The organism is Salmonella sp. SG203, from assembly GCF_013350575.1.
GTDB lineage: Bacteria > Pseudomonadota > Gammaproteobacteria > Enterobacterales > Enterobacteriaceae > Salmonella > Salmonella enterica.
Map to the genome: position 1 here is coordinate 170044 of NZ_SNMT01000002.1, position 57671 is coordinate 227714.

Sequence of the window (57671 nt, forward strand, 5' to 3'; positions counted from 1 at the left end):
GCCCCAGGCGAGGGATCTCAATCGCCGGGCAGCGATCCATCACCACGGTCATGCCTGCATCCCGCGCCAGCACCGCCGCCTGTTCGTTGATCACGCCAAGCTGTAGCCACAGCGTTTTTGCGCCGATGGCGATAGCTTCCTGCGCGACGCCCCATGCAGCTTCAGAGTTGCGAAAAACATCCACCATATCGACTTTTTCGGGAATGTCCGCCAGCGTGGCATACCCCTGTTGCCCCAGCAATGTCTTACCCGCGACTTTTGGCGCAACCGGAATCACATGGTAGCCCTGTTCAAGCAGGTATTTCATTACCCGATAACTTGGACGATCGGGTTTATCGCTCGCACCTACCAGCGCGATAGTGCGAGTGGACGTCAAAACATCAGCAATATCGGTCTCTTTCATCATCTTTCTCCTGGCTGTTTTGCAAAGTGTACGACAAACCTGACATAGCAACCATTCATCCCATACCGATGTATGAGAGCAAAACGCCAAAATATGTCTATATGTTAGTAAACATGATCTAAGAAAAATTTCGATACATTATTAGCCAGACGGCCTTTGGACAGGAGAACCTTATGAAAACCGGCGCGCTAGCCACCTTCCTTGCTCTCTGTTTGCCGGTGACTGTTTTTGCCACAACGCTCCGTTTGTCTAATGAGGTTGATCTGCTGGTGCTGGACGGCAAAAAGGTGTCCAGCTCTTTATTACGCGGCGCAGAGAGCATTGAACTGGAAAACGGGCCGCATCAACTCGTTTTCCGGGTGGAAAAAACCATCCGCCTGCCCGGTAATGAAGAGCGGCTTTATATTTCTCCGCCGCTGGTGATAAGTTTCGATACCCAACTGATAAGTCAGGTCAATTTCCAGCTCCCGCGGCTGGAAAACGAGCGCGAAGCCTCGCATTTTAACGCGGCGCCGCGTCTGGCGCTTTTGGACGGCGACGCCATGCCCATTCCGGTAAAACTCGATATTCTGGCCATTACTTCTACGGCTAAAGTGGTCGATTATGAAATAGAGACCGAGCGTTATAATAAATCGGCGAAACGCGCCTCGCTTCCTCAGTTCGCCACGATGATGGCAGACGACAGCACATTACTTTCCGACGTCTCAGAGCTTGATACCGTACCGCCGCAATCACAAACTCTGACAGAACAGCGGCTGAAATATTGGTTCCGACTGGCCGACCCGCAGACACGCCATCATTTTCTGCAATGGGCGGAAAAACAGCCGCCCTCTTGATATGAGTTGTCCCAGCGCGCAATTTTTTTCTCTTTCTCTTGCAGCATCAAGCGCTTCCAGTAATCTGTAGACAGGTTAACTACGGAATCGAATTATGGAACTGACGACTCGCACCTTGCCGACGCGCAAACATATCGCGTTGGTTGCTCACGACCACTGCAAACAGATGTTAATGAACTGGGTGGAACGCCATCAGCCGTTGCTGGAAAAACACGTTCTTTATGCAACCGGCACCACGGGGAATCTGATCCAGCGCGCAACCGGTATGGACGTTAATGCGATGCTGAGCGGCCCGATGGGCGGCGACCAGCAGGTTGGCGCACTCATTTCAGAAGGGAAAATCGACGTGTTGATTTTCTTCTGGGACCCGCTTAACGCGGTACCGCACGACCCCGATGTCAAAGCGCTACTGCGTCTGGCCACCGTATGGAATATCCCTGTCGCCACTAACGTCTCAACGGCGGACTTTATCATCCAGTCCCCGCATTTTAATGACGCTGTAGATATTCTTATTCCGGATTATGCGCGTTATCTGGCCGAGCGCCTGAAATAACCGCTACGCGGGCGGGATGCTGTACCGCCCGCGCTTTAGGGCTTCCTCGCCACTGGCACATCCAGCTGTTTAAGCGCCTCCACAAAGCGCGAGGGATTATCTTTATTGAAAAGCAGCCAGACCCGCGCACGCGCGCGCGTCAACGCCACATATAACAAACGCCGCTCTTCAGCGTCCGGAAAATCCTCAACCTGAGGAAGAAGCGCACTTTCCATAATGGATTCTCGCGCCGGGGCGGGGAAACCGTCGTTACCCTCCTGCAATCCGACAAGAATCACGTAATCGGCCTGTTGGCCTTTGCTGGCATGGATAGTCATGAAGTCTATCTGTAACTTCGGCCAGCGAGTCGCCGCTTTTTGTAGACTCGCGGGTTTCAGATGGTGATAGCGCGCCAGCACCAGGATACGTTCATCCTCCTTCGCATAGCCGGATAATTTATCCAGTAACGCGTCCAACTGGCTTTCATCCAATAACGTAACCGCTTTTTTATCGCCAGGGGTCAGACTATTTAACGGTTTTTTAAGCTGGTGCGGATTCTGCTGTACAAAGCGATTGGCAATATCGCCAATCCGACTGTTAAAACGGTACGTGGTGTCCAGGTGGCAATGCTCGCCCTCGCCGAACGTCTGATGAAACGCCGTCGTTAAGGAGAGCTGCGCCCCGCTAAAACGGTAAATCGCCTGCCAGTCATCGCCAACGGCAAACAGCGTAGTCTGGCTATTCTGCTTGCGTAGCGCCTCTAACAGCGCCGCCCGTTGCGGGGAAATATCCTGAAATTCATCGACCAGAATATGCTTCCACGGGCTAATAAAACGCCCTTTTTCGAGGATCACCATTGCCTGATGGATCAGCCCGGAGAAATCAACGGCATTTTCCGCTTTCAATGCGCTTTTCCAGGCCTTCAGCAGCGGCGCCATCAACTTAATGCGTTTGCCAAACAGCTCGCGGCACTCCTCTGGCGCGCCAGCGATCATTTCTGCCTGCGCGCCGCCGTGCATACGCATCAAACTGACCCAACGATCCAGGCGAGGGGCCAGACGCCGCTGCAATGTCTCATCGTCCCAGAAATTACCTTCCGGCACCGCCCACTGCATCTCCTCTTCCAGCCACTGACGCCAGCCTTTGGCCTGCGCTTTTTTCTCGCTACACTGCTGACGCCAGGTGCGCAGAAATAGCTGATGCCGCGCGGTGGCGTCACTTTCCAGCTTACTGACAACCGGCGCTTTTTTACTGCCTTGCTGAATAATATACAGCGCCAGCGAATGGAACGTACGGGCAGTAATCTCTTCCGTATGTAAGCGCTCGCGGATACGCTCATCCATCTCTTCTGCCGCCTTGCGACCAAACGCCAGTAAAAGAATTTGCCCCGCATCGGCTTGTCCGCGCGCCAACAGCCAACCCGCGCGCGCCACCAGCACCGAGGTCTTACCGCTTCCCGCGCCCGCCAGTACCAGTAACGATGATTCGCCGTTAACCACCGCCCTGGCCTGGGAAGGATTAAGCGGAGAGGATTCTATCTGCGTAAAAAAGTCGGCATGCGCTTCCAGCATGGCATCAGCATACGCCTGATTATGCTGCTGCCGACTTCCCTCGCTATCCTGTAACCATGCCAGACACTTACGCCATATCTCGCGACAGTGAGCAAACTCCTCCAGACGTGAGACCGGCAGCGGCAAGGCGGCAAACGTCTGGCGAATTTCGTGTTCCAGCCCCCGAACGCGTTCACGGGTAAGCCATTGGTTTCCGCCCGTTCGCTCACTAATACGCGCCCATTGCTCCTGTAATGCCTGCGCGGCGACATCACTCATCTCCTGGCTCCAGCGACGCCAGTGCGCGTCCAGATAGCGATGGAATTGCTGGGTTTCCGACCACTCGGTACCGTGCAAACGCACGACTTTATCCTCCGGCAGGACAAACTCCAGCTCGCCCCATACCAGCCCACGCTTACAGTGAATCGCCAATAACTGATTGAATGGAATAAGATATTCATGCCTGTCGCCAGACACTTTCACCCCAGCGTTGAGGATCTCGGCACGATCATACGGGTGTTGCGCCAGACGTTTTCCAAGAGAAGTTGCTTTCAGTTCCATGACTCAGCGAATCCAGACGTAAAGATGTGCTTATCAGTGTAACCGCCAGAGAAAACGTGCTCCAGTCTAAAAAAACGTTACAATTGCCCGCAGTGATAGAAAACCGGAATGAACTGAGGGTTTATGCGTACCGTTCTGAATATTTTAAACTTTGTACTGGGCGGCTTTGCCACTACGCTGGCCTGGCTGCTGGCGACGCTGGTCAGTATTGTGCTTATTTTTACCCTGCCGTTGACCCGCTCCTGCTGGGAGATAACCAAACTGTCCCTGTTCCCTTACGGTAATGAAGCCATTCACGTTGACGAACTTAATCCGGCGGCGAAAAGCGTATTAATGAATACTGGCGGTACCTTGCTGAATATTTTCTGGTTACTTTTTTTCGGCTGGTGGCTATGCCTGATGCACATTGCCTCCGGTATCGCGCAGTGTGTCACTATCATCGGGATACCTGTCGGTATTGCGAACTTTAAAATTGCCGCGATTGCGCTTTGGCCTGTCGGTCGCCGCGTCGTCTCTGTAGAAACCGCTCGCGCCGCGCGAGAAGCTAACGCGCGCCGCCGTTTTGAATGATCGGGACAAATAGCCTTTATGTTAAGTCCGTTGATTCGCCGTTATACCTGGAACAGTACCTGGCTGTATTACATCCGCATTTTTATCGCTCTGTGCGGCACCACCGCCCTGCCCTGGTGGCTGGGCGACGTCAAACTGACCATCCCGCTCACGCTCGGTATGGTTGCCGCGGCGCTAACCGATCTCGACGACCGCCTTGCCGGACGCTTGCGTAATTTAATCATTACCTTAATTTGCTTTTTTATCGCGTCGGCTTCTGTGGAGCTGCTCTTTCCCTGGCCGTGGCTATTTGCGTTGGGCTTAACGTTATCCACCAGCGGGTTTATTCTGTTGGGAGGACTGGGGCAACGCTATGCCACCATCGCGTTCGGCGCGTTACTCATTGCGATTTATACGATGCTGGGCGCTTCTTTATACGATCACTGGTATCAGCAACCACTGCTCCTGCTGGCAGGCGCAGTATGGTATAACCTACTGACGCTAACCGGGCATCTGCTATTTCCGATCCGTCCGTTGCAGGATAATCTGGCACGCAGTTACGAACAGTTGGCGCACTATCTGGAACTGAAATCACGTCTGTTTGATCCTGATATTGAAGATGAAAGCCAGGCGCCGCTCTATGATTTAGCGTTAGCGAACGGGCAGTTAATGGCGACGCTGAACCAAACGAAAGTGTCGTTGTTGACTCGCCTGCGCGGCGATCGCGGTCAACGCGGTACGCGCCGCACTCTCCATTACTATTTTGTGGCGCAGGATATTCATGAACGCGCCAGTTCTTCGCATATTCAATACCAGACGCTGCGCGATTATTTTCGCCATAGCGACGTCATGTTCCGCTTTCAACGTCTGATGTCGATGCAGGCGCAGGCCTGTACGCAGCTGGCGCGCTGTATCTTACTGCGTACGCCGTACCAGCATGATCCGCGCTTTGAACGCGTCTTTACCCACATTGACGCCGCGCTTGAACGTATGCGCGCCAGCGGCGCTTCTTTAGAGCTGCTGAATACGCTTGGATTCTTATTAACCAACCTACGCGCTATTGATGCGCAACTGGCGACGATCGAGTCGGAGCAGGCCCAGGCAATGCCGCGCAATGAGTCAGAAAACCAGTTGGCTGACGATAGCCTGCACGGGTTTAGCGACATCTGGCTGCGTCTGAGCCGTAATTTTACCCCGGAGTCCGCTCTCTTTCGCCATGCGGTACGCATGTCGCTGGTATTGTGCATCGGTTATGCTCTCATCCAAATTACCGGGATGCGCCACGGGTACTGGATATTGCTCACCAGCCTGTTCGTTTGTCAGCCTAACTATAACGCGACCCGCCATCGCCTTGCGCTCAGGATTATCGGTACGTTGGTAGGCGTTGCGATCGGCCTGCCGATTTTATGGTTTGTCCCTTCGCTTGAAGGACAGTTAGTTCTGCTGGTGATTACCGGCGTGCTTTTCTTCGCATTCCGTAATGTGCAGTATGCCCATGCGACGATGTTCATCACCCTGCTGGTATTACTCTGCTTTAACCTCCTGGGCGAAGGCTTTGAGGTAGCGTTACCGCGCGTCGTCGACACGTTAATTGGCTGCGCTATCGCCTGGGCTGCGGTCAGCTTTATTTGGCCAGACTGGCGCTTTCGCAACCTTCCCCGGGTACTCCAGCGCGCCACCGATGCTAATTGCCGCTACCTTGATGCGATTCTTGAGCAATATCACCAGGGACGGGATAACCGCCTGGCCTATCGCATTGCCAGACGCGACGCGCACAACCGCGATGCAGAACTGGCATCCGTGGTTTCTAATATGTCGAGCGAACCCGACGTCACGGCTGAAACCCGGGAGGCGGCGTTCAGGCTGCTTTGCCTCAATCACACTTTTACCAGCTATATCTCCGCCCTCGGCGCGCACCGCGAAAAGCTCAGTAATCCGGACGTGTTGGGGCTTCTGGATGACGCGGTCTGCTACGTTGATGATGCGCTTCATCATCAACCTGAAGACGAACAGCGCGTACACCAGGCGCTGGAGGGTTTAAAGCAGCGAGTTCAGTCGCTGGAAACACGTCCGGACAGCAAAGAACCTCTGGTTGTTCAACAAATTGGTTTGCTCATTGCCTTACTGCCCGAGATTGGACGCTTGCAACGGCAAATTTCACCGCCGACTTCTACATTAATTACCCAGCCGTAAGCGAATGAGCCCAGTCGGCAAGCTCCTGGCGACGACTCGCCGGGAGCGCCGCTTCATGTACGCCGACAATTGCGCCTTCCAGGGCATACAAAACTTTCACCGTCAGCAAGGGATTGCTTTGTCGCAACCTTAGCCAGCACATTTTCGCGCCCAGTATGCGTAACATATTTTCGTCCTTTATCCCTGACTCATTGAGCAATGTTTCCAGATGGAAGGTCATATTGGGGAGATCTTTGAGCCTGTGTTGTAAAATACGGCTGTGTTTTTCCTTCATTGCCGCGTCAAGCGAATACTTCGATAAACGTACCAGCTGCTGCTGATCGCGCCACAGGCTTTCATCCACCCGGTAATAGTTGAGCATAACGGGACGTCCACATTTCATAAACATGAGCCAGGCGGGAGGATGCTTCACACAGTAGGGTACGCTTTCTTCACAGGCGCGGAGATAAAGCTCGCCATTAGCCACCATCGCAAAGACGGTATCCTCCACAGTCAGACTATAGCTACCGAATAAAGATCGATACTGGATCGTCCCCAAAGAGGCCAAATATTCTTGCGATTTATAGATCCTGTCATAAGAGAGTGCTCTCATAAAATTCCTTTTAAATCATAAAGTAAAAGAATGATTTGCAGTAACGGATCCGTTAATGACGAAAATAGGCAACTTATACTCCGCGAGCAAGATGATTTTTATTTTTGACGCCACTAAGAATAAAAATTGCGAGACAGTTTCCGAAAATAGAGTTGATCTTTCATCGCCACAGGGGTACTGTATGAATATACAGTAACTCACAGGGCTGGATTGATTATGTACACTTCAGGTTATGCAAATCGTTCTTCGTCATTTCCTACCACTACCCACAACGCTGCGCGCACCGCTACGGAAAATGCCGCGGCAGGACTGGTCAGTGAAGTTGTCTACCACGAAGACCAGCCCATGATGGCGCAACTCCTGCTTTTGCCTTTACTCCGTCAGTTAGGCCAACAATCACGCTGGCAGCTCTGGCTCACGCCGCAGCAAAAGCTCAGCCGTGAATGGGTACAGTCTTCAGGTTTGCCATTAACGAAAGTGATGCAAATTAGCCAGCTTGCGCCTCGTCATACGCTGGAGTCGATGATCCGCGCTTTGCGTACAGGAAATTACAGCGTGGTAATTGGTTGGATGACTGAAGAACTGACAGAAGAAGAACATGCCAGCCTGGTTGAAGCAGCGAAGGTAGGTAATGCGGTAGGGTTTATCATGCGCCCTGTACGTGCGCACGCTTTACCCAGGAGACAGCATTCCGGGCTAAAAATTCACTCTAATTTGTATCATTAAGTAAAATTAGGATTTATCCTGGACTTTTTTTTACGCGAACGTATCTCCTTTAAGTGCTAACGTTTTTTTTGCGAGAACGCTTGTCAGAAGCGGTTTCCGCAATTTTTGCTGTACGATTTATCATCTGAAACTGTTAAATGATGTGTATATCCGTCATGTTTTTTTCACATGTCTGACGGAGTTCACACTTGTAAGTTTCCAACTACGTTGTAGACTTTACATCGCCAGGGGTGCTCAGCATAAGCCGTAGATATCGGTAGAGTAACTATTGAGCAGATCCCCCGGTGAAGGATTTAACCGTGTTATCTCGTTGGAGATATTCATGGCGTATTTTGGATGATAACGAGGCGCAAAAAATGAAAAAGACAGCTATCGCGATTGCAGTGGCACTGGCTGGTTTCGCTACCGTAGCGCAGGCCGCTCCGAAAGATAACACCTGGTACGCTGGTGCTAAACTGGGCTGGTCTCAGTACCATGACACCGGCTTCATTAACAATGATGGCCCGACTCATGAAAACCAACTGGGCGCAGGTGCTTTTGGTGGTTACCAGGTTAACCCGTACGTTGGCTTTGAAATGGGCTACGACTGGTTAGGCCGTATGCCGTACAAAGGCGACAACATCAATGGCGCTTATAAAGCTCAGGGCGTTCAGTTGACCGCTAAACTGGGTTATCCAATCACTGACGATCTGGACGTTTATACCCGTCTGGGTGGTATGGTATGGCGTGCAGACACCAAGTCTAACGTCCCTGGCGGCCCGTCTACTAAAGACCACGACACCGGCGTTTCCCCGGTATTCGCGGGCGGTATCGAGTATGCCATCACCCCTGAAATCGCAACCCGTCTGGAATACCAGTGGACTAACAACATCGGTGATGCCAACACCATCGGCACCCGTCCGGACAACGGCCTGCTGAGCGTAGGTGTTTCCTACCGTTTCGGCCAGCAAGAAGCTGCTCCGGTAGTCGCACCGGCACCGGCACCGGCTCCGGAAGTACAGACCAAGCACTTCACTCTGAAGTCTGACGTACTGTTCAACTTCAACAAATCTACCCTGAAGCCGGAAGGCCAGCAGGCTCTGGATCAGCTGTACAGCCAGCTGAGCAACCTGGATCCGAAAGACGGTTCCGTTGTCGTTCTGGGCTTCACTGACCGTATCGGTTCTGACGCTTACAACCAGGGTCTGTCCGAGAAACGTGCTCAGTCTGTTGTTGATTACCTGATCTCCAAAGGTATTCCGTCTGACAAAATCTCCGCACGTGGTATGGGCGAATCTAACCCGGTTACCGGCAACACCTGTGACAACGTGAAACCTCGCGCTGCCCTGATCGATTGCCTGGCTCCGGATCGTCGCGTAGAGATCGAAGTTAAAGGCGTTAAAGACGTGGTAACTCAGCCGCAGGCTTAAGTTTCCGTCTGATAAAAAACCCCGCGTCGCGGGGTTTTTTGCTCTGGTCTGGATGACAACGCCTTTCAGCGTTACTTCTTGCCTAATAACGCCTGTAAATCCTGCTTTAACGTGGTCATTTGCGTGGCATATTTCTCTTTATGCTCCGCGTCTTCTATCAGTTGCACTATCGTTTCGGATAATGTTTTACCGCGTCGCTGCGCAAGGCCCGCCAGACGCTGCCAGACCATAAACTCTAAATCGATAGATTTTTTGCGCGTATGCTGATGTTCCGCATTGAAGTGTCGTTTGCGTCTTGCCCGAATGGTTTGTTTCATCCGATTAAGCAAGGCAGGATTCATATGCCTGTCTATCCAGACATTTACCCGCACCGGTTCATTTTCGAGGGCCAACAACAAATTGACGGCTTCCTGGGCTGCACTGGCTTCCACGTAGCGGGTGATCAACTCCCCTTCGCGGTGCTTTTTCACCAGATATTTCCATTTCCAACCGCTTTCAAGATTTTCAAGTTGTTGATATTTCATTGCGATCCCAATGTTACCGTGTAACTGTTATCAGAATATCAGTTTTTTAGCCATCTGAAGAAAAGAATCTCGAACCTGTGAATGGTTACACGTCTTCATATTACTTTGCATTCGCTTTCCGCGTGTGCAGCGTGACGGGTTAGGCTATAATCCCCCCTTTTACAACAGACTAAAAAACCTCAACTTTGACCATTACGAAACTTGCATGGCGTGATCTGGTTCCGGATAGCGAAAGCTATCAGGAGATATTTGCACAGCCACACGCGACTGACGAAAACGACACCTTACTCAGTGATACTCAGCCACGACTGCAATTTGCGCTTGAGCAGCTTATACAGCCGTGGGCATCATCCTCTTTTATGCTGACTAAAGCGCCTGAAGAGCAAGAGTATCTCACTTTACTTTCAGATGCCGTCCGCGCTCTGCAAACCGATGCCGGACAATTAACCGGCGGACATTATGACGTTTCCGGGCATACTGTTCATTACCGCGCCGCGCAGAATGCGCAAGACAACTTTGCCACCGTCACACAAATCGTCAGCGCGGACTGGGTCGAAGCCGAACAGCTCTTTGGTTGCCTGCGGCAGTATAACGGCGACATTACCCTGCAGCCGGGACTGGTTCATCAGGCGAACGGCGGCGTGCTGATTATTTCCTTACGAACCCTTCTGGCGCAGCCGTTACTGTGGATGCGTCTGAAAGCCATCGTTAGCCGCGAGCGTTTTGACTGGGTGGCCTTTGACGAGTCGCGTCCATTACCGGTCTCCGTGCCATCAATGCCGCTCAAACTGAAGGTGATTCTGGTTGGCGAACGTGAATCACTGGCTGATTTTCAGGAGATGGAACCAGAGCTCGCGGAACAGGCTATCTACAGTGAATTTGAAGACAATTTACAGATAGCGGACGCAGAAGCTATGACCCTGTGGTGTCAATGGGTGACGCGTATCGCTTTACGCGATAATTTGCCCCCTCCGACACCGGACGCCTGGCCCGTCCTGATACGCGAGGCTGTGCGCTATACCGGCGAACAGGATACGCTGCCTCTTTGCCCACTGTGGATAGCCCGCCAGTTTAAGGAGGCGTCGCCTTTATGCGAAGGCGATACCTGCGGCGCAGAAGCGCTCAGCCTGATGCTTGCCCGACGCGAATGGCGAGAAGGCTTTCTGGCGGAACGGATGCAGGATGAGATTCTGCAAGAGCAGATCCTGATTGAAACCGAAGGCGAACGCGTTGGACAAATCAATGCGCTTTCCGTCATTGAATTTCCCGGACATCCGCGCGCCTTTGGCGAACCGTCGCGAATTAGCTGTGTTGTGCATATCGGCGATGGCGAATTTAACGATATTGAGCGCAAGGCCGAACTTGGCGGGAATATCCACGCTAAGGGAATGATGATTATGCAGGCCTTCCTGATGTCGGAGTTGCAGCTGGAGCAACAAATTCCCTTCTCTGCCTCGTTAACCTTTGAGCAGTCCTACAGCGAAGTGGATGGCGACAGCGCCTCAATGGCGGAATTATGTGCGCTTATCAGCGCGCTGGCCAATGTGCCAGTGAATCAAAATATTGCGATTACCGGCTCGGTCGATCAGTTTGGTCGTGCGCAACCGGTGGGCGGGCTAAACGAAAAAATTGAAGGTTTCTTCGCCATCTGCGAGCAGCGGGAATTAAACGGTAAACAGGGCGTGATTATCCCTGCCGCCAATGTCCGCCATCTCAGTCTTAAATCTGAACTGCTACAAGCGGTTAAAGAAGAGAAGTTCACTATCTGGGCGGTAGACGACGTGACCGACGCCTTACCGCTACTGTTAAATCTGGTGTGGGATGGCGAAGGTCAAACGACGTTGATGCAGACTATCCAGGAGCGTATCGCGCAGGCGACGCAACAGGAAGGCCGTCATCGTTTCCCGTGGCCATTACGTTGGCTGAACGCTTTTATTCCGAACTGATCGGACTTGTTCAGCGTACACGTGTTAGCTATCCTGCGTGCTTCAATAAAATAAGGTTTACATAAAACATGGTAGATAAACGCGAATCCTATACAAAAGAAGACCTTCTTGCCTCTGGTCGTGGTGAACTGTTTGGCGCTAAAGGGCCGCAACTCCCTGCACCGAACATGCTGATGATGGACCGCGTCGTTAAGATGACCGAAACGGGCGGCAATTTCGACAAAGGCTATGTCGAAGCCGAGCTGGATATCAATCCGGATCTATGGTTCTTCGGATGCCACTTTATCGGCGATCCGGTGATGCCCGGTTGTCTGGGTCTGGATGCTATGTGGCAATTGGTGGGATTCTACCTGGGCTGGTTGGGCGGCGAAGGCAAAGGCCGCGCTCTGGGCGTGGGCGAAGTGAAATTTACCGGCCAGGTTCTGCCGACAGCCAGGAAAGTCACCTATCGTATTCATTTCAAACGTATCGTAAACCGTCGCCTGATCATGGGCCTGGCGGACGGTGAGGTTCTGGTGGATGGTCGTCTGATCTATACCGCACACGATTTGAAAGTCGGTTTGTTCCAGGATACTTCCGCGTTCTAAGTGTTGAATTGATATTCCGCGCTATCGGTATCATGCTTGCAAAGCCCATAAAGGCGAAACCTCCGCACTGCGGAGGTTTCTTTTTCTAAAGAGACAGAATCAGGCCATTACCGCCCTGTCCTCCATGGCTTGTCGCCAACCTCCCAACCAGTATGACCGTTGATTCAGCGTCTGATAGGGACACATTTCTTTTGATCGTCCGGCGATGCCGGCCTGATATCCACGTTGATGTGCCCGTTCCAGGCGATCTCGTTTTTGTCTCTTCATGCCTCGTTTCCCTCATATTTGTATCTGGTGGAAAAGAAAACAGTGATTACAAAATGTGCAATCACACTACACGAATACCTCTAAATGGATCGCCCGTCAATGCGCAAAATTCACACCAATGTCATATTTGTGAGCTATACGGTAAATCATTTGTACAAAAAATGTGAGCCATAACAACTATTTTTCCGGCGTCAAAAATAAAAAAACCGCCTCAGGCGCACGACCTGAAGCGGTTAAATTTACATTACTTTTATCTCAGGGAAGGCGCTTTATCTCATCTGCGATAGCGGCTGCTTCCTGACTCCATGCGCTTGCCAGTACTTTGACCATCTCATCATAGCCATCTTTCTGCTGGCTGGCTTCGATATGGAAAGGCCGCTTAATCAGTTGTCCGTTGTGGTTTAATAGCCACTCCCCGCTGACGATAACCTTACCATCGTAACGTCCATGGAATCCGGTTACGGTAACGTTCAACGTATCCTGGGTGGTTCCCAACGGCTGGGAAGCGACGACCCAGCCAGGAAGCCGGGCGCTAAGATTCGCCACCAGCGTGTTACGCAATTGCTGATCCAGCGGGCTGGCCCACAGATTGTTATTGGCAATCACATACTGGACATCACTGGTTTGATACACCACGCCGTTACCTGCCAGATAGTCAGGTACGGAAACCTGCTCTACCCATAAGAGACGGTTGCCCTGGCTTGCGGTGCTTTGCACACCGCTTTGCGCTATCGGGAGCTGATAATAGCTTTTATTCTCTCCGCCGGAGCTACATGACGCCAGCCAGAACGCCATTATCACGACTAGCCATTTTTTCATTGTTTCGCCCTCTTAGGCTCAGGATCTTTTTTATCCTTCGCTTCAAATACCAGCGCGTTGCTCTTCTCGTTCAGAGTTTTCAACACCGGTTGTAACTCACGAAGCACCTGATCGAGACGCTGCATATCCGCCACCATTTTGTTATACGCCGCCGATCCAGGCTGGAAGCCTTGCATACTGCGGTTAAGTTCGCGTAACGTCGTTTGCATATCCGCCGGAAGCTGCTGCATCGACTGACTGGAGGTAATCTTGTTCATATTATCCAGCGTGGTTTGCAGCCGACGCATAGTACGCTGGCTTTCCGACAGCGTATTGGTCGCTTGTTCAATCATCGGATTCAGCGGCAGGTTGTTGATCTTATCCAACGTTTCCACCAGTCGCTGTTGAATTTGCGCCAGACCGCTGCTGACGGTGGGAATAATTTCATAACCATCAAATTCGCGTAGCCCGGTAATCGGCGGCTCCTTAGGATAAAAGTCCAGATCGACATACAGCGCCCCGGTCACCAGGTTACCGGTTTTAAGCGAAGCGCGTAAACCGCGCTTAAGCAGTTCCGTCAAATGCGCGCCAACATCCGCATTTTCTCCCAATTGCGCTTTCAGACGCTCCGGTTCAATGCGCACCAGCACAGGAATACGGTAATCGTCGTTAAATACCTGGCGCATTTTAGACGCAAAGAAAGGCACTTTGCTTACCGTCCCCAGACGAATACCGCGGAACTCCAGCGGCGCGCCGGGTTGTAATCCGCGCACCGAATCTTTAAAGAACATCAGGTAATCGATATGATCGGTATACAGCGAATCCTGAATACTTTTTTGATCGTCGTAGAGATTAAACGCCGTTTTTTCGGCGACGGGTTGCCCCTGCTCAAGTCCTTCCGGCACATCAAAACTCACGCCGCCGCCAAACAACGTCGTCAACGATCCCATTTCCACGCGCATTCCCGCCGATGTCAGATCCACAGCGATACCGCTATCTTTCCAGAATCGGACATTACTGGTGACCAATCGATCGTTTGGCGCCTTAATGAACAACTGATAACTCATTGTCCGTTTTTGCGGATCGAAAGAGCTGGTTTCAACGGACCCTACCCGATAGCCCCGGAACAGAACGGGATCGCCAGGACTGAGCTGACCGGCCTTTTTGCTGTCCAGAATCACACGAATACCTTTGGCATCGGGCGGCGCCAACGGCGGTGAGTCAAGAAGCTGATAGCTTTCCGGCTGACTGCCCTTACTTCCTGGTTGTAGTTCAATATACGCGCCTGATAGCAGCGTCCCAAGCCCGCTGATGCCTTCACGCCCCACCTGCGGTTTTACGACCCAAAATACCGAGTCTTTATGCAGCAACTTCTCCATACCGGAATGAAGCCGCGCTTTGATTTGTACATGGGTCAGATCGTCAGTCAGCGTCGCGCTTTCAACCACGCCGACATCCACGCTGCGACTTTTGATCGTCGTTTTTCCGCCTTCAATGCCTTCCGCATTGGTGGTAATTAAGGTAACTTCCGGTCCCTGGTGGCTGTAGTGATAAAACAGAATCCAGGCTCCGATAAGCGCAGTAACAATCGGGAATATCCAGACAGGCGACCAATTTTTCACCTTTTGTACTTTGGCTTCCCCTTTTTTAGGTTCCATGCTATCAGGACTCCTCATGGCCTGGTTCGTATTCACGATCCCACGACAGACGCGGATCAAAGGTCATCGCAGAAAACATTGTCATTATGACGACTAAAGCAAACATCAACGCACCCATCGCAGGATAAATATTCATTAACCCTCCCATACGCACCAGCGCAGAGAGTACGGCAATGACAAAGACATCAATCATTGACCAGCGCCCCACAAACTCCACTACTTCATAAATAAAATGCATCCGTTCACTGTCGCGCTTACCGTGGCCTTTCGCATCCCAACAAAGCCAGGCAATGGCGATCATTTTTAGCGTCGGCACCATAATACTGGCGAGAAAGATAACCGCCGCCACCGGATAAGACCCCTCGCTCCACAGCAAAATCACGCCAGCCAGAATGGTCGACGGCATTTTCGAGCCCAGTAAGTCGGTAATCATAATCGGCAAAATATTGGCGGGCAGATAAAGCATGATCGAGGTAAATAATAACGCCAGCGTCCACTGCAAACTGTTTTTACGCCGGACATAGCCTTTCGTATGGCAACGCGGACAGACGAGACTCTCCGCAGGCAGGATCGCCGTGCAGCAGGCGCAAGAACGCAAAGACTGCCTGATACCGGTAATCCCCGGCGTTAACGGCTGCGCCAGTGCAGGCTGCGGGGCGATATCATCCCACAACCAGCGGCGATCGACACACTGGAACGCCCGCAGTTGAACGAGACAAAATAAGCACCAGGGAATAAAACTGCTGCCGATGCCGATATCGCCGTAGGCCATCAGCTTAACAAAACTGACCAACACCCCGGCGAGAAATATTTCCGCCATTCCCCACGATTTGAGGAGGAAAAAGATCCTTGCCAGCGTTTTTTTTACCGACAACGGCAGACTGGCGCGGTTGACAAGTAATAGAATGGTCACCAGGCAAAATGCCGGCACCAGTTGGACAAATAATAAAAAGAACGTGCCGAGGCTGGCGTAATCTTCAGAAAACATGACGCCGGGGATTTCCAGAAGCGTGACTTCGCTGGTGACGCCCGCGACATTCATATTCACGAAGGGAAAAAGGTTAGAAAGCAGCAACATAAATAGTGCCGCTAACGCATAGGCGGTAGGGCGCTGCCGGGGCGCGTCCCACTCGGTCGTTAACGTTGCGCCGCATCGTGGACATGCTGCTTTTTGCCCATGCGAGAGGCGGGGTAAAGCCACCAGCATGTCGCATTGCGGGCACAATATGTGCTTCGCAGCATGGTGATGTTCACACATAGGCGCTCCTTTCGTTATGCCCCGTTTTTCAGGCCTTCAAGATACTCCCAACGTTCGAAGGCTTGCTCAAGTTCTTGCTCCGCCTGACTTAAATCGGCCAGAACTTTCTGCGTTTGCTCATGGGGTTGGCTAAAAAAGGCCGCATCCGCAACCTGCGCCTGTAGCGCTTCCAGCTTCGCTTCCAGGTCTTCAAGCTGACCGGGTAACTGCTCCAGCTCGCGCTGCAGTTTATAGCTTAGTTTGCTACTGCCACGTTTTACAATTTCTGCTTTAGGGGCAATAACTTCCTCATTTTTTTTCGCCACTGGCTGTTTCGTCGCCAGATGCTGCTCTTGCTGCGCGCGCGCATCATGGTAGCCGCCAATATAACGTCCGATTTTGCCGCCGCCCTCGAAAATCCAGCATTCCGTCACGGTATTATCGACAAATTGCCGATCGTGGCTGACCAGTAGTACCGTGCCCTGATAGCCATCAATTAATTCTTCTAATAGTTCCAGCGTTTCGACGTCAAGATCGTTCGTTGGTTCATCGAGAATTAAAAGATTGCTCGGCTTGAGGAACAGTCGCGCCAGCAGCAGACGGTTACGTTCGCCGCCGGAAAGCGCGCGGACGGGCGTCATCGCCCGTTTGGGGTGAAACAGGAAGTCCTGCAAATAGCCCAGTACATGGCGCGGCTTACCGTTTACCATCACCTCTTGCTTGCCTTCCGCCAGGTTATCCATCACGGTTTTTTCCGGGTCCAGTTCGGCGCGATGCTGATCGAAGTAGGCGACTTCCAGCTTCGTTCCTACGTGGATGCGCCCACTGTCAGCCTGAAGCTGTCCCAGCATCAGTTTCAGTAGCGTGGTTTTACCGCAGCCGTTCGGGCCAATTAACGCAATCTTGTCACCGCGCTGTACCTGAGCGGAGAAATCTTTTACCAGTTGTTTTCCTTCTACCTGGTAATCGACGTTTTCCATCTCAAAAACGATTTTACCGGAGCGCGCCGCCTCTTCGACCTGCATCTTCGCCGTGCCCATCACTTCCCGGCGCTCGCTGCGTTCACGACGCATCGCTTTTAACGCCCGCACGCGCCCTTCATTACGGGTGCGGCGCGCCTTGATACCCTGGCGAATCCAGACTTCTTCCTGCGCCAGTTTGCGATCAAATTCCGCGTTTTGTAATTCTTCTACGCGCAGCGCTTCTTCTTTCTCCAGCAGGTATTGATCGTAATTTCCCGGATAAGTAACCAGTTTGCCACGATCGAGATCGACAATGCGGGTCGCCATATTGCGAATAAACGAACGATCGTGAGAGATAAAAATAATCGTTCCGTTAAAGGTTTTCAGAAACCCTTCCAGCCAGTCGATAGTTTCGATATCCAGATGGTTAGTCGGTTCATCCAGTAACAATACGCGCGGATTGCTGACCAGCGCCCGACCCAGCGCGGCTTTACGCAGCCAGCCGCCGGAGAGCGACGACAGCGCGGCGTTAGGATCGAGTCCAAGCTGCGCCAGCACTTCATTAATACGGTTTTCCAGCTGCCAAAGATTATGATGATCGAGCTGTTCCTGTACGCGCGCCATTTCATTGAGGTTTTTCTCGCTGGGATCGGTCATCACCAGACGGGAAATCTCATGATAGCGCTTGAGGTATTCCGCTTGTTCTTCGATACCTTCGGCGACAAAGTCATAGACGCTGCCCGCAATATTACGGGGCGGGTCCTGTTGCAGACGCGCGACGATCAGATCCTGCTCATAAATAATACGCCCATCGTCCAGACCCTGTTCGCGGTTGAGGATCTTCATCAAGGTGGATTTCCCGGCGCCGTTACGCCCCACCAGACAGACGCGTTCGTTATCTTCGATATGCAACTCTGCGTTATCGAGAAGCGGCGCGTCGCTGAACGACAGCCATGCGCCATGCATACTGATTAATGACATTTACTTTTCCTTTCAGGCGGCGCGGATCAGCCAGCAGTTATGAATCTGACGGTTACGGGCAAAATCCGGGGAGAGCGTTTTTTGCGTAATTTCTTGTGCGGTAAGCCCCAGTTCCGCCAGCCCTTCCAGATCCATACGGAATCCGCGCTTATTATTTGAGAACATGATGGTGCCGCCTTTACGCAGCAGGCGTTTTAAATCTTTCATTAACGCGACATGATCGCGCTGAACATCAAACGACTCTTCCATACGTTTTGAGTTAGAGAACGTCGGCGGATCGATAAAGATCAAATCGAACTGTTCATTCGCCTCGCGCAGCCAGCCCAGGCAGTCGGCCTGAATCAGGCGATGCGCGCGGCCGCTCAGTCCGTTCAGACGCAAATTACGTTCGGCCCACTCCAGATAGGTGCGGGACATATCCACCGTTGTGGTGCTGCGCGCGCCGCCCAGACCCGCATGTACGCTGGCGCTGCCGGTATAAGAAAAGAGATTCAGGAAATCTTTGCCTTTGCTCATTTCTCCCAGCATTCTGCGGGCAATACGGTGATCGAGGAACAGACCGGTGTCGAGATAATCCGTCAGATTTACCCATAAGCGCGCATTATATTCGCTGACCTCAAGGAACTCGCCCTTCTCGCTCATTTTCTGATACTGGTTTTTTCCTTTTTGCCGTTCGCGGGTTTTTAACACCAGTTTATTCGGCGGAATACCGAGCACTGACAAGGTTGCCGCAATAATATCGAACAGACGTTGCCGCGCTTTTTGCGCATCCACCGTTTTCGGCGGCGCATATTCCTGAATCACCGCCCAGTCGCCGTAACGGTCTACCGCCACGTTATATTCCGGCAGGTCGGCATCATACAAGCGATAGCATTCAATCCCTTCCTGGCGCGCCCATTTCTCCAGCTTTTTAAGATTTTTACGCAGGCGATTAGCGTAATCTTCCGCCACCGTCGCCGGCTTACTGTCCGCCGTGGTTTCCGCAATATGATAGTTTTTCTGCACGCAGTCCAGCGGGCCATTCTTGGCTTTAAACTGTTTGTCGGCACGTAATTGCAGGCTGCCCAGCAAATCGGGCGAAGCGCTGAACAGCGACAGGTTCCAGCCGCCAAACTGATTTTTCATGGTACGGCCCAGCAGGCTGTGCAACGCAATCAGCGCCGGTTCGCTGTCCAGACGTTCGCCGTAAGGCGGGTTACTGATCACCGTACCATACGGGCCTTTCGGCAATGGATTACTCAGTTGCGCCACATCTTTCACTTCAAAGGTGATAAGCTCGCCGATACCGGCGCGACGGGCGTTGCTGCGCGCCCGCTCAATGACACGCGCATCGCTGTCGGAACCGTAGAAATGAGAGGAATACTCCGCCAGCCCCTTACGCGCCCGGGTCTGCGCTTCGGCTTTCACTTCCTGCCAGATAGTCTCGTCATGCTGCGCCCAGCCGCTAAATCCCCAGTGACCACGGTGCAGGCCCGGCGCGCGATCGGTCGCCCACATCGCGGCCTCAATCAACAGTGTCCCCGAACCACACATAGGGTCGAGCAGCGGCGTACCTGGCTGCCAGCCGGAACGCATAACAATCGCTGCCGCCAGCGTCTCTTTAATTGGCGCCAGCCCGGTGCGATCGCGATAACCGCGCAGGTGCAGGCCATCACCACTGAGATCCAGCGCAATGCTGGCAGTTTCTTTATTCAGCCAGACGTTAATACGGAGGTCCGGCGATTCGCGGTCCACATTTGGACGCGGAAGATTTTTCCGCGTAAACGCATCAACAATCGCGTCTTTAACTTTCATCGCGCCATACTGACTATTACGGATGGTGTCGTTCAGGCCGCTGAAATGCACCGCAAACGTCGCGCGAGGATTAAAAATCTCTGTCCAGTTTATCGCCTGAACGCCGAGGTAAAGATCGAGATCGCTGTAGACCTTGCACTCACCCATCGGCAGGATAATACGCGAGGCCAGGCGGCTCCACATCAGGCTCTGGTAAATAAGCCGCGTGTCGCCCTGAAAATGGACCCCACCCTGAACAACCTGACACCCTACGGCGCCCAGTTTTTCCAGTTCAGTTTTTAACAGCTCTTCCAGCCCGCGGGCCGTACTGGCAAACAGAGAATTCATATTGTCACTTTTACGCTAAGAAAATTGTTGCGCATTATAGCTAATCTCACGCCCATGTCATAAAGTTGAAGGCTTATTTTCATTTGAGGGACTGTACGGTGGCGACGTTATCACGGCTCTTTATTCATCCGGTCAAATCCATGCGCGGCATTGGCCTCACTCATGCGCTGGCAGATATCAGCGGCCTGGCTTTTGATCGCATCTTCATGGTGACCGAGCCTGACGGCACATTTATTACCGCCCGCCAGTTTCCACAAATGGTACGTTTTACCCCCTCTCCCTTACACGACGGCCTCCATTTGACCGCGCCAGACGGCAGTAGCGCGCTGGTTCGCTTTACGGATTTTACCCCGCAGGATGCGCCGACCGAGGTCTGGGGAAACCATTTTACCGCTCGCGTCGCCCCGACGGCGATTAATCAATGGTTGAGCGGCTTTTTCTCCCGCGATGTCCAGTTGCGCTGGGTTGGGCCGCAGTTGACGCGCCGGGTCAAACGACATAACGCGGTGCCGCTGGGATTTGCCGATGGCTACCCGTATTTATTGACCAACGAAGCCTCGCTGCGCGATCTGCAACAGCGTTGTCCGGCAGGCGTACAAATGGAACAATTTCGCCCAAACTTAGTGGTTTCCGGCGTAGCGGCCTGGGAGGAAGATAGCTGGAAAGTGCTTCGCATTGGCGATGTGATTTTTGACGTCGTGAAGCCCTGTAGCCGCTGTATTTTTACGACCGTCAGCCCTGAAAAGGGGCAAAAACATCCTTCCGGCGAACCGCTGGCGACACTGCAAGCTTTTCGTACCGCCCAGGACAATGGCGATGTGGATTTCGGTCAGAATCTGATTGCCCGCAATAGCGGCGTCGTTCGCGTCGGCGATGAAGTGGAGATTCTGGCGACAGCTCCGGCAAAAGCTTATGGCGCCACAACGGTCGACGACAGCGTTACGCCAGAGAAACACCCGGACGGGAGTGTAACCATCGACTGGCAGGGGCAAACCTTCTGCGGGAATAATCAACAGGTGCTACTGGAACAGTTGGAGAATCAGGGAATTCGTATTCCGTATTCTTGCCGGGCTGGTATCTGTGGTTGCTGCCGGATACGTTTGCTGGAAGGCGAAGTAAGTCCGCTGAAAAAATCGGCTATGGGTGACGATGGTACGATTCTGAGCTGTAGCTGCGTGCCTAAGACCGCGTTACGACTGGAGAATTAAACCGCTTGTTCAAGGCTGAAACTGTGACAGTGAACCTGCGGTTTCAGCCTGTCGTTCATAATTTTAATCGCATCGCCAAGCTGCATGGTTCGGCCTGCTATCACCACGCCCGGCTGGGCCAGCAGACACAACGCGGCATTTTCTCCCGGCTCAACGACCAGCAAATTAACCTGTTCCGCCGTATCGCTTAACCAGACGCTTGCGGCATCGCCCGTTCCCGGGGTCCACATTTCGCCATGCGCTACAAAATGCCAGCTTTTTGGCATCTGCGGTTTGAGATAGCGAATCGCCACCAGCGCATTCAATACCAACTCCGCGCGTTGCTCTTTGGTTAATTCGAAATCCCGGCATTTTTCTTCAAAGGAAAAATAGAGCGCGGCATCATCCACACAAAAACCGGTCGGGCAAAACGCGTCCGGCGTAAGCATTTTACGAGAGAAGCGCGAGCGAAAAAGCATACCATTGGCGAGATCGAGCATCATACGATCGTGCTCTTCATCATAATACCAGCGCCAGTTATCGTCAGGTTTAATTCGCATTACCTCTCTCCCGCTTTTAAGCAACTCGTAACAGCATTGTCCTTTTGCCGCTTCGTTTATTACCCCAATAATAAAAGCCTAAAATGTCTAAATAAGCAACAGTGGAGAAATATAAAACAACCAGCGCCGGAAATAAAGCCCTGGTTGTCTGATAAAGGCTAAAGTTTAGATGTGCGTTACGATTTCTTTAATCAATGGCGGGCCTTTAAAAATAAAGCCGGAATAAATTTGTACCAGCGTAGCTCCTGCCGCTATCTTCTCGCGCGCGGCGATAACTGAGTCAATGCCGCCGACGCCGATAATAGGCAATTGTCCCTTTAACTCCTGGGATAAACGGCGAATAATTTCTGTGCTTTTTAATTGTAATGGCCGGCCACTTAATCCCCCCGTTTGCTGGCAATTTTTCATTCCTTGTACCAGAGAACGATCGAGGGTGGTATTTGTCGCAATCACCCCATCAATATTATGACGAAGCAGGCTATCGGCAACCTGGATCAATTCTTCTTCACAAAGATCCGGCGCGATCTTTACTGCCACCGGCACATATTTATGGTGGATCGCCTGAAGATCGTTTTGCTTATTTTTAATGGCAGTTAACAGATCGTCCAGCGCATCGCCATACTGGAGCGTACGTAGCCCTGGCGTATTCGGCGAAGAAATATTAATGGCGATATAACCCGCATAAGCATAGACTTTTTCCATACAAATCAGGTAGTCATCTTTGCCATTTTCGACAGGCGTATCTTTATTTTTACCGATGTTAATTCCCAGAATACCATCAAAATGGGCTTTTTTAACATTCTCGACCAGGTTATCGACGCCCAGATTATTAAAGCCCATCCGATTGATCAGACCTTCAGCATCCACCAGACGAAAAAGACGCGGCTTATCGTTACCCGGCTGTGGGCGCGGCGTCACGGTGCCGATTTCCAGGGAGCCAAACCCCATCGCGCCTAACGCGTCGATGCACTCCCCGTCTTTATCCAGACCGGCAGCCAGCCCCAGTGGATTTTTAAAGGTAAGTCCCATGCAGGTAACCGGCTTTGTCGGTACTTTCTGGCGTACCAGCGCTTCCAGCGGCGTACCTGTAATGCGGCGTAATTGTTGAAATGTAAATTCATGAGCGCGCTCTGGATCGAGCTGGAAAAGGGCTTTACGAACGAAGGGATAGTACATGAACTCTCCTGGATTCCCGGTGTGCAAACCGGGGGCGTATTATGGGCGATAACAAAGCAAAAGGGAATTGACCTACGGCAATAAATAGCAATCGTTTTCCTTCATTCTCACTTCACGTTTCGCCAGCGAGCGTCATCATCCGGCAAAAAAATACCCGGCAGCGCTAACGCTTACCGGGCATGTCTTACCTCTTTATAACGGATACTGTCAGGCTAACGCTTTAGTTATCTTCTCGTACAGATCGCCGGAAAGATTCTCCAGTCCTTTTAACTGCTCCAGCGCCGCACGCATTTTCTCCTGACGCTTATCATCATAACGTTTCAGACGAATCAGCGGTTCAATGAGGCGAGATGCTACCTGCGGGTTACGGCTATTCAGATCGGTCAGCATCTCGACCAGGAACTGGTATCCGCTACCGTCTTGCGCATGGAACGCCGCCGGGTTGCTGCCAGCAAACGCGCCAATTAATGAACGGATGCGGTTCGGGTTGCTCATACTGAAAGAACGGTGTTTGAGCAGGCCGCGTACGGTTTCCAGTACATTTTCCGCCGGGCTTGTGGATTGCAGGATAAACCATTTATCCATCACCAGGCCGTCCTGATGCCACTTATCGTCATACTCCTGCATCAGCGTATCGCGGCACGGCAACTGCGCCGCCACCGCAGCAGACAGGGCCGCCAGCGCATCGGTCATATTATTGGCGTCGCGATACTGTTTGCTGACCAGCGTATTAGCCAGCTCCGTCTCGCCGAACGCCAGGAAGCGCAGGCAAGCATTGCGCAGCGTGCGCTTACCGATATCGCCGTGATCAACACGATACTCATCCAGATGATTGGCGTTATAGATAGCTAAGAACTCATCCGCCAGTTCTGCCGCCAGCGTACGCGTTAGCGCTTCACGAACTTGCGCAATGGCGATCGGGTCAATGACCTCAAACAGCTCCGCAATTTCATTGGCCGAAGGCAGCGTTAAAATTTCTGCGGCCAACGCCGGATCGATTTTCTCATCCAACAGTACTGCGCGGAACGCATCAGCGACATGCACCGGAAGCGATAGCGGTTGCCCCTGCTGATGACGCGCCACATTCAGTTTAATGTATGTGGCCAGCAGGCTTTGCGCCGCATCCCAACGGGAGAAATCATTGCGCGCATGGCGCATCAGGAACGTCAACTGCTGATCGCTCCATTTATATTCCAGTTTCACCGGCGCTGAAAACTCGCACAGCAAGGCCGGAACAGGTTGGAAGTAAACATTATCGAAGGTAAATGTCTGCTCCGCCTGCGTGACGTTCAGCACGGCATTGACCGGATGACCACCTTTTTGCAACGGAATGACGTTGCCTTCGTTATCGTACAGTTCGATGGCGAATGGAATATGCAGCGGCTGCTTCTCCGCCTGATCCGCCGTCGCCGGAGTGCGCTGGCTGATGGTCAACGTGTACTGCTCGGTTTCCGGATTATAATCATCTTTTACCGTTACAATCGGCGTGCCGGACTGACTGTACCAGCGGCGGAAATGGGACAAATCGACATTAGAAGCATCTTCCATCGCCTGTACGAAGTCATCACACGTCGCGGCGCTGCCGTCATGGCGCTCAAAATAAAGCTGCATCCCCTTCTGGAAATTTTCCTCACCCAGCAACGTGTGGATCATGCGAATGACTTCCGCACCCTTTTCATAAACGGTGAGGGTGTAGAAGTTATTCATTTCGATTACTTTATCCGGGCGGATAGGATGCGCCATCGGGCTGGCGTCTTCCGCGAATTGTAAACCGCGCATGGTACGCACGTTACTGATGCGGTTCACCGCGCGTGACCCCAAATCAGAGCTAAACTCCTGATCGCGGAACACGGTTAGCCCCTCTTTCAGGCTCAACTGGAACCAGTCGCGGCAGGTGACGCGGTTGCCGGTCCAGTTGTGGAAATACTCATGACCTATCACGCGCTCAATATCGAGATAATCTTTATCCGTCGCGGTATCGGTTCGCGCCAGCACGTATTTGGAGTTAAAGATATTGAGACCTTTATTCTCCATCGCGCCCATATTAAAGAAATCCACCGCGACAATCATATAGATGTCGAGGTCATATTCGAGCCCAAAACGCGTTTCATCCCATTTCATGGAATTTTTCAGCGAGGTCATTGCCCACGGCGCGCGATCCAGATTGCCACGGTCAACGTACAGTTCTAATGCGACTTCACGCCCGGAGCGGGTGGTAAAGGTATCGCGCAGCACGTCAAAATCACCGGCCACCAGCGCAAACAGATAACACGGTTTCGGGAACGGATCTTGCCACTGAACCCAGTGACGGCCATTCTCCAGCTCGCCCTGTGCAACACGGTTGCCATTGGAGAGCAGGAACGGATATTTGCTTTTATCGGCAATAATTTTGGTGGTAAATCGCGCCAGTACGTCCGGGCGGTCAAGATACCAGGTAATATGGCGGAAGCCCTCCGCTTCACACTGGGTACAGAGCGCATCGCCTGACTGGTACAATCCTTCCAGCGCCGTATTCGCCGCCGGACTTATCTCGTTGACAATGCGTAACGTAAAACGCTCTGGCAGGTCGCTGATGATAAGCGCGCCCTCTTCTTCCTTATATGCTGTCCACGGCGCATCGTTGACGTGGATAGATACCAGCGTTAAATCTTCCCCATCAAGGCGAAGAGGCGCATCAGGCGCGCTATGACGAACAGCCTGGCTTATTGCGGTGACCACGGTTTTTTCGGCATCGAGGTCAAAGGTCAAGTCAATATCAGTAATCTGGTAATCCGGCGCGCGATAGTCATGGCGGTATTTGGCTTGTGGCTGTTGTGTCATAAAAAACCTTTCGCATCTTTGTGTAGAGTGTCGACTCCAGTCTATTCCTGTTGCGCAAATCGCGCTACGCAGAATGTTCATCTTTTCAGGCACAAACGGCCTATTTGCTACATTTTTATAACATGGGGCACGAAATGCGCTCGACCCTAAAGACAGCTTATGGTGTGATCGGGGTTCAATAAATCGCTAAACAAGGTATACTCCAGCGGTTTTCTTAGTTGTTTATTGTACTAAACGCTCCCGTGAGAGGACGCAACAGCGCACCTATGACACAATTCGCTTCTCCTGTTCTGCACTCGTTGCTGGATACAGATGCTTATAAGTTGCATATGCAGCAAGCCGTTTTTCACCACTACTATGATGTGCAGGTAGCGGCTGAGTTTCGTTGCCGTGGCGACGACCTGCTGGGTATTTATGCCGATGCTATTCGCGAGCAGGTGGACGCGATGCAGCACCTGCGCCTCCAGGAGGACGAGTTCCAGTGGCTCTCCGGCCTGCCCTTTTTTAAACCGGATTATCTGAACTGGTTACGCGAGTTTCGCTATAACCCAGATCAAGTCTGTGTCACCAACGATAACGGCAAGCTGCATATTCGCTTAACCGGCCCGTGGCGTGAAGTCATTATGTGGGAAGTGCCGCTGCTGGCCGTGATCAGTGAGCTGGTTCATCACTACCGCTCGCCAAACGCGGGCGTTGATCAGGCGCTCGACGCGCTGGAAAGTAAGCTGGTTGATTTCACTGCGTTAACCGCCGATCTCGATATGTCCCGCTTCCACCTGATGGACTTCGGCACCCGCCGCCGTTTCTCTCGTGAAGTGCAGCAGGCGATAGTTAAACGTCTCCAGCAGGAGTCATGGTTCGTCGGCACCAGCAACTATGATCTCGCGCGTCGCCTGGCGCTGACGCCGATGGGCACTCAGGCGCACGAATGGTTCCAGGCGCATCAACAAATCAGTCCGGACCTGGCGACTAGCCAGCGTGCCGCGTTGGCCGCCTGGCTTAACGAATATCCGGACCAGCTTGGTATCGCATTGACAGATTGCATTACAATGGATGCGTTTTTACGCGATTTCGGCATTGAATTCGCCAGCCGTTATCAGGGGTTACGCCACGACTCAGGAGACCCTGTCGCATGGGGCGAAAAGGCGATTGCCCATTATGAAAAGCTGGGGATTGATCCGCTGACAAAAACGCTGGTCTTTTCAGATAACCTTGATCTGCCAAAGGCGGTCGAGCTCTATCGCCATTTCGCCTCTCGCGTGCAGTTAAGCTTCGGCATCGGTACCCGCCTGACCTGCGATATCCCTCAGGTAAAACCGCTCAATATCGTGATTAAACTCGTGGAATGTAACGGAAAGCCGGTGGCTAAACTTTCCGACAGCCCCGGTAAAACGATCTGTCATGATAAAGCGTTTGTGCGCGCGCTGCGTAAAGCCTTTGATCTCCCGCAGATCCGCAAAGCCAGTTAATTCTTCCCAGGGAGCCTGCCAGGGCTCCTTTTTCAGGTTTATTTCCGAAATCTTTCACTTCAGCTGCGATTTCTGCTTGTCTGATTGCAGATGCCAGGTAACATAGGAATACCCCCATTTCGGGTGGACAAGTGTTTATTTTTTCCGACTATTAACTAGAGAGAATATTATGAGCGTTGTGCCTGTAGCCGACGTACTCCAGGGCCGCGTAGCCGTTGACCAAGAAGTCACCGTGCGCGGATGGGTGCGTACCCGCCGAGATTCAAAAGCTGGCATCTCCTTCCTCGCCGTTTATGACGGCTCCTGCTTTGATCCTGTACAGGCTGTCATTAATAATTCTCTGCCCAATTATAATGAAGAAGTATTACACCTGACGACAGGCTGCTCCGTGGTAGTAACAGGTAAGGTTGTCGCGTCGCCGGGACAGGGGCAAAGTTTCGAAATCCAGGCCACGAAAGTAGAGGTCGCAGGCTGGGTGGAAGATCCGGATACCTACCCGATGGCGGCAAAACGCCATAGCATTGAGTATCTGCGTGAGGTCGCGCATCTGCGCCCGCGCACCAACCTGATTGGCGCGGTAGCGCGCGTCCGCCATACTCTGGCGCAGGCGCTGCATCGCTTCTTCGATGAGCAGGGTTTCTTTTGGGTCTCTACCCCGCTGATTACCGCTTCCGATACCGAAGGCGCTGGCGAAATGTTCCGCGTCTCAACGTTGGATCTGGAAAACCTGCCGCGTAACGACCAGGGCAGAGTAGATTTTGACAAAGACTTTTTTGGCAAAGAATCATTCCTGACCGTCTCCGGCCAGCTCAACGGTGAAACGTATGCCTGTGCGCTGTCCAAAATCTATACTTTTGGGCCGACCTTCCGCGCGGAAAATTCCAACACCAGCCGCCACCTGGCGGAGTTCTGGATGCTGGAGCCGGAAGTGGCGTTCGCCGATCTGGAAGACAACGCCCGTCTGGCGGAAGCCATGCTGAAATATGTCTTCAACGCGGTTCTGGAAGAGCGTGCGGATGACATGAAGTTCTTTGCCGAACGCGTGGATAAAGACGCTATCGCTCGTCTGGAGCGTTTTGTCTCTACCGACTTCGCTCAGGTGGATTACACCGATGCGGTCGCCATTCTGGAACGCTGTGGTAAGACATTTGAAAACCCGGTGTTCTGGGGCGTCGACCTCTCTTCCGAACACGAACGTTATCTGGCGGAAGAGCATTTCAAAGCGCCGGTAGTGGTGAAAAACTATCCGAAAGAAATTAAAGCGTTTTACATGCGCCTTAACGAAGATGGCAAAACCGTGGCGGCCATGGATGTGCTGGCGCCGGGAATCGGCGAAATCATCGGTGGTTCCCAGCGTGAAGAGCGTCTGGATGTGCTGGATGCCCGTATGGCCGAAATGGGGCTGAATAAAGAGGATTACTGGTGGTATCGCGACTTGCGTCGCTACGGTACTGTACCGCATTCCGGCTTTGGCTTGGGCTTTGAACGCCTTATCGCTTACGTCACTGGTGTGCAAAACGTGCGTGATGTTATTCCGTTCCCACGGACCCCACGCAACGCCAGCTTCTGATTTTTACGTCACACTCAAGGCCAGCTATGCTGGCCTTTTTTTCGCCTGAATGTCAGTTTTATTATCAATAAGTAAATAAATTTAATTACAACCATCTGAATTACCACATCTTGTTACTGTATATTTCACGAAAATATTTACACATAAAAATTAATCCTTAATTTTATTGCGGATTAGATTTTTCTGCTCTAATAGCACAATTTTTCACCACAATTTCGGACATCAAGACTTCTAAATGGCTATTTTTATGAAATAGCTCGTCTGCTGCTTTTTCAGGCACAACGGTGCTACAAGCCAATAATTACAATAAAATCATAGTGATAAAAGAAAAACGATCAAATCAAAGCGAGAACTCAGGGGAAGTTTGACGTTGTTCACAAAGTTCCGCGAAAATAACATTTGTTTACATATTTTTTCCTTTTGAAACCAAATCTTCATATTTGTAGCACTTTCACGGTAGCGAAACGTTAGTTTGAATGGAAAGATGCCTGTCAGACACATAAAGACACCAAACTCTCATCAATATTTCTGTAAAGTTTTATTGACGGAATTTATTGACGGCAGTGGCAGGTGTCATATAAAAAAACCAATGAGGGTAATAAATAATGATGAAGCGCAAAATCCTGGCAGCGGTGATCCCTGCCCTGCTGGCTGCTGCAACCGCAAACGCAGCAGAAATTTATAATAAAGATGGTAATAAGCTGGATCTGTACGGTAAAGCCGTGGGTCGTCACGTATGGACAACGACCGGCGATAGCAAAAATGCCGACCAGACTTATGCCCAGATTGGTTTTAAAGGGGAAACGCAGATTAACACCGATCTGACCGGTTTCGGTCAGTGGGAATACCGTACTAAAGCAGACCGCGCTGAAGGCGAACAGCAGAACTCGAATCTGGTCCGTCTGGCTTTCGCGGGTTTGAAATACGCGGAAGTGGGTTCAATCGATTATGGTCGTAACTACGGTATCGTTTACGATGTTGAATCCTATACCGATATGGCCCCCTACTTCTCCGGCGAAACCTGGGGCGGCGCCTATACTGATAACTACATGACCAGCCGTGCTGGCGGTTTGTTGACCTACCGTAACTCTGACTTCTTTGGTCTGGTGGACGGTCTCTCTTTCGGTATCCAGTATCAGGGTAAAAATCAGGACAACCACAGCATTAACTCTCAGAATGGCGATGGCGTAGGTTACACCATGGCATATGAGTTCGACGGCTTTGGCGTCACCGCAGCGTACAGCAACAGCAAGCGTACTAACGATCAGCAGGATCGCGATGGTAATGGCGATCGCGCAGAATCATGGGCCGTTGGCGCGAAATATGATGCAAACAACGTCTACCTGGCTGCCGTATATGCTGAAACCCGCAATATGAGCATTGTTGAAAATACGGTTACCGATACCGTGGAAATGGCAAACAAAACGCAGAACCTGGAAGTGGTCGCTCAGTACCAGTTTGACTTCGGCCTGCGTCCGGCAATCTCGTATGTGCAGAGTAAAGGTAAGCAGTTGAACGGCGCCGACGGCTCGGCCGATCTGGCGAAATATATTCAGGCAGGCGCGACTTACTACTTCAACAAAAACATGAACGTATGGGTTGACTACCGTTTCAACCTGCTGGACGAAAACGACTACAGCTCCAGCTACGTTGGCACCGACGATCAGGCGGCTGTCGGTATTACTTACCAGTTCTGATCAGCAGACCCCTTTGTTTTATGCCTCAAAAACAGGACTTCGGTCCTGTTTTTTTATCTCTCTTAGAGAAAATGTGCGTCTTTCAAAAACAGGCGGGCTTTTTAGCGCTAACGGTTGGCATTTTGTAAATCTGCCGTTAACCTGATAGCGGATTTCCCTTCTGTAACTATAATGGAACCTCGTCATGTTTGAGAACATAACCGCCGCTCCTGCCGACCCGATTTTGGGCCTGGCCGATCTGTTTCGCGCCGATGACCGTCCAGGGAAAATTAACCTTGGCATTGGCGTATATAAAGATGAAACCGGCAAAACACCGGTGCTCACCAGCGTTAAAAAAGCCGAGCAGTATTTACTGGAAAATGAAACGACGAAAAACTATCTCGGCATTGACGGGATTCCGGAATTTGCTCGCTGCACTCAGGAACTGCTGTTCGGCAAAGGCAGCGCGCTGATTAACGATAAGCGCGCACGCACGGCGCAAACACCGGGTGGTACCGGCGCGTTACGCATTGCCGCCGATTTTTTGGCAAAAAATACTCCGGTAAAACGGGTGTGGGTGAGCAACCCCAGCTGGCCGAACCACAAAAGCGTGTTTAACGCTGCCGGCCTGGAAGTTCGGGAGTACGCTTACTACGATGCGGAAAATCACACGCTGGATTTTGAAGCGCTACAAGCCAGCCTGAGCGAAGCACAGGCCGGCGATGTGGTTCTGTTCCACGGTTGCTGCCATAACCCAACCGGCATTGACCCTACTCTGGAACAGTGGCAGGTTCTGGCTGAGCTTTCCGTTGAAAAAGGGTGGCTGCCGCTATTCGATTTCGCCTACCAGGGCTTTGCCCGCGGCCTGGAAGAAGATGCGGAAGGTCTGCGCGCCTTTGCCGCGCTGCATAAAGAGCTTATTGTCGCCAGCTCCTACTCCAAAAACTTCGGCTTATATAATGAGCGCGTCGGCGCCTGCACCCTCGTTGCCGCCGATGCGGAAACCGTGGATCGCGCTTTTAGCCAGATGAAATCCGCCATTCGCGCTAACTACTCCAACCCGCCAGCGCACGGCGCGTCCATCGTCGCGACTATCCTGAGTAATGACGCCCTGCGAGCTATCTGGGAACAGGAACTGACGGACATGCGCCAGCGTATTCAGCGTATGCGTCAACTGTTCGTGAATACCTTGCAGGAAAAAGGCGCGAACCGTGACTTCAGCTTTATTATCAAGCAGAACGGGATGTTCTCATTCAGCGGTCTGACCAAAGATCAGGTGCTGCGTCTGCGTGAAGAGTTCGGCGTTTATGCCGTGGCTTCTGGTCGCGTGAATGTGGCGGGCATGACCCCGGATAATATGGCGCCACTGTGCGAAGCCATTGTCGCGGTACTGTAAAAAGCTGCCGACTGGCGTGACCGATAAAAAAGCCTGCAATGTGCAGGCTTTTTCATTCTGCTTACCAGACCGGCATCTCATCTTGCAAGAAGGGATTATGCAGACGCTCGTACCCGAGCGTAGAGAGCGGGCCGTGGCCAGGAATAAAGGTCACATCATCTCCAAGCGGCAATAATTTACGCTTAATGGCGTCAATCAACTGGGTGTGATCGCCGCGAGGAAAATCGCTGCGCCCGACGCCACCTTTGAAAATCACATCGCCGGAGATCAGCAGTTGCGACTGTTCATCAAAGAAAACCACGTGTCCCGGCGTGTGTCCCGGACAATGTAACACCTGTAACGTCACATTCCCTACGCTGACGCGATCGCCGTCGTTCAGCCAGCGATCAGGCGTCAGCGGCTGACACTCATCCAGACCAAACATGCGGCTTTGCGCCGGCAGTCCTTGCAGCCAGAACTCATCTTCTTTTTCCGGACCGATAACAGGAACGCCGTAATGCTGCGCCAGTTCACTCGCCGCGCCGACATGATCGAGATGCCCATGCGTGAGTAAAATTTGCATCAACGTCACGCCGCTGCCGTCCACTTCCTGTTTAATTTTTTCCGCGTCGCCGCCCGGATCGACCAGTGCCGCCAGCCGGGTTTGTTCGCACCAGATTAATGAACAGTTCTGGGAGAACGCGGTGACCGGAATAATACGATAGTTCATACTGCTCCTTTGATTAAGCCTCGCTGATTACCAGTGCCGCGCCGGCCCGGTATCAATATGCACAAAGTTACTACGTGGGTAATATCCTACACCACCTGCGCGCATAGATAACGCCGCTTTGCGAATATTGCTCAGCGCCACGCCTTCAATATGAAAATCCATCGCCTGCCCTTTTGTATGGTAGCTTTTTTTCGCTACGCCGCTGCTACGGGCGCGTAATTCATTATTGGTATCAAGAGAACGGTAGCCTGAGATGAGCTGCACAGGTTTACGCGTCCCTAACAGCCCCTGAAGTCGGTAAAGTTGGTCAAACAGGCGGGGATCGATTGATCGGACTTTATTCGCGCGATAGTCACGGAAAAAATGGTTTAACTTTGCTAATTCATCCTGAATGTAGGCTCTTCCATCGAAAAACTCCGCCTTGATTGACTCTCCGGTATGGAGATTGTTTAACGTCAAAATGCGCGGGCGTGGGGTCGAGAGTGTGGCAAACGCTGGCGCGGGCAGGATGGCGGCGCCGAGAGCGACACCACCAAGCGCCAGCAGCTTGCGGCGATTAGCGTCAAATTTGTCCATGATAATCAGGTCTACAGGTCAATGTTATCGTTAATACACTTCTACCTTTAAGCAGACATGATACCGGCTGGCACAGACTTCTGAACGGCCCGGTCGACTTAAAGGTTGTTGTATATGCACTTCTGGCGCACGAAAGGCACCTTAACTGCCGATAAAGCCCGCGTCAAGATGGCCCTCCCCCAGCCACAACGGGGGTCTACAGCGAAACGCCCCGTTGAAGCCAAACATTAGGACAACATATTTACCAGAACTTCTTCATTTACCTGATTAATTGTTCAACCTTTGGCACAATTTGTGCGCTGGATCGCGCTGTGAGATCGTAATTGTAAATATCTGTACGATATTGCATACGTCCATCTGCGCCGACAAACGCGGTCAGATAGTAAAGATTTACTGGAATGTTCTGCCGGATATTGACATACCGCGTGTCGCCTTGCTTCAGGGCGCCTGAGATCCGCGCATCGTTCCAGCCAGCATCCTGCAAGAGCATATTCGCCAGTTCAGAGGCCTTATTGACCCGCACGCAGCCGGAACTTAACGCCCTGGCGTCACGCTGAAAGAGAGTATGGTTAGGCGTATCGTGCAGATAGATAGCATCTGAACTCGGCATATTAAATTTATAACGCCCCAGCGAATTGTGCGCGCCTGGCGCCTGCTGGAAACGGAACGGAAGATTCGATGGCGTAATGGTGGCCCAGTCAACCTGCCACGGATCGATCGCTTCTTTGCTGTTCCAGCCGCGCATCACGGTGTAGCCATGGCGCTCCAGATAGCCTGGGTCATTCCACACCTTCGGTAAAATGTCTTTACGCGCAAGCGTGGGCGGAACGTTCCACGGCGGGTTCACCACCACATTATTCAGCGCGCTGCTCATCATCGGCGTTTTACGATCGGGACGCCCGACGATCACCCTTGAAGCCAGCACCTGGTTGCCATTCTGATAGTAGACCAGCGAATAAGCGGGAATGTTTACCATAATACCGGTAGAGAGTTCCGCCGGCAGCAGGCGTAAACGTTGGATATTCAGTGCCAGTACGCCTGCGCGTTGCGCGGGGGTCATATTAAGCCAGTTACGCGTCGCCGGGCCAATAACGCCATCCGCCCCCAGCCCTTGCCATGCCTGAAAACGCTTTACCGCCTCGACCAGCTCACGATCGTAGGCGCGTGCCGCCGGAGCCGACTTACTACGGCGGGCCGTTGGTTCGTCGACCGGCTGCGCCACCGATGTTTCGACTACCGCGGCGGAGGGGCTGACGACGGCGCTATCAGCAGTGTTATCGCCGGGTAAGGCTATCTTTGGACCGCCATCCAGCATCCCCGTACGCTGTAATATTTCGCGCAGCGCAGGCACATCGTTACTCCATTGCCCCGGGCGCAGCGTCGCGGTATTGGTCAACTGCGGCCACGGGCGAGAGTCCGCCACCAGCTTCAGCAGCGCATCATGCATGGGCGCATACTGTGGATGCTGCGGCGCCAGGCTGGCGACAAACATCGGCAACTGCCCCTCTTCCAGCGCGATTTGCCACTGGTTAATCACCGAGACTGGCGGCGTCGCCAATGCGTAAGGTTTGTTGCTATATAACCAGCGCTGGCCTTTGACGGGGATATTCGCAATGAAATGGAGATAGCCCATCATGGCGTCTGACAACACAACATCGCGCGCCATACCGTTTACGGCGGGATCGGTCAACAATGCCACCCAGGCGGTAAACTGCGGCTGGAATCCGGCAATCGCCACCTCCGCCAACTGTTGCTGGAAGGCTTTCACCGCATCGCGATTATCCCACATGGGCTTCATGTCGCGCGCGGCATACAGCAATGTCAGCTGGCTCATATAGACCGGCGTATAGCCGGAAGGAAGCTGCGACTGTAAATCAGCCCGGACTTTCTCGGCTGAAACGCCCTCCGGCAGCGGCTGAATCCCGGCCATAATCGCCGTCGCGGCTGATTGTTTCTGCGGCCCAGCCTGATCCGTCGCGGCAACGGCGCTATCGCCAGGTATCATTTCAGGCTCATCGGCCTGCGCATTGAACAGTGGAGCGAATGTTACGGCCAGGCATAAACTGATTGCCGACAGACAACGACCACACATCTTATTAAGCAACATCCCTTGCCCCCTGTTTTCGTTATCATACTCCGCATGACTGTGCTGCCCGCAGCGCGGGTCAACCGCAACCAATGCTTTTGTTTAGTATGACGAGTCAGCCTGCTCACTCGTCAGGCTTAACTCCAGTATATAAAGTTCGTTACGTTTTTGCCTAACCTAATGTAAAGAAGTTTAAAGAAAATGCACTACCCGGAGAGATTTTTCAGATAAAGAAAAAGGCGGCTTTCGCCGCCCCAGGCTAATGATAAAGCAGAACTTGTTGTGCCGGATGGCGGCGTAACCGACTTATCCGGCCTTGCCTGATAAGCGAGGCGCCATCGGGCACGTCATCGTTTCTGCCGTGTTTAACTCGCTTCTGAAGGCGTATCTTCCGCCTGCGTACCGGGAAGCGTTTCCGGAAGCTGCGGCGCAAAGCCACGCAGCCCGACAACATGAACATGCTCAGTATTCTGAAACACTTTACGCACCAGTTTATAGGTCGTGCCCTTCTCCGGACTGATGTTTTCCGGCGCAGCGATGATGAGCTGCATCTGCAAACGTTCGCATAGTTCAAACAGCGTGGCGATAGAGCGCGCATCCAGACGCGCCGCTTCATCGAGGAACAGCAGACGACATGGCGAAATATCTTTCCCGCGCAGTCTGCGCGCTTCGTCTTCCCAGCTTTGCACCACCATCACCAGAATTGACATCCCGGTCCCGATAGCTTCCCCCGTTGATAGCGCGCCGGATTCCGCACGCAGCCAGCCGTCGGACCCACGGTTAACTTCAACTTCCATTTCCAGATAGTTACGGTAGTCCAGCAACTCCTCGCCGATGGTCTGCGGCGTGCGTTGCCCCATATCGATCTGCGGATTCAGGCGCTGGTACAGTTTCGCCAGCGCTTCGGAGAAGGTCAGACGATTGCTGTTAAACAGATCCTGGTGCTGCTCCTGCTGTTCTGAAAGCACATCCAGCAAGGTGGCATGCGTTTCACGCACGTTGACGTTTAACCGCACGCTATTCACCTGGCCAAACGAGACGCTTTGCAACCCCTGGTTCAGCATACGGATACGGTTCTGCTCACGCTGGATAGTCTTGCGGATAATGTTTGCCACGCTGCGGGAACTGATCGCTAGCTTTTGCTCACGCGATGTCAGCTCTTCCGTCAGACGGCTCAGCTCAATCTCCATTTGTTCAATGGCTTCAACCGGATCGTCGGTACGAATAATATCCTGACGAATACGTTCGCGCAGATGCTGGTAAACGGCCACAAAGAACTGGATTTTACGTTCCGGGCGTTTCGGATCTTCCGACAGACGCAATACGTCGCGCAGATGTTCGTTATCCGCGACGGCCAGGCGCAGCGCGCCCAACGCCTTATCCGACATGGAGCGCAGTTCATCCGCCGACAGATAAGCCAGCTCACGACGGTGCAGACGGCGTTCCACGCCATTGTCTTTCACCATCCGCATGACTGCGCACCAGCCGGCTTTCGCGGTCACGACCTGCTCGCGCATTTCATGATAATCACGCTCCAGCTTGCGCAGCTTACGGGTCAGGTTCTCCATCTCCGCTTCGCAGAAGGTGAGCGCTTTCTCAAGCTGATTGCGACGCGAACGGTTATTGCTCAACTGGGCGTGCAGTTCATCGCGACGCTGGCGGGCACGCTCTTCCGCCCCGCTGTCGGCGCGAACGCCAATATCCTGTAATTCGCGCTGCAAATCGTTAAGCAGCTCTTTTTTCGTGTCGTAAGAGCTTTTTAGCGAGGCCAGGACCTGGCTGTACTGACTTAACTGCGCGGCATGGCTGCGCAGCGCTTCGCGGGCGCGGGTACGCTCGGCTTCCGCCTGCTCCAGCCGCTGGCGCAGCTTTTCGTTGAGATCGCTGTTGCCGCTCAGCATTTCCGCCGAGTCGGAATAGCTGAAATGCGCCCGACGTTCGACGACTTCAGCCAGCGCAAAAGCCTGCTGGCGCGCGTCGCGCTGCATTTGCTGCGACCATGCATAGTCTTCTTTTAACTGCTCAAACTGTTCCGGATCGCTTTGCAGAACGGAAACCATTGGCTCCAGTTTGGCTAACTGGTTGCCATATTGCTGCACAAATCGCGCCGCTTCCTGCGCCTCATCCAACCGCTCCTGAATTTCATCGACCCGATCGGCCAGCGTTTCATCGGCCAATAAATTCAGCCGCGGCAGCAAACGGTTAAGCGCGGAAACGCCCTCTTTCGCCTGCTCAAACTGAAGGCGCTGCTGCTGGTTGTCGCTTTCATGCGTCGCCAGCGCGCGCTCCAGCTCGACGCGACGCCCGTTCAGTCGGCGAATTTCCGCTTCCGGATCGTCCTCAAAGGCAACGGAAAGGTGGCTACCGATAAAACGGCTGAACGCCTGGTGCAAACGCTGGGTTTTCTGCACGTCAAACGAGAGCGTGGCAAAGCGCTCGGAAAGCACTTCCCGTTCCGCATGGAGACTTTCAATACGGTTCTCGCGCGCCGCACGGCCAAAAATAGGCAGCGACGGGAAACGCGAATAACGCCACTGACGGTCGGCAATTTTCACGACCACCGCCTTTTCCAGCTCGTCAACGCTGAATACGCTGTCATCAAAAGACTGCGGATCGCCTTCGATCAGGTACAGATCTTCCGGGCAGTCGGTCAGACCTTCAAGCTGTTCGGCTATTTGCGATAAATCCGGTACGACGATCGCATGGCGCGACGGGCCATACAGTGCGGAAAAGTACGGCGCATCTTCAAGACTGACATCGTCGTAGATTTCCGACAGCAGTACCCCGCCAAAACGCTCCGCCAGCGCATTCAAACGCTGATCTTCCGCGCCGCCCGGCTGGCTTAAACGTTCGATCTCTTCATCAACCGCATTTTTACGCGCGCCCACTTCGTCGCGTTCGACAATGGCTTCGCGCTCACGCTCCAGTAGCTGTTGCAGGTATTCGGTCACTTCCTGGCTGGACGTAAACTCCTCGCCGCACTGTTCGCTAAGCTGGTTCAGGCTATTCTGCGCCGCCAGCCAGACAGGAGCGCGTTGCATCAGATGCTGGATACGGGATTGCAGCTGTTCCTGTTCCTGACGCAAGGCCATACGCTGTTCGCTGGCTGACGACACGCTATCAGACAAGGACGCGATGCGGGCTTCCAGCTCCTGATGCAGCGCTTCCAGTTCGTCAATATCAAAATTTTTGCCCTGTCGCTTACAGAACTCAGCCAGCAGACGTTCCGCCTCTTGCTGCTCGCGCAGCCGCTGTTCCAGTTCGCTCAGGCGCATCCGCAACGGCTGTACCTGTTCCGCCAGATGACGCTGGTTCACGCCGTCCCGTAACAGCTCGCGCGCCACGTCCCAGGCTTCGCTACGCGCCAGCGGGCCGTTGATCGCCGCTACCAGCTGATAAGCCTGCTCAAACTGACTGTGCGCGGTTTGCGCCACGCTCATTTTTTGTTCCAACGACAGCAGTTTTTCCGTAGCTTCCTGCTCTTTTGCCTGGAAAGTATCCAGCCATTCGGCGGCGCTTTCCGGCGTTAGATCCGGCAGATGGCAAAGTTCTTTAGCGCGGGAAAGCGCTGATATCGCCTGGTTATACTGAATCGCGCGCGTTTGCTGTACATCCAGCGCCTGCTGGTAATCCGCAAGCTGGCTTTTGAGTTCATCGACTTCCAGCTCGGCGGCTTCGGCACGCGCTTCATTTTCGTCCTGCATTTCGGCGGCTTCCGCCACCACTTCGTTTTGTTCTTCGAGTCGAATCTGCAGCTCTTCAAGATCCGCTTCGTAGCGTTCAATTTTTTCCTGCTGGCGCAGCGCGGTTTGCACCAGATTCAGGTGATCGCTCGCCGCCTGGTAATCCGCCTCAAGAGAACCTTCGGCGCCGTTATGTTCGCCCAACTCACGGGCCATATCGACGTGCTTGTACTGCTCCGCCGCCAGTTGTTTGCGCGATGTGTACAGTTCGCGTCGAAACGCCAACGCCTGATCAAGGTGAACCCGACGCTCATTGGCGTGGCGCATATAATCTGCCGCCACATAATCGGTGGCTTCGCTGATCAAATGCTTAAACAGATCGCGATCGGATTGGGTAACACGAATCGCTTCCAGCGTGAGTCGGTTCTCGCGCAGCGCCGCTTCCATATCCTGGAATGCCTTGCGCACGCCGCTGTTTTCCGGCAATAAATAATCGCGTAGCGATCGGGTAATGGCGCTGGAGATCCCGCCGTACAGCGAGGCCTCTATCAAACGATAGAATTTACTGCGATCGGAAGCGGAGCGCAGACGACGGGCGATAATCCCTAAGTCAAACATCAGCGAATGATAATCGGTGATGGAGTTAAACTGCTTAAACTGCACGCCTTCCATCTCGTCAAGCTTGTCTTTCAGCTCAGCAAGCGACAGTACGCGCGCCTGACGTTCGTTTAATGTCTCCGTCACCAGTTGTGTCGGCTGTACCGACATCGGCAGCCCCTGGATAGCGAACGGTTTGATGTCCACTTTGCGATCGCGCCCAGCGACCTGCTGCAGACGCACGCCGACCACCACCCGCTGATGGCGGGAATTAATGGTGTCGAGCATGGAGTAACAGACGCCCGCCTTCAGCTTACCGTGCAGACCTTTATCGCGCGAACCGCTGGTGGCGCCGGCTTCCGTGGTGTTACGAAAGTGCAGTAATGTGAGATCCGGGATCAGCGCCGTGACGAACGCCGCCATCGTCGTGGATTTCCCGGCGCCGTTGCCCCCGGATAACGTCGTGACCAGTTCATCCAGGTCAAAAGTGCGGGCAAAAAAACCGTTCCAGTTAATCAGCGTTAGCGAGCGAAATTTACCGCGTTCAATCATTATTCTTCCTCTCCACTGTCCGGCTGACTCTCTTCGGTCTCATCATTAAGTTGCAGATGGTTTTCAATGGGCATCGCTTCCCCGTCGCGGATGAGACGACGCTGCGCCTCGCGAGGATCGTCGCCGGCACGGACATCCGCGCCAAAGCGGAAGACCGATTCGGTAATGCGGAATTTGCTGCTGTCGTGGCCCATAAACCATACCATGCCCAAACGACGCAGGCGGTTTAAAGAAGAACGCACCTTTTCCTGCAGTTTCTGACGATCAACGTCAGATCCCGTCGAGCGGTTATTCACCAGCTTTAGCAGTTTGGCTTCGTCCGCAAGGGTAAGCAGCTCGTCGTACAACTCCTGCTGAGTAAAGATCCCTTCGTTGGCCAGACGCTCCGGGCTAAGATAGAGGTAGCAGAGAATTTTACCGACCATCATATCCAGTTCGGATAACACCGAGCGCGGGATAAGCGTGGTAGAACGCGGACGCAGGTAGAAGAACCCCTCCGGCGCGCGAATCAGTTCCACGTTATAACGCGCGTAAAACTCTTCCAGGTATTCCTGAAAATCCATCAGAAAGGCATGATTATCCAGTTCGTCCAGCCCGATGTGGCGGCCCGAACGTAATGCGCTATCCAGCGCCGGAAATAACGGATTCGCCAGCGCCTGCGCCAGCTTAACCGGCATCACTTGTTCAATATTTGTCAATGACATGCGCCTGTACCTTGGCTCCGTAATCATTAATCGGCTGCCATTTGGCTGGCAGTCCGGTGAAATCTGCTTGCGCTACGCCAAGACGTACCGCTTGATCGATAACAATACGCGCCACGTCGAAATGACGCGCGCGCGGGTATTGCGCCAGATACTCGCGCACCACCAGCCCAAGATCCAGTGGCGTTTGTCTGGTTTTGTAGATAGCCAGCTGTTCCTCAATGATGGCCGCTAACTGCTCGCGGATCTCGTTAAACTCTTCATATTCCAGATCCGGCGGCAACTCCCCGGTGACTTCATCGTCACGCAACGCCATCTCTTCATCGCGCATATCCAGCAGACGATCGGCATTCGCGTAGGTTAGCGCCCACGGATCGTCAAAATAAGTCTGCACGGACTGGCGCAACCGCTGGGCGAAGACACGGTTTTTATCCATATCGATCGCGGTACGGATAAATTTATGCACGTGACGATCGTAGCCGATCCATAAATCAATAGACTGTTGACCCCAACTGATAATGCGGTCAAGTTTACTTTGTAAGTCAAACACCAGCCTGTCGACAAAATGCAGATCGTCGTGCGTCATCGTGGCATCCTGAATGCGCAGCAGGTTAGCCTGCAGCTTATCGCCCGCCGCCTCCAGCGTATCCTGCAACTCGCGCAGAGTACCGGACGTTTCGGAAAGCAGCAGCTCACAGCTGGAAATCGCCGCCCGCCAGTCTTTATTCAGCAGTTGTGCGATATCGTCTTTCACCTGCTGCTGCTGTTCATCCATGATGCGCTGGGTGAGATCGATACTGTCGAAAATCTCCGCCACCGAATATTTCAATGGCGCGTAAACGTTGCGATGCCAGTGGAACTCATCGCCCCCCTCCGCTGCCGCATCCGCCGCGCGCTTCAATTCGCCGGCCACAATCGACAACTGCATAGAAAGACGCAGCGTAGAGAATTCGCGTTGACGAATGTAGTAATCGGTGATGCCAATCCCGAGCGGGGTTAATCGGTAAATCGCATTGCCTTCAGCCTGCTCGCTGGTAAAGCGGTTCAGCAGACGTTGACGCACCATATCGTTAATCGCGTTGTTCGCGCGCACGCCGATGGTTTCGCTGGTTTGCTCAAACGCATCACTCACATGGCGGAATGCATCCACCAGCTCGCCTTCACTCATCTCGCCGTCAAGGCGTTCGCCGTTCAACGTGGCGACCGCCAGCAGAAAGGAAAGTCTGTCTACCGGCAGCGAGATGGAAAAGTCGTTTTTTCTGGCCCAGGCAACCAGTTCGGGGACTGTCTGGGAAAATTCACTCATAGGTTATCCTTGCATCTGCGGCTAGCGCCGGGCTTTTAATCGCGGTGACATGAATGTAGCGCCCAAGGCTAATATACGGCTCCTGGCGGCAATAACGCGTTTCCAGTTCGACCAGGGTCTCATAACAGTCACGCTGCTGGTGTTTTTCACGCAGATAATCATGAAACACACGCACGCCGGTTTTACCGGTAATCTGCCAGCCAATCGCCTCCAGCCACTGGTACACCTGCGCGGGGTCGCGCGGGTAGTCAGGCGACAGCGTGCGCTTCTTGCGTTTAGGCATCCCCGCCTGCACGTAGTCAAAATTACCCGCCACCATATTGTGCATCAGCAAACCGTTAGCGTTATAGAACATCAACGACAGCGCGCCGCCAGGGCGCAATACTGACCAGAGCGTTTCTAATACGCCGACAGGATCGGCTACCCACTCCAGCACAGCATGAAACAATATCAGATCAACCGGGCTTTCCAAATGCGAAGCGACGTCCTGAGCCGGGCATTGTATAAAATGCATGTCTTTGCTCACACCTTTTGCCTCGGCCGCCTGCCGCGCGCGGGCGATCATTTCGCCAGACAGATCGCATAATGTTACCTGATGGCCGCGTTCCGCCATCTTAATCGCCGTTTGCCCTTCGCCGCCGCCGGCATCCAGCACCCGCAGTTTCCGCCCGCCAATCTCCTCCAGCACGCGATCCAGGTCTTGCCACAGAATGGCTTGCCGCAGTTGTCCTTTGGTCGTGCCGTAAATGTTACGGGAAAACTTTTCAGCAATGTCATCAAAATTGCGATCCTGCATCGGACTCTCCACAGGCTGGCTCAGGCGTTATCTGATAAAACCGCTATTTTGTCACAGCCGCGGCCAGAATGAACCTGTCTGGTGTAATATCACCGTTAATCCTCCGCTATATGGTTAAAAAAGGAACCAAAAAGGATGCTTTTTACGCTAAAGAAAGTGATTGGCGGTATGTTATTGCCGCTTCCGCTGATGTTGCTGATGATTGGCGTCGGCCTGGCGCTGCTCTGGTTTAGCCGCTTTCAGAAGACCGGAAAAGTATTTATCAGCGTAGGTTGGCTGGCGCTATTGCTATTAAGCCTGCAACCCGTCTCTGACCATCTGCTGCGTCCGATAGAAAACCGCTACCCTACCTGGCAGGGTCCGCAAAAGGTGGAATATATTGTGGTTCTCGGCGGCGGCTATACCTGGAACCCGCAGTGGGCGCCGAGCTCTAATTTAATTAACAACAGCTTGCCGCGGCTGGCGGAAGGCATTCGGCTGTGGCGCGCGAATCCGGGAGCCAGGCTGATTTTTACCGGCGGCGTAGCAAAAACCAATACGGTAAGCACGGCGGAAGTCGGTGCGCGGGTGGCGCAGTCGCTGGGCGTACCGCGTAGCGATATTATTACGCTGGATAAGCCAAAAGATACGGAAGAAGAAGCCGCCGCCGTTAAGCAGGCCATCGGCGACGCCCCTTTCCTGTTGGTAACCTCCGCCTCGCATTTGCCGCGTGCGATGATTTTCTTTCAGCATGCCGGGCTGAATCCGCTTCCCGCACCGGCGAATCAGTTGGCGATCGATTCGCCGCTCAATCCCTGGGAGCGGGCAATTCCGTCCCCGGTCTGGCTGATGCACAGCGATCGCGCTGGGTATGAAACATTAGGGCGACTTTGGCAATGGCTGAAAGGCATATCAGGCAAGCCAGGGGAGTAATGATTTCGCCGCCAGATCAAAATTGGTACGGTTAAAACGTCCGGTATTGACCAATTGCGCAACCTCGTCCCACAGCACATAGAGCCAACGCCGCCAGATGAAGGACTCCGCCACTGGCGCGCGTTGCAGATAATGCCAAAGCAATCCCTCCGCCAATGGATTATCCATCAGGCGAAACAGTTCGAACTCTCTCGGCGCCCACAGCATCAGCCCGGGGCCGACCATTGCCAGAAGCTGATCGCTACGGGCGTCTTTAAGCATACTGCGCAGGCAGAAGTTGCCATGCACCAGTACGCAGTTATCGTTAAACCCTTCAAATAACGAAGGAAGACATTCTCTGGTACGAAACAGAATACGTCTGTCCTGCATCGTCAGGCCGGTATTGCTGAACTGATTTAGCGTCGTCCACAGCACCTCCACCCGCTGACGATACCAGGAAGGCCAGATATTCTCCTGAGTATGGTCTACAGCGCCCACGCAACCGCGGCTATCCTGCCGATGCCAGGCTAACAATCCTTCGACAATCTGATCTTTTAGCTGTTCCCAGCGTTCCGGAGTGCGCGCCGGCGCCTCGACCGGCACACCGCGCAGTCGTTCCAGTAGCAGCACATCCGGACCAGGATGCTCTTCATGCGTCAATACGCCATAGATTACCGGCATCCTCACCGTACCGCTACGCGCCAGCATTGAGGTTTTCCATGCCAGTTGCTGCGCAACGCCGGGAGTGGTAAAACTTCGCGCCATCAGCGGCATCGGAATTCCCTGGCTGTCATATAATGACCACAATGCGGAATCCGCTTTCTCATTCACGCACTCTATACGGCTAAGTTTTTCACCCAACAAATGACTGAGTTCGGCCCGCAACTGTTCCATTCCAGATTACCCCCATTAGTGCTACTGCTTTAATAATGAGCGTCGTATGGACAGATGTCACCCGTATCAGATCAAGGGAAGAAAAGAAAAATGAGGAAAATCGTAACGGTACGAGAAAGCCGCCACTGATGAGCAGACGTGAGTATTCATCTTTGCGCTATCATACCGCGCTGTTCATGACCGTCTAAGACGATCATGAACAGGATCATGTTAACGCATTTCAGCGCGCACGCGCTCCAGGTCGTCGGCGGTGTCTACGCCCGTGCCGGGCACCGCTTTGGCGACGGCGACATGAATTTTTTCGCCGTACCACAGCACACGGAGTTGCTCCAGCATTTCAATATGTTCCAGCGGGCTGGGTTGCCAGCTCACGTAACGGCGGATAAATCCCGCGCGATAGCCATAAATGCCCAGGTGACGAAGGCAAGTATCCCCTACCGTTTCCAGACTTTTTGCAAAGCGGTCGCGATCCCAGGGAATCGTCGCCCGGGAAAAGTAGAGCGCATAGCCTTCAGCATCCAGCACGACTTTTACCGCATTCGGGTTAAACGCTTCTTCGGCGCTGTGAATCGGCACCGCCAGCGTCGCCATGCCAACCTGGCGCTGCGCCAGATTTTCCGCGACCTGGCGAATAATAACCGCCGGGATCATCGGCTCATCGCCCTGAACGTTCACAATAACGGTATCGTCGCTGAATCCGCACTTCTCTACCACTTCCGCCAACCGTTCGGTGCCGGACTGGTGATCGGCGCGCGTCATGCACACTTCGCCGCCAGCCGCTTCTACCGCACGAGCCACGTCTTCATGATCGGTGGCGACAATAATGCGTTCCGCGCCAGATTCGCGCGCCCGCTCCAGGACATGAACAATCATGGGCTTACCATTAATATCCACTAATGGTTTGCCTGGCAGTCGGGTAGATGAGAAACGGGCCGGAATGATGACGACGAAACTCATGATTTACTCTCATCAGATGTCAGGGCGCGAGCTTCATTTTCCAGCAATACAGGAATGCCGTCGCGTAACGGGAAAGCGAGATTATCCAGTTTGCAAATTAATTCTTGCTGTTCCTGGTTATACCAGAGTTTGCCGTTACATACCGGGCAGGCGATGATTTCAAGCAGACGATGATCCATAGTTCCTCCAGATGGACCGGATTGTGAATCCTTCAATATTAACATAATCGGTTATGGTGCAGGGTCTATTTCCCAGCCATGACGCATGGCGCTAAACAAGCCTGGAGGACATTGTCCCAGCGTCACGCGCGATGCCCGTTGCCAGGCAGCAAACGCGCTAATGGCCTGCCAGATTCCTTTTTGCAGACTAACGCCAGGGCGAATATCGTCCTCCAGATACAGCGAGATAACCTCAAGCACCCCGGTTTTACGGTGCATTTTGGCATCCATTCGCCCGACTAAACGGCCCCGGTATAATAACGGCAGCACAAAATAACCGTACTGGCGCTTCGCCGCGGGCGTATAACATTCCAGCCGATAGCTAAATCCGAAGAGCTGCGCTGCCCGCTTGCGATCCCATACCACAGGATCGAAAGGCGACAGTACTGCGCTATGGGTCGCCTTTAAGGCGTTATTCAGCGCCGGTTCCAGCTGCGAAAGAAGATCGGCATGAAGCCACATCCGCCCCAACGTTTCCACCTCGACCGGAATAATCTGCTGCTGTTCCGCCCGGCTCTCCCGCCATCCCTTCAGGTCAGGACGTTTCAGGCGGTAGTAATCCGCCAGCCACTGTTCACGGAAAATCCCCAGACTGTGCGCGCTATTATCCAGCATCAGGCTTTCCGCCTGCGGCTGTGACAGTCCATCGCGTTCATCATCCCAGTGCGGCATCACACGGGGCGTTAAATCATATACGCGTTGAAAATTACGCCGCTCAACAACCATGACTTTTCCGGCGGTAAATAAACCCTCAAGGTGGCGTTTATGTGGTTTCCATTCCCACCAGCCGCTGACGCCTTTCTGCGCATGTTCAAAATCGGCAGAACGCACCGGACCGTGCTCCTGAATATGCCGCACCAGCTGTTCTATTTCTTCCGCGTGCTCATGCATCCATGCCGCGCGATATTTCCAGCCCATTTTTTCCGGCGACAGCATACGATGGCGGATAAGTTTAAAGTCGCGGCGTGGTAAGAAACAGGCCTCATGCGCCCAGTATTCCATTAACTCACCGCGTCGCAGCGCCTCATCCATCCAGGCCTGCGGGTACGAACCGAGACGGCTAAACAGCACCAGATAGGGGCTACGTGCGACAACATTGATGGTATCAATTTGCAGCAACGCCATGCGTGAGATGGCGGCAAGAACATCGCCAGGCATCGCGTTACGGCGCGGCTTTTTCAATAGCCCCTGCGCAGCAAGGTGAAGACAACGGGCCTGGGAAAGAGAAAGGTACGGCAATGACATTCATGACTCCATAAATTCATCACTGCCGCTGCATTGGGGTACGCTAGCGAACCAGCGAGGTGATATGTTCAAGCAACTTATCAGGCTGCTCACCGGACAAACGCGCATCAACCGGTAAGAACCACCAGTTATCTTCGGCAAAAGCACGGCATTTCACCGCGTCTTTTTCCGTCATTACCAGGGTCTGCCCTTCACCGACCAACGCCTGAACGTCAGCAGGGGCGAGCGTTTGATGATCCGCCAGCGGGACGCACTTTTGCGGATGCGCGCCACAGGCTTCCAGCGTGGCGAAAAAGCGCGGCGGATGACCGATGCCCGCCATCGCCACAATATTGCTCAGTTGCGCCACATCGCAACGCGCTCCCGTACGTAAGTTCACCGCCAGTCCAGGCGCTAGCTGCATGGGGATTTCGCCCGCCCGGGCGACGCCGCCATTGACGATAGCGGCGTCCACGGTTTTCAGGCGACTGGCGCGTTCGCGCATAGGACCGGCAGGAAGCCACCAGCCGTTGCCAAAACGGCGCACGCCGTCAATCACCACAATTTCAATATCTCGCGCGAGCCGGTAATGCTGCAACCCATCGTCGGTGATAATAATCTGCACATTATGCGCCGCCAGAATCGCTTTCACCGCCGCGGCGCGTTCAGGCGCCACCGCGACAGGCGCGCCGGTCCGCTGATAAATCAATACCGGTTCATCTCCCGCTTCTGCGGTTGTCGTCTCAGGCGTCAGGAGCAGCGGATAAGCGGCAGCTTTCCCGCCGTAGCCGCGGGAAACGACCCCCACGCGCACGCCACGCTGTTGCAGCTTTTCCACCAGCCAAATGACTACGGGGGTTTTACCGTTACCGCCAGCCGTAAGATTCCCTACCACAACCACCGGTACCGGCGCTCGCCAGGCGCGTTTAAAACCAAGCTTATAGCTCAGACGAATCGCCCCGCTCACCAGGCCATACAGCCAGGAGAGCGGCAGCAGTAACCGCCATAGCGGGGATTCACCCGACCAGATACGCGCAATCATTGGCCAAATTGCATCTTATGTAGCTGGGCGTAAACGCCGTGTTGCGCCAGCAGCTCGCTATGAGTGCCGCGCTCAACGATAATACCGTCTTCGACTACAACGATCTCATCCGCCTGTTCGATGGTGGAGAGACGGTGCGCAATCACCAGAGAGGTACGGTTTTTCTGCAGCTCATCCAACGCTGCCTGAATCGCACGTTCAGATTCGGTATCCAGCGCGGACGTAGCTTCATCAAGGATCAGAATCGGGCTGTCGCGCAGTAAGGCGCGGGCAATCGCGATACGCTGGCGTTGACCGCCGGAAAGCAGTACGCCGTTTTCGCCGATAATGGTATCCAGGCCATTATCCATCTTGTTGATAAAGTCCATGGCATAGGCCATGCGCGCCGCCTCTTCAATCTGCTCGCGGCTGTATTCTTCCGTCCGGGCATAAGCAATGTTATTAGCGACCGTGTCGTTAAACAGATGCACGTTTTGCGAAACCAGCGCCACCTGATTACGTAGAGAGGCCAGAGTGTATTCGCGTAGATCGTGACCATCCATCAGGATGTGTCCTTCATCAATATCGTAGAAACGGGTGATCAGACTGGCGATAGTTGATTTACCCGATCCGGAACGCCCCACCAGCGCCACGGTTTTCCCGGCAGGAATTTTCAAATTGATGTTACGCAATGCCGGCACTTCACGGCCCGGGTAAGTAAACGTCACATTGCGGAATTCGAGATCGCCGGTCGCGCGGTCAATGACACGTTTACCTTCATCTTTCTCCTGTTCGCTATCCAGAATCGCAAACAACGTTTGACAAGCCGCCATCCCACGCTGGAACTGCGCGTTAACGTTTGTCAGCGATTTTAATGGACGCATCAGCGCGATCATGGAGGAGAACACCACGGTGATGGTCCCTGCCGTCAGGCTATCCATTACGCTTGGGAAGCTCGCAGCATAGAGGACAAACGCCAGCGCCAGCGAGGCAATGAGCTGAATGATAGGATCGGAAATTGACGAGGCAGAGACCATTTTCATGCCTTGCAGTCGCATCTTATTGCTGACTTTATCAAAGCGTTTAGTTTCGACTTCCTGACCGCCAAAAATCAGTACCTCTTTGTGTCCTTTCAGCATTTGTTCAGCGCTGGTAGTCACTTGTCCCATCGTGTTCTGCATATTTTTACTGATGCTGCGGAACCGCTTTGAGACAACGCGAATCGCAATCGACACAATCGGCGCTAAAACAACCAGGATGATCGACAACTGCCAGCTGTAATAGAACATCATGATAAACAATCCGATGATCGATGCCCCTTCACGCACCACGGTAATCAGCGCGCCAGATGAAGAAGAGGCAACCTGTTCTGAATCGTATGTAATACGCGACAGCAGCGTACCGGTAGACTGTTTATCAAAGAAGGCGACGGGCATTCCCATCATATGGCCAAACAGGCGACGGCGCATGGTCATTACCACCTTGCCTGACACCCATGAAATACAGTAGCTGGAGATATAGCTAGTGATGCCTCGTAATATCATCAGCCCAATAACCACCAGCGGCATCCACAGCAACACTGAGCGATCCGTTTTACCGAAACCATCATCCAGTAATGGCTTGAGGAGCGATAGCATGAAGGTATCGCTGGCTGCGTTGAGAATTAACGCTATGCCCGCCACGATCAGACCTGCTTTAAAAGGCGCTATGGTTGGCCACAGTCGGCGGAAGGTCTGCCACGTAGAGAGATCTTTATCGTTATGCATTCAAAAAACCAGCATTTGTTGAAATAGCCGCATATTCTACCCGTTATCCTCGGACACGCCAAACCACTGATGATACCAGCGAGGTAAAATTTGATCCCGTAAGCCTTGTATGCGCCAGCCCTGCGGAGAAAACCGCAGCGAAATTTGCCCCTGGTGGGGTGTATCAAACCACTGATACGCCTGCTGTCGGTAGCGCTGTTTTACCTTGCGGGACGGCAGCCGCCATGCGTTATAGCGCGATGCGGACGCCAGCGCCGCTTCACCATGTACGCGCTGAATAAATGGTAGCGACGACGACGTATTACTACCATGATGCGGCACCTGGATAAACGTCGCCGCAAGATGTCGCCAGTAACGACTTAGCATTTTTTGTTCAGCGCCCGCTTCGATATCGCCCGTGAGCAGGATGCTATGTACACCGTCATCCACTTTGACCACACAAGAACGGTTATTTCCTCGATCGGCACTTTCGCGTAACGGCCAGTGCGCCTGAAACGTTAGCCCCTGCCATTGCCACTGCTCGCCACGAAAACAGGGCAAATGTCCCTGCCAGCCTAACGGGCTGCGAATCCACATTGACGGCCAGACCTGCTGTAGCGAACGCAGCCCGCCCCGATGATCCAGATGCTCATGACTCAAAATAACGCCCTCCGGCGTCAGATTATGCCAGCGCAACCAGGGAATAATAACCTGTTGCCCGCTGTCGCCCTCCGGCCATGCCCGACCGGTATCGTAGAGTATTACTTTATCGCCCCTGACGATCGCTATCGCCAGCCCCTGACCGACATCCAGCATATGCACCTGCCATCCGCTGGCGTTTATCGGCCGCCAGAGTGGCCAGCTCATCAACAATAACCCGCATAAACAAACCGCCGGCCAGGTACGCCAGACGTTTAATCGCCACGCGATAAGCGTTAACCAGGGTAAAAGCGTCAGCCACTGCCAACGGTTATCAATATTGACCCAGCCCTGCGGTAAAGCATTCAACAGGTAAAATAGCGCGGCTAACGCGCGATCGGTCAGGTACCATACCCACTCTTCAAGAAAAAACGGCCCGGTTAAATGCAGAATCATTCCCGCCAGGATGAGTGGAACCGTCACAAATGTGACCCAGGGTACGGCAAAAAGATTCGCCAGCATTGCGGTAACGCTTATGCCATGAAAAAGCGCCACCTGGAGAGGCAAAAGCAGAAGTGTAATGCCTGCCTGTAGGTGAAGCAGGTTAAGCAACCAGCGTAAGCCTCGTGGAAAATTTCCGTTTGGCGCAGGAAACCACTGATACCAGAATAACAGGCCGGCAACCGCAAATGCTGACAGCCAAAGACTTTGTGATATAACCGCCACAGGATCGGCGAAAATAATCGCGGCCAGACAGCAGCACCAGACTTGCCAGCCGCTCCACTGTCGTCCGCTTAATTTTAATCCTCCCCAGACGCTCAGCGCCGCCACCGTGCGCAGCGCAGGCGGTTGTAAGCCGGTAAGCCAGGCATAACATATCGCGCAAAGAATGCCGCCCAGCAATGGCGTCTGCCAACGAATCCATCTGACCGGCAAAAAGAATTGTCCGCCACGGATTAATCCGGCAGCCAATAACGCAGCAAAAGCGATATGCAGGCCGGAAATCGCCATCAAATGGGCAGTCCCCGTATCGCGCATAACGGCCTTCACCTCCTGCGACACCGCTCCCCGCTCCCCCATTCCCAACGCCAGAATAACCTGCTGCCACGGATAAGGCGCAAGCGTAGCGCGAAGCGAAGCAAGATAGCGCCCACGCAAGCTACACTCAGGGTTAATCGCTTTAGCCTGTAGAAAACGCCCGGTCAACGGTTGGTGCTGCGCTAGCGCGTAACGCTGGCTATCAAAACCGCCTTCGTTAAGCTGTCCGTGTACCGCTCTGACCTTCAGCGTCATCGCCCACTGTTGCCCGGCACACACTTCCGTGGGTAAGTACTGACCATGCAGGACAATCCCTACAGCAGGAAAGAGCGGCTTTCCGCGCAAATGGGTGATTCGCCCATAATGAGTGGTCATATGATCGGTGGCAGTAATGACCACTGTCGCCTCCTGCGTCGCGGCGGGCAGGACGTTTCCCGCCCAGATGGCCTGCCTGGCGGCAAATATCCCCCACATGAAAAAGAGCAAGGTTAATGCCGCGTAGCGCGCATAGTGATGGGGTATGAGGCAAAGCAAACATGCCAGACAAAACAGCACCGCGAGAATCCACGTATCAGGTAATACTGGCAATATCATGAGTGGAAGTATGCCGCATACTACGCATACGCTGACCGTCGTTATCTTCATAGACACCTCCCTGTGCGGGAAAGTGTGCAGGTTCAGGACGCCATTGTCTGGAGGGGATTTTGTGCTATACGGCGCGGATTCCAGGTTTTTTACCTGATAAATGTAAGACGCAGCAAAAAATGCGAAACGTTTTCCAGTTTTCGGTCGAATAGCGTTTGCGCCTGACGGCGTATAAATGAAAAAAGCACCCTGACGGTGCTTTTTTCGGGTTCAAGTTTTGCGTTAAAACTTAACCGTAAATATTGGCGCGATCGCGCAGTTCTTTACCCGGTTTAAAGTGAGGAACGTATTTTCCTTCCAGTTCCACTTTATCGCCGGTCTTGGGGTTACGTCCGGTACGAGGCGCGCGGTAATGCAAAGAAAAACTGCCGAAACCGCGGATTTCAATACGCTCGCCCTGCGCAAGAGTCGAGGCCATATGCTCCAGCATCTCTTTTACCGCGTCTTCAACCGCCTTAGCGGGAATGTGAGATTGCTGGGTTGCAAGTCTTTCAATCAATTCTGACTTGGTCATAATTCCTCCGGTTCCTTAAAGGCAAATTGGCTGCAGCCGTGAGATTGATTAAGGGCGGCCGTAGCCGCCCTTAGTGCTTGATTACAGGCCGAAACCTGCAATCTGTCAAGTAATCTCGTTATACTTCGGACTAAAAGACCCGAAGTTTCAGAGGATTACTCGCCTTTAGCTGCTTTGAATGCTTCAGCCATTGCGTTGTTAGAGAAGTTTGCATCTTCCTGTTTGTTAACAGTTGCGATGGCATCTTTCTCGTCAGCTTCGTCTTTCGCACGAACAGACAGGCTGATTGCGCGGTTTTTACGATCAACGCCTGTGAATTTAGCTTCAACGTCGTCGCCAACGCTCAGAACCAGAGTCGCATCTTCAACGCGGTCACGGGATGCTTCAGAAGCACGCAGGTAACCTTCAACGCCGTCAGCCAGTTCTACGGTTGCGCCTTTCGCGTCAACTGCAGTGACTTTACCGGTTACGATAGCGCCTTTCTTGTTCAGAGCAACCCAGTTGTTGAACGGATCTTCTGCGAGCTGTTTAACGCCCAGGGAGATACGTTCACGTTCTGCGTCAACCTGCAGAACAACTGCAGCGATTTCGTCGCCTTTTTTGTATTCACGAACTGCTTCTTCGCCTGCAACGTTCCAGGAGATGTCAGACAGGTGAACCAGGCCGTCGATGCCGCCGTCCAGGCCGATGAAGATACCGAAGTCAGTGATAGACTTGATTTTACCTTCAACGCGGTCGCCCTTGTTGTGGGTTTCTGCGAACTGCTGCCACGGGTTAGATTTGCACTGCTTCAGACCCAAGGAGATACGACGACGTTCTTCGTCGATATCCAGAACCATCACTTCCACTACGTCGCCAACGTTAACCACTTTGGACGGGTGGATGTTTTTGTTGGTCCAGTCCATTTCGGAAACGTGAACCAGGCCTTCAACGCCTTCTTCGATTTCAACGAAGCAGCCGTAGTCGGTCAGGTTGGTCACGCGACCGGTCAGTTTGGTACCTTCCGGATAACGTTTAGCGATAGCAACCCACGGATCTTCGCCCAGCTGTTTCAGGCCCAGGGATACACGGGTACGCTCGCGGTCGAATTTCAGCACTTTCACGTTGATTTCGTCGCCAACGTTCACGATTTCGCTCGGATGCTTAACGCGTTTCCAGGCCATATCAGTGATGTGCAGCAGGCCGTCAACGCCGCCCAGATCAACGAATGCACCGTAGTCAGTGAGGTTCTTAACGATACCTTTAACTTCCATGCCTTCCTGCAGGTTTTCCAGCAGCTGATCGCGTTCTGCGCTGTTTTCGGATTCGATAACGGCACGACGAGAAACCACAACGTTGTTACGTTTCTGGTCCAGCTTGATTACTTTGAATTCAAGCTCTTTGCCTTCCAGGTGCAGAGTGTCACGCACCGGACGAACGTCTACCAGAGAACCTGGCAGGAACGCGCGAATACCGTTCAGCTCAACAGTGAAGCCACCCTTAACTTTGCCGTTGATAACACCGGTAACAGTTTCAGCATCTTCGTAAGCTTTTTCCAGCGTGATCCATGCTTCGTGACGTTTAGCTTTCTCACGAGAGAGCAGAGTTTCACCGAAGCCGTCTTCTACTGCATCCAGAGCAACGTCAACTTCGTCACCAACCTGGATTTCCAGTTCGCCCTGGGCGTTTTTGAACTGCTCAGCCGGAATGGCAGACTCAGATTTCAGACCGGCGTCAACCAGTACTACGTCTTTGTCGATAGCAACAACAACACCACGAACGATGGAACCCGGGCGGGTTTCGATTTCTTTTAAGGATTCTTCAAAGAGTTGAGCAAAAGATTCAGTCATGTTTAATCTTCAGGTTTCATATTTAACGTCCACCTGGCTCCGTGCCGGATGGGGTTGTTTAACATACCCGCTGTCAATCCTTTGCAACGGGGGTACTACAAATTCGGTCGCATTTAAGCGAGAGCCAATTTTTGGCGCGCATATTGTAACGCTTTTTCAATCACTTGCTCAATGCTTAATCGGGTAGAATCCAAAACTAATGCATCAGCAGCAGGAACTAACGGCGCTACAGCGCGATTACGATCGCGATCGTCGCGTTCCTTGATCTCGGCCAAAAGGCGTTCAAAGTTAACACTAAAGCCATTCTCCTGCAACTGTAGCATACGTCGATGCGCACGTTCCTCCGAGGAGGCGTCAAGGAAAATTTTTACCGGCGCATCCGGGAAGACCACGGTCCCCATATCGCGTCCATCGGCGATTAAACCAGGCGCTTCGCGGAATGCGCGTTGGCGGCGAAGAAGCGCTTCACGCACGCGTGGGAATGCCGCCACCTGGGATGCCGCGTTCGCGACTTCCTGCGTACGGATTTCGCCGCTAACGTCCTCGCCTTCCAGGATAACTTCCAGGTTGCCGTCCGTTGAGACGAAACGCACGTCCAGATGGGACGCCAGCGGCACCAGCGCATCTTCAGAGGCGAGATCGACATGGTGATGCAATGCCGCCAGCGCCAGTACGCGGTATATCGCGCCGGAATCCAGCAGATGCCATTGCAATGCTTCCGCCATTGCTTTGCACAAGGTGCCTTTACCTGCACCGCTTGGGCCATCAATGGTTATTACCGGGGCAATTGCCGTCATCTTTATCTCCTTAAACAGGCGTACCGTTAACGTAAACGCCGCGCATTATACGCGCCAACGCTCGCGACCGTTAACGTTGCGTGCAAAAACCAGTTTTGTCTGTAATCAGATGCGGAATAATTGCGCAATTATAGCGGGCTGGCGAGAAACCAGCCCGAAAGATGACAATGATTTACTTTTTATCTTCGGCAATTCTGTCGCGCATATGCTGCGCGCGATCGGCTGAAGCCGGGTGGGAGTCCATCAATGATTTTGCATGACCTGCGTCCATTGTGGCGAATTTATCGAATGCCGTGACTAAGCCCTGGGTGTTAATCCCGCGTTTTTTCAGCAGATCGTAAGAGAAGTCATCTGCATCCGACTCCTGACTGCGAGAAAACGCCGAATTGATGACGCCTTCCGCCAGATCGCCCAATTGAGACTGGGAAAGCTGCGCTGCGACGCCGCTGGTGGCGGAAATCGCATCGCGAGCCGCCAGCGTGGCATAAGCGGTCTGCATTGCCTTGCGAGAGTGCCCTAAAGAGACATGGCCCAGTTCATGGCCCAGTACGCCTTCAATTTCATTATCGGTCATCAGATCCATCAGGCCGGAGTATACGCGAACGCAACCGTTCGCCATCGCCCATGCGTTGATATCGCTGGTCATATAGACTTTATAGCTAACCGGCGTACCGTCAATGTTGTTACCCAGCGCTTTGGCGATTTTGCTCAGACGTTTGGTGTATTTGCTTTTCGAACCTGCCAGTTGATTCTCGCTGTCCATTTGTTTACAGGCATTATTAGATAATGCCTTAACATCCGCATCGGACAGTGTGGCGGCTTTGTAGGCTGACATGCCTGAACTGGCGATTAAATTGCCATTCACGCCATTTTTACATCCTGCCAGTAGCGTGGCGGAAATCGCCACCGCCAGTAGTAATGATTTATTTTTCATACTAATCTTCCGTTGATAACTATTATAAAAAACACATAAATCAATGTGTTAAATCATCAACAAATTAGCATTAGTCATAATTATAAAAATAGTGCGAATACGGACTCGGCGCGCCAGCCCGTCGACTGGCGCAACAGAAGACTTAGGCAGGCGTACTCATTCGCGCCAGTTGTTCGAAATAATCAGGGAACGTTTTTGCGGTACATTTAGGGTCCAGGATCGTAACTGGCGTATCGGACAGTGCGACCAGTGAGAAGCACATCGCCATACGGTGGTCGTTGTACGTGCCAATATCCGCGTGTTGGAGCTTCGCCGGCGGCGTGATACGAATATAGTCGTGCCCTTCTTCGACTTCAGCGCCCACTTTACGTAGCTCGGTCGCCATCGCGAACAGGCGATCGGTTTCTTTCACTCGCCAGTTATAAATATTGCGCAACGTCGTGGTTCCTTTCGCAAACAGCGCCGTGGTGGCAATCGTCATCGCCGCATCCGGAATATGGTTCATATCCATATCTATGGCGTGCAATTCACCGCGCGTGCAGGCAATAAAATCATCGCCCCAGGTAATGGTCGCGCCCATTTTCTCCAGCACATCGGCAAAACGAATATCGCCCTGCATACTTTTGCGGCCAATTCCGGTCACTTTTACCGTGCCGCCTTTTATCGCCCCGGCGGCGAGAAAATAGGATGCTGACGAGGCATCGCCCTCGACCAGATAGCGACCTGGAGAGTGATACTGTTGACCGCCCTTCACGACAAATTGTTGGTAGTGATGGTTCGCTATCTCCACGCCAAAGGTTTTCATTAAATTTAGCGTGATATCGATGTAAGGTTTTGATACCAGTTCGCCTTTAACGCGAATAATTGTGTCTTTAGAGGCCAGCGGCGCCGTCATCAGCAGAGCGGTCAGGAACTGGCTGGAAACGCTACCATCAACCTCAATGTCGCCGCCGGTAAAACCGCCGCGCAGACGCAGGGGCGGATAGTTTTCCTGCTCCAGGTAATCAATATTCGCCCCACCCTGACGCAGCGA

Annotated in this window: 46 protein-coding genes (2 of these 46 only partly in view); 14 read left to right on the forward strand and 32 right to left on the reverse strand. The window is 53.0% G+C overall.

All coding sequences use genetic code 11. The features are described from left to right. Positions 1 to 403: the 5' portion of a CoA-binding protein gene (locus HV477_RS04015; protein WP_001537782.1), read on the reverse strand. Its footprint begins 11 nt before the window's first position; the window shows 403 of its 414 coding nt (coding positions 1-403); it begins with the start codon at positions 401 to 403; the stop codon falls past the left edge of the window. Positions 404 to 576: 173 nt separating this feature from the next. Here HV477_RS04015 and HV477_RS04020 point away from each other — a divergent pair, with 173 nt between their 5' ends. After that, positions 577 to 1239: a DUF2057 family protein gene (locus HV477_RS04020; protein ID WP_000847719.1), complete on the forward strand. Its 663-nt coding sequence runs from the start codon at positions 577 to 579 to the stop codon at positions 1237 to 1239. A gap of 94 nt (positions 1240 to 1333) precedes the next feature. After that, the gene (gene mgsA / locus HV477_RS04025) at positions 1334 to 1792 is read left to right on the forward strand and encodes a methylglyoxal synthase (RefSeq protein WP_000424187.1); all 459 of its coding nucleotides are present in this window, start codon (positions 1334 to 1336) and stop codon (positions 1790 to 1792) included. 35 nt (positions 1793 to 1827) lie between these two features. Here the strand turns inward: mgsA and helD are convergent, their stop codons facing one another. Further along, on the reverse strand, positions 1828 to 3882 hold the full coding sequence (gene helD, locus HV477_RS04030; RefSeq protein WP_079899244.1) for a DNA helicase IV: 2055 nt from the start codon (positions 3880 to 3882) through the stop codon (positions 1828 to 1830). A 123-nt stretch (positions 3883 to 4005) separates the two neighbouring features. Here helD and HV477_RS04035 point away from each other — a divergent pair, with 123 nt between their 5' ends. Both HV477_RS04035 and yccS read left to right on the forward strand, forming a co-directional pair. Continuing rightward, positions 4006 to 4452, forward strand: coding sequence for a YccF domain-containing protein (locus HV477_RS04035; RefSeq protein ID WP_001261222.1), 447 nt, complete (start codon positions 4006 to 4008; stop codon positions 4450 to 4452). 18 nt (positions 4453 to 4470) lie between these two features. Beyond that, positions 4471 to 6624 (forward strand): YccS family putative transporter, encoded by a 2154-nt coding sequence (gene yccS / locus HV477_RS04040; RefSeq protein WP_000950869.1) that lies wholly within the window; start codon positions 4471 to 4473, stop codon positions 6622 to 6624. Here yccS and HV477_RS04045 read toward each other — a convergent pair. Beyond that, a complete protein-coding gene (locus tag HV477_RS04045; protein WP_001202375.1) occupies positions 6611 to 7216 on the reverse strand; it encodes a TfoX/Sxy family DNA transformation protein in 606 nt (201 codons plus the stop codon). The genes yccS and HV477_RS04045 overlap by 14 nt on opposite strands. 216 nt (positions 7217 to 7432) lie before the next feature. Between HV477_RS04045 and sulA the strand changes: the two genes are divergently transcribed. Together sulA and ompA are read left to right on the forward strand one after the other, a co-directional pair. After that, the gene (gene sulA, locus HV477_RS04050; RefSeq protein WP_000288732.1) at positions 7433 to 7942 is read left to right on the forward strand and encodes an SOS-induced cell division inhibitor SulA; all 510 of its coding nucleotides are present in this window, start codon (positions 7433 to 7435) and stop codon (positions 7940 to 7942) included. A 356-nt stretch (positions 7943 to 8298) separates the two neighbouring features. Continuing rightward, complete coding sequence (gene ompA, locus HV477_RS04055; protein ID WP_001670727.1) at positions 8299 to 9351, forward strand: porin OmpA; 1053 nt, start codon at positions 8299 to 8301, stop codon at positions 9349 to 9351. 71 nt (positions 9352 to 9422) lie between these two features. Here ompA and matP read toward each other — a convergent pair whose 3' ends face one another. Continuing rightward, the gene (gene matP / locus HV477_RS04060) at positions 9423 to 9875 is read right to left on the reverse strand and encodes a macrodomain Ter protein MatP (protein ID WP_000877172.1); all 453 of its coding nucleotides are present in this window, start codon (positions 9873 to 9875) and stop codon (positions 9423 to 9425) included. 185 nt (positions 9876 to 10060) lie between these two features. On the opposite strand from matP, the gene HV477_RS04065 reads away from it, so the two are divergent. Together HV477_RS04065 and fabA are read left to right on the forward strand one after the other, a co-directional pair. After that, positions 10061 to 11821: a Lon protease family protein gene (locus tag HV477_RS04065; protein ID WP_079899243.1), complete on the forward strand. Its 1761-nt coding sequence runs from the start codon at positions 10061 to 10063 to the stop codon at positions 11819 to 11821. 68 nt (positions 11822 to 11889) lie between these two features. Next, a complete protein-coding gene (gene fabA, locus HV477_RS04070; RefSeq protein WP_000227928.1) occupies positions 11890 to 12408 on the forward strand; it encodes a bifunctional 3-hydroxydecanoyl-ACP dehydratase/trans-2-decenoyl-ACP isomerase in 519 nt (172 codons plus the stop codon). Between the two features lie 99 nt (positions 12409 to 12507). On the opposite strand, the gene rmf is transcribed toward fabA, so the two are convergent. The 6 genes from rmf to rlmKL all read right to left on the reverse strand — a co-directional run bounded on the left by rmf (position 12508) and on the right by rlmKL (position 20432). Continuing rightward, positions 12508 to 12675, reverse strand: coding sequence for a ribosome modulation factor (gene rmf / locus HV477_RS04075; protein WP_001537784.1), 168 nt, complete (start codon positions 12673 to 12675; stop codon positions 12508 to 12510). 255 nt (positions 12676 to 12930) lie between these two features. Beyond that, a complete protein-coding gene (pqiC, locus tag HV477_RS04080; protein ID WP_000759136.1) occupies positions 12931 to 13494 on the reverse strand; it encodes a membrane integrity-associated transporter subunit PqiC in 564 nt (187 codons plus the stop codon). Next, entirely contained in the window at positions 13491 to 15131 is a 1641-nt protein-coding gene (gene pqiB, locus HV477_RS04085) for an intermembrane transport protein PqiB (protein WP_000433414.1), read from the reverse strand. Before pqiB ends, pqiC begins: the two co-directional genes overlap by 4 nt. A gap of 4 nt (positions 15132 to 15135) precedes the next feature. Next, the gene (gene pqiA, locus HV477_RS04090; RefSeq protein ID WP_000333152.1) at positions 15136 to 16389 is read right to left on the reverse strand and encodes a membrane integrity-associated transporter subunit PqiA; all 1254 of its coding nucleotides are present in this window, start codon (positions 16387 to 16389) and stop codon (positions 15136 to 15138) included. Positions 16390 to 16403: 14 nt separating this feature from the next. Further along, entirely contained in the window at positions 16404 to 18311 is a 1908-nt protein-coding gene (locus HV477_RS04095; protein ID WP_175064926.1) for an ABC transporter ATP-binding protein, read from the reverse strand. A 12-nt stretch (positions 18312 to 18323) separates the two neighbouring features. Further along, a complete protein-coding gene (gene rlmKL / locus HV477_RS04100; RefSeq protein ID WP_079899241.1) occupies positions 18324 to 20432 on the reverse strand; it encodes a bifunctional 23S rRNA (guanine(2069)-N(7))-methyltransferase RlmK/23S rRNA (guanine(2445)-N(2))-methyltransferase RlmL in 2109 nt (702 codons plus the stop codon). Between the two features lie 98 nt (positions 20433 to 20530). Between rlmKL and HV477_RS04105 the strand changes: the two genes are divergently transcribed. Next, on the forward strand, positions 20531 to 21640 hold the full coding sequence (locus HV477_RS04105; protein ID WP_079899240.1) for a YcbX family protein: 1110 nt from the start codon (positions 20531 to 20533) through the stop codon (positions 21638 to 21640). Here the strand turns inward: HV477_RS04105 and zapC are convergent. The 3 genes from zapC to pepN all read right to left on the reverse strand — a co-directional run bounded on the left by zapC (position 21637) and on the right by pepN (position 26175). Continuing rightward, positions 21637 to 22179, reverse strand: a complete 543-nt coding sequence (gene zapC, locus HV477_RS04110; RefSeq protein ID WP_001220671.1) for a cell division protein ZapC — start codon at positions 22177 to 22179, stop codon at positions 21637 to 21639. The genes HV477_RS04105 and zapC overlap by 4 nt on opposite strands. A 165-nt stretch (positions 22180 to 22344) precedes the next feature. Continuing rightward, complete coding sequence (gene pyrD, locus HV477_RS04115) at positions 22345 to 23355, reverse strand: quinone-dependent dihydroorotate dehydrogenase (RefSeq protein WP_000291723.1); 1011 nt, start codon at positions 23353 to 23355, stop codon at positions 22345 to 22347. A 207-nt stretch (positions 23356 to 23562) separates the two neighbouring features. Next, a complete protein-coding gene (gene pepN, locus HV477_RS04120; RefSeq protein WP_023241234.1) occupies positions 23563 to 26175 on the reverse strand; it encodes an aminopeptidase N in 2613 nt (870 codons plus the stop codon). 266 nt (positions 26176 to 26441) lie between these two features. On the opposite strand from pepN, the gene pncB reads away from it, so the two are divergent. The 4 genes from pncB (at position 26442) to aspC (ending at position 32286) form a co-directional block, all read left to right on the forward strand. Next, the gene (gene pncB / locus HV477_RS04125; RefSeq protein ID WP_023234496.1) at positions 26442 to 27644 is read left to right on the forward strand and encodes a nicotinate phosphoribosyltransferase; all 1203 of its coding nucleotides are present in this window, start codon (positions 26442 to 26444) and stop codon (positions 27642 to 27644) included. A gap of 169 nt (positions 27645 to 27813) precedes the next feature. Continuing rightward, entirely contained in the window at positions 27814 to 29214 is a 1401-nt protein-coding gene (gene asnS / locus HV477_RS04130) for an asparagine--tRNA ligase (RefSeq protein ID WP_000117870.1), read from the forward strand. Positions 29215 to 29819: 605 nt separating this feature from the next. Further along, positions 29820 to 30911, forward strand: coding sequence for a porin OmpF (gene ompF / locus HV477_RS04135; protein WP_000977709.1), 1092 nt, complete (start codon positions 29820 to 29822; stop codon positions 30909 to 30911). Positions 30912 to 31095: 184 nt separating this feature from the next. Beyond that, positions 31096 to 32286 carry an aspartate transaminase gene (gene aspC / locus HV477_RS04140; protein WP_000462653.1) on the forward strand — a complete coding sequence of 397 codons (1191 nt, stop codon included), beginning with the start codon at positions 31096 to 31098 and terminating at the stop codon, positions 32284 to 32286. Between the two features lie 61 nt (positions 32287 to 32347). Here the strand turns inward: aspC and HV477_RS04145 are convergent, their stop codons facing one another. From HV477_RS04145 to cmoM, 7 genes are all read right to left on the reverse strand, one after another. Then, entirely contained in the window at positions 32348 to 32995 is a 648-nt protein-coding gene (locus tag HV477_RS04145; RefSeq protein ID WP_114063900.1) for an MBL fold metallo-hydrolase, read from the reverse strand. Positions 32996 to 33022: 27 nt separating this feature from the next. Then, positions 33023 to 33571 carry a YcbK family protein gene (locus tag HV477_RS04150; RefSeq protein WP_000357052.1) on the reverse strand — a complete coding sequence of 183 codons (549 nt, stop codon included), beginning with the start codon at positions 33569 to 33571 and terminating at the stop codon, positions 33023 to 33025. A gap of 259 nt (positions 33572 to 33830) precedes the next feature. Then, on the reverse strand, positions 33831 to 35678 hold the full coding sequence (gene ldtD / locus HV477_RS04155) for a L,D-transpeptidase (RefSeq protein WP_000925889.1): 1848 nt from the start codon (positions 35676 to 35678) through the stop codon (positions 33831 to 33833). Between the two features lie 344 nt (positions 35679 to 36022). Next, positions 36023 to 40489: a chromosome partition protein MukB gene (gene mukB / locus HV477_RS04160; RefSeq protein WP_079899238.1), complete on the reverse strand. Its 4467-nt coding sequence runs from the start codon at positions 40487 to 40489 to the stop codon at positions 36023 to 36025. Beyond that, positions 40489 to 41193 (reverse strand): chromosome partition protein MukE, encoded by a 705-nt coding sequence (gene mukE / locus HV477_RS04165; protein ID WP_000060025.1) that lies wholly within the window; start codon positions 41191 to 41193, stop codon positions 40489 to 40491. The genes mukB and mukE overlap by 1 nt, the downstream gene beginning before the upstream one ends. Beyond that, positions 41174 to 42496, reverse strand: coding sequence for a chromosome partition protein MukF (gene mukF / locus HV477_RS04170; protein ID WP_001288828.1), 1323 nt, complete (start codon positions 42494 to 42496; stop codon positions 41174 to 41176). Before mukF ends, mukE begins: the two co-directional genes overlap by 20 nt. After that, on the reverse strand, positions 42489 to 43292 hold the full coding sequence (gene cmoM, locus HV477_RS04175) for a tRNA uridine 5-oxyacetic acid(34) methyltransferase CmoM (protein ID WP_001154025.1): 804 nt from the start codon (positions 43290 to 43292) through the stop codon (positions 42489 to 42491). The genes mukF and cmoM overlap by 8 nt, the downstream gene beginning before the upstream one ends. Positions 43293 to 43427: 135 nt before the next feature. Here cmoM and elyC point away from each other — a divergent pair, with 135 nt between their 5' ends. Further along, positions 43428 to 44204 carry an envelope biogenesis factor ElyC gene (elyC, locus tag HV477_RS04180; RefSeq protein ID WP_000899563.1) on the forward strand — a complete coding sequence of 259 codons (777 nt, stop codon included), beginning with the start codon at positions 43428 to 43430 and terminating at the stop codon, positions 44202 to 44204. On the opposite strand, the gene HV477_RS04185 is transcribed toward elyC, so the two are convergent. The 12 genes from HV477_RS04185 to aroA form a co-directional block, all read right to left on the reverse strand. Continuing rightward, positions 44184 to 45077: a YcbJ family phosphotransferase gene (locus HV477_RS04185; protein WP_000436889.1), complete on the reverse strand. Its 894-nt coding sequence runs from the start codon at positions 45075 to 45077 to the stop codon at positions 44184 to 44186. The genes elyC and HV477_RS04185 overlap by 21 nt on opposite strands. A gap of 210 nt (positions 45078 to 45287) precedes the next feature. After that, on the reverse strand, positions 45288 to 46034 hold the full coding sequence (gene kdsB, locus HV477_RS04190; RefSeq protein WP_000011576.1) for a 3-deoxy-manno-octulosonate cytidylyltransferase: 747 nt from the start codon (positions 46032 to 46034) through the stop codon (positions 45288 to 45290). Beyond that, positions 46031 to 46213 (reverse strand): protein YcaR, encoded by a 183-nt coding sequence (gene ycaR, locus HV477_RS04195; protein ID WP_000350061.1) that lies wholly within the window; start codon positions 46211 to 46213, stop codon positions 46031 to 46033. Before ycaR ends, kdsB begins: the two co-directional genes overlap by 4 nt. Before the next feature lie 51 nt (positions 46214 to 46264). Further along, positions 46265 to 47497, reverse strand: a complete 1233-nt coding sequence (locus tag HV477_RS04200; protein WP_079899236.1) for a winged helix-turn-helix domain-containing protein — start codon at positions 47495 to 47497, stop codon at positions 46265 to 46267. Between the two features lie 43 nt (positions 47498 to 47540). Then, positions 47541 to 48518 (reverse strand): tetraacyldisaccharide 4'-kinase, encoded by a 978-nt coding sequence (gene lpxK, locus HV477_RS04205; RefSeq protein ID WP_000561679.1) that lies wholly within the window; start codon positions 48516 to 48518, stop codon positions 47541 to 47543. Beyond that, entirely contained in the window at positions 48515 to 50263 is a 1749-nt protein-coding gene (gene msbA / locus HV477_RS04210) for a lipid A ABC transporter ATP-binding protein/permease MsbA (RefSeq protein WP_000551246.1), read from the reverse strand. The genes lpxK and msbA overlap by 4 nt, the downstream gene beginning before the upstream one ends. A 36-nt stretch (positions 50264 to 50299) precedes the next feature. Further along, positions 50300 to 52564, reverse strand: coding sequence for a ComEC family protein (locus tag HV477_RS04215; RefSeq protein WP_000705784.1), 2265 nt, complete (start codon positions 52562 to 52564; stop codon positions 50300 to 50302). 229 nt (positions 52565 to 52793) lie between these two features. Further along, positions 52794 to 53078, reverse strand: a complete 285-nt coding sequence (gene ihfB / locus HV477_RS04220; RefSeq protein WP_000167332.1) for an integration host factor subunit beta — start codon at positions 53076 to 53078, stop codon at positions 52794 to 52796. A gap of 155 nt (positions 53079 to 53233) precedes the next feature. Beyond that, positions 53234 to 54907: a 30S ribosomal protein S1 gene (gene rpsA / locus HV477_RS04225; protein WP_000140324.1), complete on the reverse strand. Its 1674-nt coding sequence runs from the start codon at positions 54905 to 54907 to the stop codon at positions 53234 to 53236. Positions 54908 to 55020: 113 nt separating this feature from the next. Next, a complete protein-coding gene (cmk, locus tag HV477_RS04230; RefSeq protein WP_000125007.1) occupies positions 55021 to 55704 on the reverse strand; it encodes a (d)CMP kinase in 684 nt (227 codons plus the stop codon). Positions 55705 to 55876: 172 nt separating this feature from the next. Beyond that, positions 55877 to 56638, reverse strand: coding sequence for a M48 family metallopeptidase (locus HV477_RS04235; RefSeq protein WP_000792301.1), 762 nt, complete (start codon positions 56636 to 56638; stop codon positions 55877 to 55879). A 142-nt stretch (positions 56639 to 56780) separates the two neighbouring features. Then, positions 56781 to 57671, reverse strand: the 3' portion of a protein-coding gene (gene aroA, locus HV477_RS04240; protein WP_079899235.1) for a 3-phosphoshikimate 1-carboxyvinyltransferase. 393 nt of this gene lie beyond the right edge of the window; only the last 891 of its 1284 coding nucleotides appear in the window; its start codon lies off the right edge, out of view — the gene reads right to left on this strand; the stop codon is at positions 56781 to 56783.

Bases quoted from the DNA above. Each gene is read 5' to 3' on its own strand.
- HV477_RS04020 (WP_000847719.1), top strand. From the start codon at position 577: ATGAAAACCGGCGCGCTAGCCACCTTCCTTGCTCTCTGTTTGCCGGTG.
- mgsA (WP_000424187.1), top strand. From the start codon at position 1,334: ATGGAACTGACGACTCGCACCTTGCCGACGCGCAAACATATCGCGTTG.
- helD (WP_079899244.1), bottom strand. From the start codon at position 3,882: ATGGAACTGAAAGCAACTTCTCTTGGAAAACGTCTGGCGCAACACCCG.
- HV477_RS04035 (WP_001261222.1), top strand. From the start codon at position 4,006: ATGCGTACCGTTCTGAATATTTTAAACTTTGTACTGGGCGGCTTTGCC.
- yccS (WP_000950869.1), top strand. From the start codon at position 4,471: ATGTTAAGTCCGTTGATTCGCCGTTATACCTGGAACAGTACCTGGCTG.
- HV477_RS04045 (WP_001202375.1), bottom strand. From the start codon at position 7,216: ATGAGAGCACTCTCTTATGACAGGATCTATAAATCGCAAGAATATTTG.
- sulA (WP_000288732.1), top strand. From the start codon at position 7,433: ATGTACACTTCAGGTTATGCAAATCGTTCTTCGTCATTTCCTACCACT.
- ompA (WP_001670727.1), top strand. From the start codon at position 8,299: ATGAAAAAGACAGCTATCGCGATTGCAGTGGCACTGGCTGGTTTCGCT.
- matP (WP_000877172.1), bottom strand. From the start codon at position 9,875: ATGAAATATCAACAACTTGAAAATCTTGAAAGCGGTTGGAAATGGAAA.
- fabA (WP_000227928.1), top strand. From the start codon at position 11,890: ATGGTAGATAAACGCGAATCCTATACAAAAGAAGACCTTCTTGCCTCT.
- rmf (WP_001537784.1), bottom strand. From the start codon at position 12,675: ATGAAGAGACAAAAACGAGATCGCCTGGAACGGGCACATCAACGTGGA.
- pqiC (WP_000759136.1), bottom strand. From the start codon at position 13,494: ATGAAAAAATGGCTAGTCGTGATAATGGCGTTCTGGCTGGCGTCATGT.
- pqiB (WP_000433414.1), bottom strand. From the start codon at position 15,131: ATGGAACCTAAAAAAGGGGAAGCCAAAGTACAAAAGGTGAAAAATTGG.
- pqiA (WP_000333152.1), bottom strand. From the start codon at position 16,389: ATGTGTGAACATCACCATGCTGCGAAGCACATATTGTGCCCGCAATGC.
- HV477_RS04095 (WP_175064926.1), bottom strand. From the start codon at position 18,311: ATGTCATTAATCAGTATGCATGGCGCATGGCTGTCGTTCAGCGACGCG.
- rlmKL (WP_079899241.1), bottom strand. From the start codon at position 20,432: ATGAATTCTCTGTTTGCCAGTACGGCCCGCGGGCTGGAAGAGCTGTTA.
- zapC (WP_001220671.1), bottom strand. From the start codon at position 22,179: ATGCGAATTAAACCTGACGATAACTGGCGCTGGTATTATGATGAAGAG.
- pyrD (WP_000291723.1), bottom strand. From the start codon at position 23,355: ATGTACTATCCCTTCGTTCGTAAAGCCCTTTTCCAGCTCGATCCAGAG.
- pepN (WP_023241234.1), bottom strand. From the start codon at position 26,175: ATGACACAACAGCCACAAGCCAAATACCGCCATGACTATCGCGCGCCG.
- pncB (WP_023234496.1), top strand. From the start codon at position 26,442: ATGACACAATTCGCTTCTCCTGTTCTGCACTCGTTGCTGGATACAGAT.
- asnS (WP_000117870.1), top strand. From the start codon at position 27,814: ATGAGCGTTGTGCCTGTAGCCGACGTACTCCAGGGCCGCGTAGCCGTT.
- ompF (WP_000977709.1), top strand. From the start codon at position 29,820: ATGATGAAGCGCAAAATCCTGGCAGCGGTGATCCCTGCCCTGCTGGCT.
- aspC (WP_000462653.1), top strand. From the start codon at position 31,096: ATGTTTGAGAACATAACCGCCGCTCCTGCCGACCCGATTTTGGGCCTG.
- HV477_RS04145 (WP_114063900.1), bottom strand. From the start codon at position 32,995: ATGAACTATCGTATTATTCCGGTCACCGCGTTCTCCCAGAACTGTTCA.
- HV477_RS04150 (WP_000357052.1), bottom strand. From the start codon at position 33,571: ATGGACAAATTTGACGCTAATCGCCGCAAGCTGCTGGCGCTTGGTGGT.
- ldtD (WP_000925889.1), bottom strand. From the start codon at position 35,678: ATGTTGCTTAATAAGATGTGTGGTCGTTGTCTGTCGGCAATCAGTTTA.
- mukB (WP_079899238.1), bottom strand. From the start codon at position 40,489: ATGATTGAACGCGGTAAATTTCGCTCGCTAACGCTGATTAACTGGAAC.
- mukE (WP_000060025.1), bottom strand. From the start codon at position 41,193: ATGTCATTGACAAATATTGAACAAGTGATGCCGGTTAAGCTGGCGCAG.
- mukF (WP_001288828.1), bottom strand. From the start codon at position 42,496: ATGAGTGAATTTTCCCAGACAGTCCCCGAACTGGTTGCCTGGGCCAGA.
- cmoM (WP_001154025.1), bottom strand. From the start codon at position 43,292: ATGCAGGATCGCAATTTTGATGACATTGCTGAAAAGTTTTCCCGTAAC.
- elyC (WP_000899563.1), top strand. From the start codon at position 43,428: ATGCTTTTTACGCTAAAGAAAGTGATTGGCGGTATGTTATTGCCGCTT.
- HV477_RS04185 (WP_000436889.1), bottom strand. From the start codon at position 45,077: ATGGAACAGTTGCGGGCCGAACTCAGTCATTTGTTGGGTGAAAAACTT.
- kdsB (WP_000011576.1), bottom strand. From the start codon at position 46,034: ATGAGTTTCGTCGTCATCATTCCGGCCCGTTTCTCATCTACCCGACTG.
- ycaR (WP_000350061.1), bottom strand. From the start codon at position 46,213: ATGGATCATCGTCTGCTTGAAATCATCGCCTGCCCGGTATGTAACGGC.
- HV477_RS04200 (WP_079899236.1), bottom strand. From the start codon at position 47,497: ATGTCATTGCCGTACCTTTCTCTTTCCCAGGCCCGTTGTCTTCACCTT.
- lpxK (WP_000561679.1), bottom strand. From the start codon at position 48,518: ATGATTGCGCGTATCTGGTCGGGTGAATCCCCGCTATGGCGGTTACTG.
- msbA (WP_000551246.1), bottom strand. From the start codon at position 50,263: ATGCATAACGATAAAGATCTCTCTACGTGGCAGACCTTCCGCCGACTG.
- HV477_RS04215 (WP_000705784.1), bottom strand. From the start codon at position 52,564: ATGAAGATAACGACGGTCAGCGTATGCGTAGTATGCGGCATACTTCCA.
- ihfB (WP_000167332.1), bottom strand. From the start codon at position 53,078: ATGACCAAGTCAGAATTGATTGAAAGACTTGCAACCCAGCAATCTCAC.
- rpsA (WP_000140324.1), bottom strand. From the start codon at position 54,907: ATGACTGAATCTTTTGCTCAACTCTTTGAAGAATCCTTAAAAGAAATC.
- cmk (WP_000125007.1), bottom strand. From the start codon at position 55,704: ATGACGGCAATTGCCCCGGTAATAACCATTGATGGCCCAAGCGGTGCA.
- HV477_RS04235 (WP_000792301.1), bottom strand. From the start codon at position 56,638: ATGAAAAATAAATCATTACTACTGGCGGTGGCGATTTCCGCCACGCTA.